Consider the following 57246-nt stretch of genomic DNA (forward strand, 5'->3'; position numbering starts at 1 on the left):
CCACGCCTCTACGCCGCGCTTGACCTCAACCAATGTTGAGGTGCGATAACGATCTCCCCACGGCCAGCCCGCTGGCCTTCCCCACGGAGATTGCTTCGATGTCGTACTCGCTTCCCCCGCTCCCCTACGCCTATGATGCCCTCGAGCCGCACTTCGATGCGCGCACGATGGAGATCCACCACGGCAAGCACCACCAGACCTACGTCAACAACCTCAATGCCGCCCTCGAGCAGGCCGGCATCGCCGCGCAACCGGTCGAGGCGCTCATCGCCAACCTTGATGCGGTGCCCGAAGCGCAGCGCGGCGCGGTGCGCAACAATGGCGGTGGCCACGCCAACCACAGCCTGTTCTGGACCGTACTCAGCGCCAGTGGCGGCACCCCTGATGACGAACTCGGCGCGGCCATCGATCGCGATCTCGGCGGCTTCGATGCGTTCAAGGATGCCTTCAGCAAGGCCGCGCAGACCCGCTTCGGCAGCGGCTGGGCGTGGCTGACCACTGATCGCGACGGTCACCTGCAGGTTGAAAGCAGCGCCAACCAGGACAGCCCGCTGATGGGCGCAGCGGTCGGCCTGTCCGGCAACACGCCGATCCTGGCACTGGATGTCTGGGAGCACGCCTACTACCTGCATTACCAGAACCGTCGCCCGGACTACATCGGTGCGTTCTTCAACATCATCAACTGGGCCGAGGTCGGCCGGCGCTACCGCCAGGCCCGGGCCTCATGAGCGGCGAGACACTGCCGTACGCCGGGCCGTGGGCGGGGGTGTTCCCCGCCCCGGCTCCGGTGCCGTCGGTCGGGATGCCGCCGCGTGCATTGCGGCGGCTGCTCGGCCATTTCCCCACGGGCGTGGCGATCGTCTGCGCGCGCGACGCGCAGGGCAAACCGGTCGGCCTGACCATCAACTCGTTCGTGCCGGTATCGCTGCAGCCACCGCTGGTGCTGTGGAACCTGGCGCTGCATGCGCAAAGCCTGTCCACCTTCCAGCGCGCCACCCGCTTTGCGATCAGCGTGCTGGCAGCCGACCAGGATGCGTTGGCACGGCGCTTCGCCGATCCACAGGTGCGCGACCGTTTCGACGGTCTGCCGATGCTGGAGGATGACGAAGACGCCCCGCCGCGCATTGCCGGTGCGGTGGCCCACCTCACCTGTACCCGCCACGCGCAATGGCCGGTGGGTGATCACCTGCTGCTGGCTGGCCGCATCATCGATGTCCACGAGAACGGGGGCGCGCCCCTGCTGTTCCATCGCGGTCGTTTCCAGCCGGGACCGCAGGAACTGCTGCAGGAGGTGCGCTGATGAACATCGAGGCCCTGGAATGCATGCTGGCCAGCGGCAAGGACGGCGCGCTGCTGCGCTTCGGCCTGGGCAAGGGCTGGCTGGATGCCGGCAACCCGGTACGCGCGGCGACCCATCTGGGCCGCTGCGTGGTGCTCGATCCGCAGTACTCGGCGGCCTGGAAGCTGCTGGGCAAGGCGTGGCTGGCCAGTGGCCAGCCGCAGGCGGCGCGCGAGGCGTGGCAGCGCGGGCTGAGCGTGGCCGGCAGCAAGGGCGACCAGCAGGCGCGCAAGGAAATGCAGGTGTTCCTGCGTCGCCTGGACCGCGAACAGGCGGCCCTGGCGAAGGCGGGCTGAGTGGATCAGCCCGCGTTGGCCGATGCCGGTGCGGACATGATGTCCGCCATCGGCAGGCGGCGCGGCTTGCTCGGGAACGCGTGGCGCAGGATGCGCCAGACCACCTGGCCGAACTGGCGCGGCAGCGAGCCGTTGTTGTAGTGCTGGCCGTAGCGGCGGCAGATGTCCTTCACTTCCTTGGCGATGGCCGCATAGCGGTTGGCCGGCAGGTCCGGGTAGAAGTGGTGCTCGATCTGGTGGCTGAGGTTGCCCGACAGCACGTTGATCAGGAAGCCGCCGCTGATGTTGGACGAACCACGCAGCTGGCGCAGGTACCAGTGGCCACGCGATTCATTGCGCAGGCATTCCTTCGGGAAGGTTTCCGATTCGGCGGTGAAGTGGCCGCAGAAGATGATCACGTAGGTCCAGATGTTGCGCAGGCCGTTGGCCACCATGTTGCCCAGCATCACGGTGAGGAAGAATGGGCCGGCCAGCAGCGGGAAGAACACGTAGTCCTTCAGCACCTGGCGGGCCATCTTGCGCGCCACCGGGCGGGTCTGCAGCCACATCGCACGGGCACTCATGCGGCCCTTCAGCCAGCGGCCCAGGCGCAGGTCCTGCGCGGCCACGCCCCACTGGAACAGCAGCGCGAAGATCGGCGCGATGATCGGCTGCAGCAGGTAGAACGGCTTCCAGCGCTGTTCCGGGAAGATGCGCAGCAGGCCATAGCCGATGTCATCGTCCATGCCACGCACGTTGGTGTAGGTGTGATGGCGGAAATTGTGGGTCTTGCGCCAGTTGTCGGCGGTGGCGACGATGTCCCACTCGTAGGTATTGCCATTGAGCTTGGGGTCGCCGGTCCAGTCGAACTGGCCGTGCATGACGTTGTGGCCGAGCTCCATGTTCTCCAGGATCTTCGACAGCGCCAGCAGCAGCGTGCCGGTGATCGCGGCCGGCCACAGCAGCGGCATCCAGAACAGCGGCGAGAACGCGGCCAGGAACAGCAGGCCACGGCCACCGACGCCGAACCAGCGCACGGCGGCGGCCACGCGGCGGATGTAACGGGTATCGGAGGCGCCGAGGCTGCCGATCACACGGTCGCGGATCGCGTCGAGTTCCTCGCCGAAGGCATGCATCTCGGCAGTACTCAGGGCACGGTCGGTAGCGCGGGTCATGGCAGGCGTCCTCAGAGATCCAGGGTCAGGTCGGTGGTCGGCGCGCTCACGCAGATCCGCACCGGCTGCGCCGATTCGGACTGCAGGTCGCCGGTGCGCAGGTGGCGGGTAGCGCCACTGACGCGATCACAGGTGCAGGTGTTGCAGATGCCCATGCGGCAGCCGTGCTTGGGCTTGATGCCATGGGCTTCGAGGCTTTCCAGCAGCGAGCGGCCGCGCGGCACGCTCAGCTGGCGGCCACTGCGTGCCAGCGTCAACGACACCTCGCCTTCGCTGCTGGCATCGAGCAACGGCACCGGCGGGGTGAAGGCCTCGGCCTGGAAGCCCGCCACCTGATGCGCCAGGCGTTCACGTGCGGCGGCGACGAACCCATCCGGGCCGCAGGCCAGCACATGGCGCTGTGCCAGCGGCGTGTCATCGCCGGGCACCTGCAGGTCATGGCTGCCGATGCGCGCGGCCGGGATGTCGCCTTCGCGGGTGGCCAGCAGATGCACGCGCAGATTCGGCTGCGCCGCCGCCAGCGCCTGCAGTTCATCACGGAACTGCAGATGGGCGGCAGTGCGCTCCCAGTAGAACAGGTCGACCGGTGCCGCCAATGGGCGCTGGCAGGCTTCGCGCAGAAGGCTTCGCATCGGCGTGATGCCGCTGCCGGCAGCCAGCAGCAGCACCGGCGCGGCGGCGGGCATGTGGAACTCGCCGAACGCGGCATCGACACGGAACAGCTCGCCCGGCCGTGCGTGGTTGACCAGATGCTGGCTGACCCGGCCGCCCTCGACCGCCTTGACGGTAATCGCCAGCTCGCGTCGCCCAAGCACCGTGGGGCTGTAGCTGCGCTGCCACACACGTCCTTCAATTTCCACGCTCAGGGTCACGTGCTGGCCGGCGCGCATGCCGGCCCAGTGCCGGTTGGTGCGCAGCACCAGGGTTGCCGCGCCCTCACCGGCCGGCTCACGCCGTACCAGGCGGGCCATCGGCTCACGCAGGGTCCACAGAGGATTCAGCTGACCTGCCCAGAAATCGAACAGCGTCGGCGACACCCAGCGGTGCGGAGAAAACAGGGAAGGACGGACGACAGCGCTCATGGGCGCACTATACGGGCGCACATACACCTGTGTATACATGTGTATATTGAACCGGATTGGGTATGATTCAGCCTTGCCCCACCGGAACACCCATGGCCGCCGCCACCGCCCTGACGCCGAACGAAGATGCCAACAGCCCGACCCGCCGAACGGTGAGCCGCGAGGATCTGCTGGCTGCCGCGCTGAAGCTGATCGGGCCGCACCGCAGCCTGTCCACGCTGAGCCTGCGTGAAGTGGCCCGCGAGGCGGGCATCGCACCGAACAGCTTCTATCGGCAGTTCCGCGACATGGACGAACTGGCCGTGGCCCTGATCGACGTGGCCGGCCGCTCGCTGCGCACCATCATCGGCGAGGCCCGCCAGCGCGCCACCTCCAGCGCCAGCAGCGTGGTGCGGGTGTCGGTGGAGACCTTCATGGAGCAGCTGCGTGCCGACGACAAGCTGCTGCACGTGCTGCTGCGCGAAGGGGCCGTCGGCTCGGACGATTTCAAGCACGCCGTCGAACGCGAGCTGCACTATTTCGAGGAAGAGCTGCAGCACGACCTGGTGCGCCTGGCCGCCCTGGATGGTGCGGTCCTGCACAAGCCGGAACTGGTCTCGATGGCGATCACCCGCCTGGTGTTCGCGATGGGCGCGTCGGCCATGGACCAGCCTCCGGAGAACGACCCGGAACTGGTCGAGCAGATCTCCACGATGATCCGCATGATCATCGTCGGCGCCCGCACCCCCGCCGCCTTCCGCCGCGGCTGACAAGACGCGAAGCGTGCATCGCGGTACATGACCACCGGCAGGGTCGTGGCTTCGATATGTAATGTTATAACACTCGCATGATCCATCTGGATGCCTGGCGCGCGCAGAATTGCTGCGGCTTCGATATATAGCACTTGCTATATCAATGAGCCGATGCTTTTATATGCTCCAGCCAGGTCGCCCTCGCCGCCTTTCCTCCCCCAAGGACGACGCCCGCATGCACGTTGCCACCCCGCTCTTCCATCGGCTGCCTCTGGCCGCCGCCATCGCCCTGATCCTGCCGCTGCCTGCACTGGCCGCCTCACCGAAGCCGACCGAACTGGACCGCGTGCAGGTCAAGGTCAGTACCGCCACCCGCAGCGAACGCCTGCTGTCGGACGTGCCGATCCGCACCGAGGTCCTGCGCAAAGAGGACATCGCACTGCGTGCGGCCACCGACTTCTCGCGCGCCGCCGAACTGATCAACGGCCTGCGCGTGGAGAGCAACTGCCAGAACTGCAACACCAGCGAAGTGCAGCTGCTCGGCCTGCCCGGCGCCTACAACCAGCTGCTGTTCGATGGCATTCCGCTGCTGTCCACACTCGGCAGCGTGTACGGGCTGGAACAGATTCCGGCCGGCTTCGTCGACCGCATCGAAGTGGTCAAGGGCGGTGGCTCGGCGCTGTACGGCCCGGGCGCAGTGGCCGGCGTGATCAACCTGATCCCGCCGCTGCCGGCACGCAGTGGGGGGCATGTCCAGGCGGGCGTGGATGTATTGGAGGGCACGCCGCAGAAGAACGCTGATGTGCGCCTGGACCTGGTCGCGAAAGATTCCGACGCCGGGCTGTCGGTGATCGCACAGCGCAACTGGAACAGCGGCATCGACTACAACGGCGACGGCTATACCGAGATCACCCGCAAGAACCTCAAGGTCGGCGGGCTGCAGGCCTGGTATGCGCCCACGCCGGGCACGCGGCTGCGCCTGGACCTGCAGGTGACCGACGAAACCCGCCGCGGCGGCAACCGCCTGGACCAGCCCGAATACCTGGCCAACATCGCCGAATCGCTGGATACGAAGTATCGCCGTGGCAGCGTGTCCTGGGATCAGGAAATCAATGCCGACGTCGATTTCCGTCTGGCCTATGCGTTCGCCGACATTGATCGCGACAGCTTCTATGGCGGCCTCGGCGACGTGGTCACCGATCCATCGGCGCCGGGCTATGACCCGTCGCAGCTGGACCCGAACGTGGCCGGCAGTGCCGCCTCGCGTTCGTGGCGCCAGTACGGCCGCACCCACAACCCGCTGCACTACATCGACAGCCAGTTGAACTGGCGACTGGGCGCGCACGCGTTGGCCTTCGGTGTGCAGTACAAGCACGAGGCGCTGCGCGACGACAACCGCAACGGCGCCGGGCAGCGCCTTGCGGTACTGGAGGATGCGACCTTCCACAACCTGGGCGCCTTCATCCAGGACGAGTGGAGCCTGCGTGACAACGTGGACCTTGTACTCGGCGCGCGTGTGGACAAGAGCTCCGAACTGGACAATGCGGTGTTCTCGCCGCGCATCGCGCTGGCCTGGCAGGCCACGCCGAACCTGAAATGGCGCGCCGGCATCGCCACCGGTTTCCGTGCACCGGAAATCTTCGTCGAGGACGTGCACGTGGATACCCTCGGCGGCGAACAGGTGCGCGTGCACAACACCGACGGCCTGAAGGAAGAGCGCGCGTTGACCACGCTGTTCGGCTTTGACTGGCGTTCGGACCCGGCCAACCCGGTCTGGAGCTGGGATGCCACCGCCTCGTATGCGCGCATCCGCGACACCTTCGCACTGGGCGAGATCCAGCGCGCTGATGACGGCCAGCTGAGCCAGCTGCGTTACAACGCCTCCGGCTCCAACGTGCTGGGCGCGGAAACCAATCTCGGCTGGCAACCTTCGCCGCAGTGGCGGCTGACCGCCGGCGCCTCATGGTATCGCTCGCGCTTCCGCGAACCGCAGCGCATCTTCGACGACACCGGCGAGGGCGGCGACACCGTCATCGAGAGCCGCGATTACCTGAAGACACCGCGCTGGACCGGGCTGGCCCAGCTCAGCTGGATGCCGGCCGAGCCGTGGGAAACCTTCGTGGCGCTGCGCCACACGGGCCCGATGTCGGTGCTGAACAACCGGCTGGGCGAACTGCATCGCACCCGCGCATTCCTGGTCACCGATCTTGGTGCGCGCTGGCACCGGCATCTGGGCGCACAGGCGCAGCAGGAAGTGTCGGTGGCGGCAGGCGTCAAGAATGTGTTCGACCAGCGCCAGAAGGACCTGGAAACCGGTGCACTGCGTGACAGCGACTACGTCTACGGGCCGCGCTTTGCGCGCTCGTGGTACGTCAACCTGCGCTATGCGTTCTGACACACTGCGAACACTGTTGCTGGCCGGCGCGCTGCTGCTCGCCGTGCCGGCGATGGCGACGGACCTGCACGCGCAGGTTTCGGCCTCGTTGATGCGGCCCGAGCAGCGCTCACTGGGGCCGATGCAGTGGCCGGCGCCGCCGAAACTGGTGGCACTGTATTTCGGTGCCGACTGGTGCGCGCCCTGCCACGCCTTCGTGCCGACCCTGCGCAGCGTGCGTGATGCCCTGCGCGAGGCCGGCGCCGATACCGAAGTGGTGTACGTCAGCCTGGACGAAAGCGAGGCCGCGTTGCGGCGCTACATGCACGCGCAGGACATGCCGTGGCCGGTGCTGGACCCGCGCCGCGCCAGGCGCATGCCGGCGCTGCAGGCCTTGGCTGGGCTGGCACCGCCGAACCTGGTGCTGATCGATGCCGATGGCAAGGTGCTGGCCAATGGCTGGCAAGGCCGGCGCTACGAAGGACTGCAGCCGGTGTTGAAGGCATGGACGAAGCAGGCGTGCGCGCAGCAACAGGCCCGTTGCCCGCCTGATCTGTAGCGTCGAGCCATGCTCGACTCAGCACGCGTCGCGCGAAATGCCGCCGGGCATGGCCCGCGCTACTGCTACGGCGCCCCACCCTCGGCCTTGCGCACGAACGCCTCGAACAACGCCAGCGTCTGTTCGCTGACGTGGTGCTCGATGCCCTCGGCATCGCGGCGCGCGGTATCCGCGTCCACGCCCAGCGCCAGCAGGAAACGCTCCACGGTCTGATGGCGCTGGCGGCTGGCATGCGCCAGCGCCTCGCCTTCCGGGGTCAGGAACACGCCACGGTACGGCCGCTGCACCACCCAGCCGTCGCGGGCCAGGCGCCGCAGCATCTTCGCCACCGTCGGCTGGGCCACGCCCAGGCGGGTGGCGATGTCGACCTGGCGGGCCTCGCCGCCGTCGGCCAGCAGGTCCGAGATCAGCTCGACATAGTCCTCCACCAGCTCCATCCGGTGCGCCTCGCGCACTTGCCGGAAGCTCTCGACCTGGCGCTCGGCCTCGATCAAGGGGGTGCTCTTCAGCGATGTCGAATCGTCGGTCTTGCCCACGCCTGCGCCTGTCCTTCCGGTGTACTCCGGTGTTGAACCTGAATTCTGGACCAGTAACGCGATAAAGACGATTGTTTCACATTGCTAATGACTATAGCAGGAGCTATATTCGGACCCATGAACACCTTGGCGCCCCGCGACCATTCGGCCTCCACTCCGGCCAGCCTGGGCGCGCTCAACGCGTCGGTGGCGGTGCCTGACAAGGGCCATTGGTGGTTCCGCCTGCTGGCCTTCCTCGGCCCGGGCTACATGATCTCGGTCGGCTACATGGACCCGGGCAACTGGGCCACCGATCTGGCCGGCGGCTCGCGCTTCGGCTACCTGCTGCTGTCGGTCATCCTCATTTCCAACCTGATGGCGGTGATCCTGCAGGCGCTGTCGGCGCGGCTCGGCATCGCCACCGGCATGGACCTGGCCCAGGCCTGCCGCGCGCGCTACCCCAAGCCGGTGAACCTGGCGCTATGGGCGCTGTGCGAAGCGGCGATCATTGCCTGCGACCTGGCCGAGGTGATCGGCACCGCGATCGCGCTGAAACTGCTGTTCGACCTGCCACTGCTGTGGGGCGCAGTGATCACCGCGCTGGATACGCTGCTGGTGCTGTTGCTGATGAACCGCGGCTTCCGTGCACTGGAAGCCTTCGTGATCGCGCTGCTGATGGTGATCTTCGCCTGCTTCGTGGTGCAGATCGCAATGGCCGCGCCACCGGTGATGGCGGTACTCGGCGGCTTCATCCCGCGTGCGCAGGTGGTGACCGATCCGCATGCGCTGTACATCGCCATCGGCATCATCGGCGCCACGGTGATGCCACACAACCTGTACCTGCATTCGTCCATCGTGCAGACCCGCGCCTACCCGCGTACGGATGAAGGGCGTCGCAGCGCGTTGCGCTGGGCTGTCACCGACAGCACCCTCGCGCTGACCCTCGCGCTGTTCATCAATGCCAGCATCCTGATCCTGGCCGCGGCGGTGTTCCACGCCAACGGCCGCTTTGATGTGGAAGACATCGAGCAGGCGCACCAGTTGCTGGCACCGATGCTGGGCGTGGGCGCGGCGGCCACCCTCTTTGCGATCGCCCTGCTGGCCTCGGGACTGAACTCCACGGTGACCGCCACGCTGGCCGGGCAGATCGTGATGGAAGGCTTCCTTCACCTGCGCCTGCCGCCGTGGCTGCGGCGCCTGATCACCCGAGCGCTTGCGATCATTCCGGTGGTGGTGGTGATCATGCTGTTCGGCGACCAGGGCGCGGTAAAGCTGCTGGTGCTGAGCCAGGTGGTGCTGTCGATGCAGCTGCCGTTCGCGATCATTCCGCTGGTGCGGATCGTGACCGACAAGGTGACGATGGGCGCACTGGTGGCGCCACGCTGGCTGGGCAGCATCGCGTGGGTCATCGCGCTGGTGATCGTGGTGTTGAACGTAAAGCTGCTGGTGGATACCTTCACCGGCGCATAGCCCGTTGTAGAGTCGAGCCATGCTCGACTCATCGCGCACCGTGCGAACAACAGTCGAGCATGGCTCGACTCTACAAAAGCCGGGATCGCGGCCTACAGATACAACGCGATAGCCGCTTCAATCTGCTGCGGCGATTGGAATCCAGGCAGGCGCTGTCGTTCGTCTCCGTCACGGAACAGCGACAGCGTCGGCGTCTGCTGCAGCCCCAGTTCCCTGAAGAACGCCTCACCCAGCACCTCCAGCTGCACCCGCAACAGGGTCGTGCCCTGCCCCGCCACACTGTTCGCCACCCGATGCAGCGACATTTCCAGCATCCGGCATCCCGGGCACTGGTCCTTGTGGAAGTCCACCAGCACCCGCGGGTGTTCGGCCAGCAGCTGCTGGAACTGCTCAGGCGTGGTGGCGTCGATGATCTGCATCGGTGTTGCTCCAGTAATGGGCCAGGACCGCATCGGTCCAGGCCTCGATGGCCGCGGCATGGCGCTCGCCATGCGGCATCTGTTCGATCTCCAGCGGCGGGTAGTCGCTGCCGAAATAACGGATCAAGCGGTGCACGGCGCCGCAGTAGTACTCCTGCCCCCACTGTGTCTCGCCGGTTCCGAACACCGCCAGCTGGCGCGGCCGCTCGCCGCGCTCGGCGATGCCGGCCACCCAAGCCTTCATTTCCGCAGGCGTGCGGCCGGCGTTGTCGGTCCAGCAGCCCAGCAGCACCAGGTCGGCCTCGTCGGCCGCCAAGGGCGGCGCCTGGCGCAGGTCATCCGCCTCCTGCCAGTGCACAGCGTGGCCCGCAGCGCGGCAGCGCCCGGCAATCTGCCGGCCAAGCTCGCGGGTGTTGCCACTCAGCGAGGCCACCACCACCAGGATCCTCAGCGCCGCGCCGGGCTCAGAGGTCGTCGAAGCCGTTGTCGACGTTGGTCTTCTTGTAACTTGCATTGCGCATCTCGAAGAAGTCGGTCTTGGTCTCGGTGAAGTTGTCGGCGTAGGCCTTGATCCACGGCATCACGTTGTCGGTGGTGTCGCTGTACAGGCGCTCGATGCCGAGCATGCCGGCCATCTTGTTGGCCCGGTACTTCACGTAGCGCGTCATCTCCTCCACATCGATGCCGTCGATGCCATCCAGCACTTCCGACGACCACTGGGTCTCCAGCTCGATGGCATGCTCGAACGCCTGGTGCACATAGGCGGTCAGTTCGTTGGTCTGCAGCTCCGGGTTCTCGCCGATGATGGCGCGGATCAGCTCGCTGATGAACTTGGTGTGAGCCAGCTCGTCGCGGTTGATGAAGCTGATGATCTTGCCGGTGCCGGTCATGCGGTTCTGCCGCACCATGTTGTAGAAGTACGCGAAACCGGAATAGAAATTGATGCCTTCCAGGATCGAGGACTGGATCAGCGACTTCAGCAGCGTCTCGGCGGTCTTCTCGCGCATGAAGTCGTCATACGCGCCCATGATGGGCGCATTGCGCTTGATGATGGTCGGATGGGTGCGCGCCAGCTCGAACACGCGGTTCTGGTTCGGCAGGTCGGTGATCGAGGCCAGCACATAGCTGTAGCTCTCGTTGTGGATCACCTCCTGCTGGCCGATGATCGCCGCGTTGGCATGCGCGGCCGGATCGGTGATGTACTCGGCCACGTTGTAGATGAAGCGGGTCTGCGGCGAATCCAGCGTGGCGAGCAGGCCGATGATCGAGTCGTAGGCATTCTTCTCGCGCCCGGACAGCTCGCCGTACTGGCGCGCGTCGGCCTTCATGTCGACTTCGTCGGGGATCCAGAAGTTGGTCGACAGTTCCTTGTAGGCCCGATAGAACGACGGATACGGAATGTCGTTCCAGTTCAGGATGCCACTGGTGCGTCCGTTGATGATCCCCGTGCTGCGGTTGGGATGACGCGGTTCGAGGATCTTGATGCGGTCGAGGGGGGTTGCCATGGTTTTCTGCCTTCGTTCTATTTCTACCGTGTTGCCGGCCAGCGGCCGGCACTACCGTTGGTCAGCTCGCGCACCACTCGCATTCGCTGATGTCGATGTCGTTGGAGCGCACGTAGTAGGTGGTCTTCAGGCCTTCGCGCCACGCGCTCAGGTGCAGCTCCAGCAGCGTGCTGGCGCGGATCGTGCTGGGCACGTACAGGTTGAAGCTGATCGACTGGTCCACGTGGCGCTGGCGCCGCGCGTTCTGGCGCACGCTGGCGAACTGGTCGACCTTGTAGGCGCCCTTTTCGTAATACGGCCAGGTCTCCAGCGACAGGCCGGGCGCGGCCACCGGCCGCCGGAAGTCCTTCTTTTCCTCGTAGTAGAACGCGCTGTAGATCGGATCGATCGATGCGGTGGAACCGGCAATCTGCGCGGTGCTCATGTTCGGCGCCACCGCCAGCAGCCAGCCGTTGCGCAGGCCATGCGTGGCGACCTCGCGGGCCAGGCTGTCCCAGGCCGCGCCACTGTAGCCACGGTCACCGAAGTAACGGCCGTTGTGCCAGTCGCTGCCAGCGAACATCGGGTAGCTGCCCTTCTCCTTGGCCAGCTGCGCGCTGGCCTGGATGGTCAGGAAGTTGATGCGCTCGTACAGGCGGTCGGCCAGCTGTTCGGCATCGGGCGATTCCCACTGGATCGCCTGCTGCGCCAGCAGGTGGTGCCAGCCGAAGGTGCCCAGGCCGATGGCGCGGTACTTGCGGTTGGTGATCGTGGCCTGCGGCACCGGCAACGCGTTGAGGTCGATCACGTTGTCGAGCATGCGCACCTGGATCGGGATCAGGCGCTCCAGCACGTCGGTGGCAAGCAGGTCATCCGGCGCACTGATCGCACGACCGAGGTTGATCGAGGACAGGTTGCAGACCACGAAGTCGCCCGCGCGGCGGGTGGTGACGATCTGGTCGCCGCTGACGATCTCCTGGATCATCCGCGTCGGGCTCATGTTCTGCAGGATCTCGGTGCACAGGTTGCTGGAATAGACCATGCCCGCGTGCTTGTTCGGGTTCTTGCGGTTGACCTCGTCGCGGTAGAACAGGAACGGGTTGCCGGTCTCCAGCTGGCTGAGCATGATCCGTTTGAACAGGTCGATCGCCTTCACCGTGCGGCGGCTGATGCGCTCGTCGGCCACCAGCTCGGCATAGCGGTCGCGGAAGCTGCCCGAGCCGCGCTTCTCATCGTAGAAGTCCTGCAGGTACCAGCCCTTGGCGCTCTTCACTTCGTGCGGGTCGAACAGGTACCAGTCGGCACGGCGCTCGACCGCTTCCATGAACAGGTCCGGCACGCACACCGAGGTGAACACATCGTGCGCGCGCAGGCGCTGGTCACCGTTGTTCAGGCGAAGATCGAGGAAAGCCTCGATATCGCGGTGCCAGATGTCCAGGTACACCGCCACCGCGCCCTTGCGCTGGCCGAGCTGGTCGACCGAGACGGCGGTATTGTTGAGCTGCTTGATCCACGGCACCACGCCGCCGGAGGAATTGGGCACGCCACGGATCGGTGCGCCACTGCTGCGCACGTAGCCCAGATAGGCGCCCACACCACCACCGTGCTTGGACACGCGCGCGATATCGGTGTTGGAGTCATAGATGCCCTGCAGGCTGTCATCCACCGTGTCGATGAAGCAGCTGGACAGCTGGCCACCGACCTTGCCGGCATTGGCCAGGGTCGGCGTGGCCACGGTCATGTACAGGTTGGACAGCGCCCAGTAGGCCTCGCCGACCAGCTGCATGCGCCGCTCCCGCGGCTTTTCTTCCTGCATCAGGTACAGCGCGATGGTCAGCCAGCGCTCCTGCGGCAGTTCGTAGACCTCGCGGCTGCGGTCGCTGGCCAGGTAGCGCGTGGCCAGCAGGTACAGGCCGTTGTAGGCGAACAGGCGATCGCGTTCCGGCTCGATCATTTCGCCGGCCTGCTGCAGCTCTTCCTTGGAATAGCAGCGCAGGATGTCGTTGCTGTAGATGCCACGGTCGGCGAGGCTTTCCTGCAGGCCCACGTACGAGCCGTACTTCAGGCTGACGTCATAGAAGCGATTGCGGCTGGCGCGCTTGTACAGGCGGCGCAGGTAGATGCGTGCGGCGAACTGCTCCCACTCCGGCGCGACCAGGTCCACGCGCGATTCGGCCTCGCGGATCAGCAGGTCGACCAGGTCATCGGCACTGAGGCTCGGCTTGCGCTCGACCATCGCCTGCACCACGCGGCGATAGTCGCTTACATCCAGCTGCGGGAACTCCGCGTGCACGGTATCGATGCTGCGCTGCAGGCGCTCGGCGTCGAACGGCAGGCGACGGTTGCCGGCCTCCTTGGTGATCCAGGTCGGCACGCGCTCGCCGCCAGCGCGCAAAGCGTCGCCGGCGCCGGCCAGATCGGCCGCGCGGTAGGTGTTGTCGGTCATGGTCCTGCGTCTCCAGGCTCGCACGCACAGCGGCGTCGATGCCGTGGCAGCCCTGCACGCGATACCGGCGCACGGGGCGATCGGGGTGGGATGCCAACGCACGGGATCATCAGGTCGTCGGCAAGAGCCTGCGCCTGCGGCCGGTATCCGGGCCGTGGGGGCGACCTGTGTCCGCGCGATGGCGGCCGCGTCGACACGGCAAGCCTTCAGGGGCGGGCCGCGGGACGTTTGCTGCATGTCCGGCGGCGGCGGCTGACCGGGAGTGACGGCCACAACATAGTGGGGATATTCCGAGCCGTCAACACAAGATGAGGTAATCACGACATGACGCGACGATCCGTCGCAGGATGCCGTGTTGCAGCGGCGACGCCTTGTCGACCGCGCCCTCGTCCCCAGTTCGGTACAACCTCCACTTTCCCCGGAACACCGCCCATGCGCGCTGCCCAGTACGCTTCCTTCGCCGACCCGGCCGATGTCCTTGCCGTTGCCGATGTGGCCCTGCCCGAACCCGGCCCCGGCGAGGTGCGCATCCGTACCGTGCTGGCCTCGATCCACAACCACGACCTGCTGACCGTGCGTGGCCTGTACGGCTACAAGCCGACCCTGCCGGCCATCGCTGGCAGCGAAGCCCTGGGCGTGATCGATGCCCTCGGCGAAGGCGTCGACGGCCTGCAGATCGGCCAGCGGGTGGCCGCCGCCTCGGTGCACGGCACCTGGGCCGAAGCCTTCATCGCACCGGCGCGCATGGTGATTCCGATGCCGGACGCCATCGCCGACGAGATGGCCGCACAGCTGATCGCGATGCCGCTGAGCGCGCTGATGCTGCTGGAGTTCCTGCACGTCGAGCCGGGCCAGTGGATCGTGCAGAACACCGCCAACGGGGCCGTCGGCAAGTCGCTGGCGATGCTGGCGCGGGCGCGCGGCGTGCACGTGGCCAACCTGGTGCGCAACGCCGACGCGGTCGCGCAGCTGCAGGCACTCGGCATCGATCACGTATTCGATACCTCGCTGGACGGCTGGAAGGATCGCGTGCGCGCGGCAACGGGCGAAGCGCAGGCAGCGGCGGCAGTCGATTCCATCGGCGGCGACGCCAGCGGCGACCTGGTCGACCTGCTTGGCCACCACGGCACCCTGGTCTCGTTCGGCGTGATGAGCGGCCAGCCGATGCACATCCCCGCCGGTGGCCTGATCTACAAGGAGGCTACGGTGAAGGGCTTCTGGGGCAGCAAGGTCAGCCAGGCGATGGCGGTGGAGGACAAGCGGCGGCTGGTCGGCGAACTGCTGAAGCGCGCCGCCGGCGGCGAACTGACCCTGCCGGTGGAGCGGGTCTTCGCATTGGATGACATTGCCCAGGCAGCGAAGGCCGCGGGCGGCTCGGGGCGCAACGGCAAGGTGCTGCTGCGGCCTTGATGGGCTGGCATTGCCTCCTGTAGAGCCGAGCCATGCTCGGCTGCTTTCCGGTAAGTGTGCGGAGCCGAGCGTAGGCTCGGCTCTACAGCAGCGTGCGGACCAACGGTCCGCACCCACCGAAAGCAGGAAGCAGTCATTTCGTTAAGAACCTGTGATGTATAACTGAATGCGCTTTCGTCATTGGAAGGCGCATGTAGCTGCGTGCGGTACTGGAGGCTCCTCCCCCGTTTGGCGTTGTCGCTTCCATGTACCGCACCACCCTGAACCTGCTTGCCGGCGCCATCGCGCTGGGCCTTTCCGCCGGGACTGCCGGCGCCGCTGAAACTGCCGACACCGGCAAGGACAGCACCACCCTCGGCGCCGTGCTGGTGACCGGCTCCAACATCAAGCGCAGCGATACCGCCGGGCCCAACCCGGTGCAGATCGTCAGCCGCGAACAGATCGAGCAGACCGGCCGCTCCACCCTCACCGACGTGCTGCGCAACCTGTCGGCCAATGCCGGCAACAGCTTCGATGAGCAGTACACCGGCAGCTTCGCCGCCGGCTCGGCCTCGATCGGCCTGCGTGGCCTGTCGCCGAAGAACACGCTGGTGCTGGTCAACGGCTATCGCGTGTCCAACTTCGGTTTCGCGCTCAACACGCAGGATACCTTCGTCGACCTCAACGCACTGCCGATCAGCGCGGTCGAACGCATCGAAGTGCTGAAGGACGGTGCCTCGGCGGTGTACGGTTCCGATGCCATCGCCGGCGTCATCAACATCATCCTGCGAAAGAACTTCCAGGGCGTGGAGGTCGGCGGCGGTTTCGGCACCGCTACCCAGGGCGGCCTCGACGAACGCAAGGCCAACCTGCTGGCTGGCTTCGGTGACCTCGAACAGCAGGGCTGGAACGTGCTGTTCGGGCTGGACCTGCTCAAGCGAGATCGCCTCGACGCCGATCAGCGCGCCTACACCCGCAGCGGCGATTTCCGCGACAAGCCCGGTGGCCGCCTGGCCGGCTGGTCCACTGCCGGCGGCAACTGGCTGTCCAACCCACGCGCGCCGCAGCCGTTCGCCAACTGCCCTGACGGCAGCCAGCTGCGTCCGTACAGCGATTTCGGCAGCACCCTGCCCGGCCAGGCCTGCGCCTTCAACGCGCAACCGTTCAAGACCCTGCAGCCCGGCGCCGAGCGCCTGCAGGCGTCGTTGAGTGCGACCTACCGCTTCAATGACAGCGTCGAGGCATTCGCCGACGTGCTGTACAGCCACAACAAGGCCGACCAGATCTTCAGCGCGCCGCTCACCGTCGGCCCCGGCCTGCGCGCCTACAACCCGGCCACCGGCACCCTGATCGACGTGCCGGCGGTGCTGCCGGTCGGCCACCCGAACAACCCGGGCAGCACGCCGTTGCCATTCGAGTACACCTTCTTCGATCTCGGCCCGCGCCTGAAGGACAACACCCAGGTGTTCTACCGCGCGCTGGCCGGCGTCCGCGGCAGCGGCGAGCGCTGGGACTGGGAAGTGGCCGCGCTGACTTCGCAGAGTGCACAGCGCGAGTACGTGGACAACTTCGTCAACCGCTACGCGTTCGAGCAGATCCTGCGCGATGGCAGCTACAACTTCCTCAACCCGTCCGCTACGCCGGCCGCACTCGATGCCCTGCGCCTGCAGACCAAGCGCCCGGGGTGGTACAGGTTGCACTCGTTGAACGTGAAGGCCTCGACCTCGCTGTGGGAGCTGCCGGCCGGTGCGGTCGGCTTCGCCTGGGGCGCCGAATTCCGCAAGGAATCGCTGGATGCGCGTACCAGTGCGCAGGTGCTGTCCGGTACCGAACTGCGCCCGGCCATCAACGTGGTCAACGGCGAGCGCCAGGTCAGTGCCGCGTACGCCGAACTGAGCGTGCCGCTGCATCGCACGCTGGAGCTGCAGCTGGCTGGTCGCGGCGACCACTACGATGACTTCGGCAAGGCGTTCTCGCCGAAAGTGGCGCTGCGCTGGCAGCCGCTGGACAGCCTGCTGCTGCGCGGCTCGTTCTCACGCGGCTTCCGCGCGCCGTCGCTGCCGGAGATCGCGCCGGGCCAGACCGTCAGCTACGGCTCGGTGATCGATCCGTTCGACCCACTGCAACCGGGTGGCAGCCGCGGCGTGACCAACATCCGCACCGGCAACCCGGACCTGAAGGCCGAGCGCTCGCGCAATTTCAACGTGGGTGCGGTGTGGTCGCCGGATGGCGATACCAGCATCGGCCTGGACTGGTACCGCATCGAACAGGACAACCTGGTCAAGCCTGACAGTGCGCAGTTCATCGTCGACAACCCGACCCTGTTCCCCGGCCGCGTACAACGCGAGAACGGACGCATCCAGTTCATCACCAACCAGTACGCCAACCAGGGCGAACTGACCACCTCGGGGCTGGACCTCGACGCCAGCCGCACCTTCCGCACCGACGGCTGGGGCAACTTCACCGTGGCCGGCAGCTGGACCCACCTGCTCAGCTTCAAGCAGCCGCTGGTGGCCGGCCAGGCCCCGTATGACGGTGCCGGCAACAACCGCCACGGCGCACTGCCGCGCACCCGCGGCACCACCTCGCTGAACTGGGCGGTGGGCGACTGGAGCAGCACGCTGAGCCTGCAGTACGTGAGCGGCTACGACCAGCGCGTGGCGACGGCGACCAGCAACCCGGGCCTGCGCGACCGCATCAAGCCGTATCACCAATTGGATCTGTACGTGGCATACGAAGGCATTGCCAACACCACGCTGTCGCTGTCGGTGCTGAACCTGACCGACAGGGACCCGCCGTTCGACCCGGCCGGCGGCTCCAACGGCTTCGACATCAGCCAGTACAACCTGCGCGGGCAGTTCGTCTCGCTGGGGGCGCGCTACCGGTTCTGATGCGGCAACGGGGCGGCGGTGATGCGCCGCCCCATTTGTGCTGCCGGCCAGCGGCCGGCACTACCACCGACCGCCGGGGGAATGCCCGGCGTTCGTGCATCAACGGCTGAGGTGCAGGAACTGCAGGTGCCGTTCGTACTGGCTGATGATGTCGTTGATGATCTGCTTGCGGCTGTAGCCGACCAGGTCGTAGTCCTGGCTGCCCTCGAACAGATGCACCTCGGCGCGGTAGTAGCGCTGGTTGCGCAGCTGTTGCGCGGCGAACGACGGCGTCAGGTAGCCACTCAGGATCACCCGGTACAGGAAGTCCTGCTGCTCGCCGTGATTCACCGTCAACTCCATGTCGCCGGCCTCGAATCGCGTGGCCACATCCCAGCCCTGCCCGCGCAACTGCTCGGCCACCGCCTCCATCGCTGGCTTCACGGTGTCGTCCATGAAGCGGTAGACCTGGTCGCGCACCGGGAAGTGCATGGCCTGGCTCAGGCGCTGGCGCCAGCCCTGGTGGTGGCGGTCGTCACCGATCAGCGGCGAGGGACGGTACTGCAGCGCGCGCTTGCGGTGCGATTCGTCACTGAAGGCGCGGGTCAGGCCCCACATCATCAGCAACAACACCGCCGAGAACGGCAGCGACGCCAGCACCACCGCCGATTTCAGCGCATCGATACTGCCGGCCAGCAGCAGGCCGGCGGTCAGCACCGCGATCACCGTGCCCCAGAACACACGCAGCCAGCGCGGGCCGTCATCCTCCGGCGCACCGCCATGCGAGGACAGCGTGGACAGCACCACCGCGCCGGAGTCAGCCGATGTCACGAAGAAAATGAAACTGACGAACACCGTCACCGCGATCACTGCCTTGCTCCACGGATAGCCGTCCAGCAGCGCGTACAGCACGGTGGGTGGATCATCCACCGCCAGTTGCGCCAGTTGCTGCTGGCCATGGTGCAGCACCTGGTCCAGCGCGCTGTTGCCGAAGATCGATAGCCACGCCAGGGTGAAACCGAGCGGTATCAGCAGCACGCCGAACACGAATTCGCGGATGGTGCGGCCACGCGAGATGCGCGCGATGAACAGGCCGACGAACGGCGCCCAGCCGATCCACCAGGCCCAGTAGAACACCGTCCAGCCACCCAGCCACTCCGGGCGGCCGCCATAGGCGTACACGTCGAAGCTCTTGCCGACCACGCTGCCCAGGTAGTCGCCCAGGTTCTGCATCAAAGTGCTGAGCAGGTACTGCGTGGGGCCGGCGCACAGCATGAACAGCACCAGCGCGATCGCCAGCAGCATGTTGATGTTGGCCATCCAGCGCACGCCCTTCTCCACGCCGGAGACAGCCACGGCCACCGCTGCGCCCATCATGCTGACCACCAGGATGATCTGCACCAGGTTGGAGTGCGGGATGTTGAACAGATGCGACAGGCCGGCGTTGAGATGCAGTACGCCGAAGCCCATGTCGGCACCGATGCCGAACACGGTGGCGACGATGCCCAGCGCATCCACGGTGTAGCCGATCGGGCCGTTGATGCGCTTGCCGATCAGCGGGTACAGCGCCGAACGCAGCGCCAGCGGCAGGTTATGGCGGTAGGCGAAATAGGCCATCGCCATTGCCGCCAGCGCAAACACGCCCCAGCCATGCAGGCCCCAATGCAGGAACAGCAGCTGCATGGCCTGGCGCGCACCGGCCTCACCCGCTGCGGGGTCGCCCTGCGGCGGCTGCAGGTAATGGGTCAGTGGTTCAGACACGCAGAAGAAGAACAAGGTGATGCTGATGCCCGCGGCGAACAGCATGCCGGCCCAGGACAGATAGCTGAACTCCGGCTCGTCATGGTCGGCACCAAGCTTGATGCCGCCATACTTGGAAAGCGCCACGCCGACCACGAATACCAGGTACAGGGTCATCGCCAGCAGGTAGTACCAGCCGACATTGAGCGCGGCCCAGTCCTGGGCCTTGACCAGCAGGCGGCCCGCGCCCAGCGGAAACAGGCTGACGAACAGCGCGAACGCCACGACAACGATCGCCGCGAAGGCGAACACAGGCCGAAGGGTGCGCACCGGGGATTGTTGCGGCTCCAAGGCTTCCATGGGGCGGCGTTCTCCGGCAGATCAAAGGATTAGCCGACCGATTCTGGCTGAACCGCAGTGGACAGAGCATGAAGTCGCGGCCGCGGGTCACGGCCCGCGCGCGCGCTTTCGTGCTATCGCGCGCGCGCCGCCGTGCGCGCCTTGCATCACGACATCACATGCACCGCGCACAGCTTGTTGCCGTCCGGATCGCGCAGGTAGGCCAGGAACAGCTGGCGTCCGGCCATGTTGCGGATGCCGGCCGGGTCTTCGATGGCGGTGCCGCCATGGGCCACGCCGGCGTCCTGCCAGCCGCGCACGGCCTCGGCACTGTCCAGGGTGAAGCCGATGGTGCCGCCGTTGGCATGGCACGCCGGCTCACCATCGATGGGGGCGGTGACGATGAACATCCGGCCGTCCTTGAAGTACACCAGTCGCCCCTTGTCGTCGAACACCCCCGGGCGCGCACCGAGGGCGGTGAACAGGGCCTCATAGAAGCGGTGCGCGGCCTCCATGTCGTTCGTTCCAACGGTGATGTGGCTGAACATGCGGACACTCCTTGTGGAAAACCGCAGTGTCGGCGAGCGCAGGGGCGCATCGCAAATCCACCCTCCTCGCGCCCTGGCTGCACAAGGTTTGTCGAGTGACGCACGATCATTCTATAATGGGAATCATTCTCATTAATGATCAATGCCGATGGCCGTGCCCGCCGCCTCCAGCACTGCGCTGGCGGGGTTCTACCGCGAACACCATGGTTGGCTGCTGGGCTGGCTGCGCCGCCGCACCCACAACGCAGACTGCGCGGCCGACCTGACCCAGGACACCTTCCTGCGCCTGCTCAGCCGTCGCGTCGATCCGTCCGAGCTGCGCCTGCCACGCGCCTACCTCAGCACCATCGCGCACGCGCTGCTGGTCAACCACTGGCAGCGCGCCGACCTGGAGCGTGCCTATCTGGCCGCGCTGGCCGCGCAACCGGAGCCGGTGCACCCGTCTGCGGAAGAACGCACGCAGGCATTGCAGCTGCTGCATGCCATCGCCGACATGCTGTCCGGCCTGGCCGAGCGACCACGGCGTGCCTTCCTGCTGGCACGGCTGTCCGGATTCGGCTATGCGGAGATCGGTCAACAGCTTGGCGTGTCCGAGCGGATGGTCAAGAAGTACATGGCGCAGGCGATGCTGCATTGCCTGCGCTTGTCCGGCGACGCCACGGCATGAGCAGCGCGCTCGCCAGCCCGGCGCTGGAACAGGCCGCGGAGTGGTTCGCGCTGCGCCAGCAGGGCTGGAGTGACGGCGACCAGCAGCGCTGGCGCGCATGGCTGCACGCCGATGCCGGCCACGCCGATGCCTGGCAGCGGGTCGAGTCGGTCTGGCAGTCGTTCGCGCCGTTGTCGGCTCCCGCGGCAGCGAGGGCGCTGGATGCTGCTGGCCGTCGCCGCCGGCAGGCACTGCGCGGCCTCGGCGGCGCCCTCGGCCTTGGCGCCTTCTCGTTGCTCGGCCTGCACGCCGTGCAGCTGCAGCGCGGCCTGCAGACGCAGCGCACCGCCGCCGGACACACAGGCCACTGGACCCTGGCCGATGGCAGCCGGCTGTGGCTCAACGCCGACAGTGAAGTGTCGATCGACATCGGCAACGGCCGCCGCAACCTGCATCTGCTGCGCGGCGAACTGCTGCTGCAGACCGGGCATCTGCCCGCATTTGCCCATCTGCCGCTGTCGGTGCATGTACCGGGCGCGCGCCTGCAGCCGATCGGCACCCGCTTCGCGGTCGGCCGTGAGCCGCAGGGCAGTCGCCTGGATGTGTTCGAGGGCGCGGTGCGCTGCCTGCCGCTGTTCGGCGCGGCGCAGGACGTACCCGCAGGCGGGGCGGTACGGATCGGTCCACTAGGCGGACTGTCGGCGGTCGATGCCGATCCGCTGCGTGGCGACTGGCAGGAGGGCCGACTGCAGGTGCAGGACGTGCCCCTGATCCGCGTCATCGACGAGCTCGCCCGCCACCATCGCGGTTACCTCGGGTGTGATCCGGCGCTCGCCGCATTGAACGTCACCGCTGTACTGCCACGCCTGGACAGCCTGCAGGCCCTGCAACTGTTGGTCCGGGCCCTGCCGATCCGCATCGAGCAGCGCTGGCCGTGGTGGACCGTCATGCGTCCGCGTTGAAACAGCGGTTCCCTTTCTGCGCCCTCACCGGGCCTAGCAAGGGAACCCATTGCGGATGTTGCCGGCCGCCGCCCATGCACAGGACACCAAAGCATCCGTGCGCTGGCAGATCCCGGCGGGTGCGCTCGACCAGGCCCTGACCGCGTTCGGCCAGCAATCGGGCCTGTCCATCGCCGCCGACGCGCGCCTGACCCGGGGTCGCCACAGCAACGGCGTACAGGCCACGCTCGACGCCGATGCCGCATTGGCACAGCTGCTGGCCGGTACCGGCCTGACCTTCCAGCGTGATGCCAGCGGTGTGGTGCTGCAGGCGGCACCCAACGCTGAAGCAGGAGTGCGCCAGATCGGCACCCTGCGCGTGGCTGGCCAGGCCAGCGAAGGCGCTTCGCCGTGGGGCCTGGCCGACGCCGATGCGGTCTACCGTGACAGCGGCTCGCGCGTGCACCTGGACCGCCAGCAGCTGGAACGCTTCCGCGGCCAGTCGATCGGCGATGTGCTGGCCGGTGCGGTCGGCGTGCATACCGCTGACGTCCGCAATGGCGGCGCGCTGGACGTCAACATCCGCGGCCTGCAGGGCCAGAACCGGGTGCCGGTGATCATCGACGGCGGCCAGCAGGCCATCGACGTGTACCGCGGCTATGCCGGCGTGCAGCAGCGCAGCTACCTCGATCCGGACCTGATCAGCGCGGTCAGCATCGAGAAGGGACCGAGCCTGGCCGCCAATGCCGCCAGCGCGATCGGCGGCGTGGTCTACATGGAAACGCTGAACGTCGATGACATCCTCGACGATGGGCAGGACTGGGGCCTGCGCGTGCGCGGCGGCGTGGCCGACAACAGTATCGACCGCACGCGCGTGTTCAAGCAGGTAGCGCGTGGCAGCGACAACCGCAACAGCCTGCGCGACCCGCGTGACTGGAATGGCAGCGTGGCCTTCGCCCAGCGCGGCGAAGACTGGCAGCTGGTGGCCGCCTATGCACGTCGCCGCCAGGGCAACTACTTTGCCGGCAGCAACGGCGCGCACCGCTACGACGACCAGCACCTGTCCAGCGGCGGCACCGGCATGTCCAGCCAGGCGGTGTCCAAGCTCTTTCATCCAGGCGATGAGGTACTCAACACGCATACCGACAACGAATCGGCACTGCTGAAATTCACCTGGACACCCGACCCCGACCAGCGCCTGGAGCTGAGCCACCGCTTCTTCAACTCCAGCTTCGGCGAGATCATGCCGTCGGCGATCGGCCGCGTGGGCGAGTCCAACGAATGGGTGACCTACGTGGACAAGGCCAACACCATGTTCCAGTTCGAGCCGGGGAAGATGCGGGTCAACGCCACCTCGCTGCGCCACCGCTACCGGCCCGAGGCACACCCGTGGCTGGACCTGAGCAGTACCCTGTGGTTCACCACCGCCACCAGCCGCATGTTCAACAGCAACATCGCCAACACGCCGCTGTTCAAGAACTATCCGGGCGACGCCATGCCCGACACGCTGGGCGAGACCTACGGCCCGGGCCTGCAGTCGGACGTGAAGACCCAGCGCTGGGGCGTGGACAGCAGCAACACCACCCGCTTCAGCAACGATCTGGGTGAGTGGACGCTGCGCTACGGTGCCGCCTTCCAGCATGAGGACACCGCGCCGAATTCACCGGTGCTGCCGGTGGACTACAACAACAACCGCTACCTGCGCTCGGGCACGCGCCGCGAAGCCAGCGTCGTCGCCTCGCTGCAGTGGCAGCCGTGGGACTGGCTGTCGCTGACCGCGGGCGGCCGCTTCATCGACTACCGCACCCGTGACCGCAACCGCGTGGCCTTCGTCAGCGAATCGCGCGACCTGCGCTACACCTTCGCCCGCCTGAGCAAGGGCGGCCAGCTGCTGCCGGGCTGGTACAAGGAGTGGTACCCGGACGCACAGGGCAACTACACGTATGACTCGCTGCGCGCCACGCCCTATGGCGACAGCACGCTGGGCCAGGCCTACGACTTCGATGGCTTCATTCCCGATCCGCGCGGTGCCAACGGCTTCTACACCAAGCAGATTCCCACCGCGTGGGGCTACAAGCCGGCGATCCGCCGCTCCGGCCATGGCTTCGCGCCGTATGCCGAGGCCCGCTTCAACCTCGATGCGGACATGTTCTTCTACGTGAAGTACGCGCAGGGCTGGAAGATGCCCAGCCTGTTCGAATCGACGCTGGGCAACAGCACCTCGGCGCCAGTGGCCGACCTGAAGCCGGAAAAGAACCGCTCCTGGGACATCGGCTTCAGCCTGCTCAAGCAGGACCTCTGGCGTGACGGCGACCGCCTGGCGTTCAAGGTGGCCTGGTTCAAGAACGATATCGACAACGCGATCACCCGCCGCTTCGATTCCAGCACCTGGGCGTTCTACGTCGACAACGTCGACAACTACACGGTGTCCGGCTACGAGCTGCAGTCGGGCTATGACGCCGGCATTGCCTACCTGGACCTGTCGGCCAGCTACTACCAGCGCGCGCGCACCTGCGATGCGGCCACCGCCAAGCGCCTGCGCGAAGACCCGTATGCCAAGTGGAGCAAGCTGGATACCACGCCGGACTGCGTGGACGGCGGCTTCGGTACCTCGTTCGTCAACGCGCAGAATCCGCCGAGGTACTCGATCCACAGCACGCTGGGCTTCCGCCTGTTCGACCGCCGCCTGGATACCGGCATCCGCCGCACCTACAACAGTGGCCCCACCCATGAACTGGACAAGCCCTGGAACACCACCGGTTCGACCGGCCTGCAGAACATCTACCTGCCCACCGCGATCTATGACTTCTACGCGCGCTGGCAGTTCACCCCGAAAGCCGAGGTGGAACTGGTGGTCAGCAACCTGCGCGACACCTACTACATGGACATGCTGGCGATGAGCCTGATGCCGGGCCCGGGCCGCACCACGCGGCTGAACTTCACCGCACGCTTCTGAGCCCTGCGGATACGACAGCGCCCCGGGGAGATCCTCCCCGGGGCGCTTGCCTGCGCGACTCACGCTCCGGCAGGTGCCGGCGACTCAGCACTGGCAGGTGCCAACCTTGGTTGGCACAGCGGCGCATTACTTCGCGGTACTGAGCAGCAGCACCGCGAACGTGACCAGCGCGATGCCGACCCAACCGATCGGACGCAGGCGGTTGCCGAACAGCAGGCGGCCGCAGGTAGCGGTACCGATCACACCGATCGCACCCCACATCGCATAGGCGGTGGCCAGGTCCATGTAGCGCACCGCCTGGCCCAGCAGGGCGAAGGCGATCCAGACCATGACGATCGCCGCAACACCCCAGCGCCAGCGGCGGAAGCCTTCCGACTTGGCCACCATCATGTTGGCGGCGACGTCGATCAAGGCCGAACAGATCACGAAGAACAGGGCCAGGGTGTTCATCAGTGCGCCTCCCCGAGGGTGACGCAGACGATGCCGACCACCGCCAGCACCAGGCCGGCCAGCTGCTGCAGCGACAGGCTCTCGCCGAACACGGTGACGCCGACCACGGTCAGCAGGGTCAGGCCGAGGCCTTCCCACACCGCATAGGCCACGCCGACCGCGATGCGACGCACCGAGAGCGCCAGGAAGTAATAGGACAGCGCCAGCGCGCCAGCCATGACCAGGTAACCGGTCCAGCCGCCATCACGGGCGGCATGGGCCATGAACGAGGTACCGACCACTTCGGCGACGATCGCCACGGTCAGGCAGGCCCAGGCGACCAGCGCGCCACGGGCGGGAACAGTGCGGGACATGTGAAACTCCTTGCAGGGCGGGGACCGCGCCCCGTCATCAGTAGATCCACGCCATGCGTGGATGATCCGGAACGCCCCACAGACAGGGGCGACGACCGGCAGTATCATCGTCTTTTACGGTGGGATCAAAATGGATTCCATCGACAAGAGCGATGGATCAATGCCCTACTCTCCTGAATCCCTGCAGGCCTTCGTCGAAGCCGCAGCGCTCGGCTCGTTCTCGGCGGCAGCGCGCCGGCTGCGCAAGACCCAGTCGACGGTCAGCACCGCCATCGCCCACCTCGAAGCCGACCTGGGCGTGAGCCTGTTCGACCGCAGTGGGCGCTACCCACAGCTGACCGAAGCCGGCCGACAGGTGCTCGGGCATGCCCAGGAGATCCTCGCCGCCGATGTGCGCCTTCAGCAGTTGAGCGTGCGCCTGGCCGCACCGGTCGAAGCGCGCCTGACCGTGGTGTTCTCCGATGTCTACCAGCTTGATCCGAAGCTGCGGGTCCTGCAACGGTTTGCGGAGGCGTTCCCTGAAATCGAGCTGGAATGGCTGGATGCCGAAGGTGAGGACGTGCTGGAAGTTGTATGCAGCGGCAGGGCCGGCCTGGGCCTGCTGCCCAGGCAGGAACGCTATCCCGATGAACTGGTGGCCCGACCGCTGGCGCACCACAGCGAACTATCGATCTATGTGGCGCGCGACCATCCGCTGGCCGACGCCGGCCGCCGCGCGGCAGCCCAGCTGGCCCGGTACCGGCAGGTGCGATTGAGCGCCGAGGTCGAACATGCACGTGCAGCCACCGGGCTGGCGTGGACCGCCACCGACTACCTGATGGTGATGGAGATGACCGAGGACGGCATCGGCTGGGCCGAACTGCCACGCGCGCTGGTACAGCGCTATGACCGTGGGCAGCTGGTGGAACTGACCCTGCCCGGCTGGCCACGGCGTATCCACAGCGACCTGCTGTGGCGCCGCGACACGCCGCCGGGTCCGGCCGCCCTGTGGTGGGTCGACGCGTTGGGGTGAACCGAAAAAGGGGACGGAGGGAATTAAGTCGTTTGTGCCACAAACGACTTAATTCCCTCCGTCCCCTTTTTCGTCAACGATGGGCCAGTGCGTAATCCAGCGCCGAGCACACCGCGGCCACCTGTGCGTCGTTGCACTGCTGCGGCGTGGCGCGCGGGCTGTCCGGGTAGACCTCGGTGGTGGTGGTGTACTTCGCACCGGTGATGCCCGCGCACAGCGCCAGCTTCTCCAGCGGGTACTCGATCACGCCATGGGCGACCACCGGCGAACCGATGATTTCGCCCTTGTCGTCGGCCGGGGCGATGTGGGTGACCTTCTCCACCGCGGCGATCACCGCCTGCTGGAACGCCGGCTGCGGGTTCGCGGTGTCGTCGACCAGGTAGAAGCCATCCGGGATCAGGCCCGGCTCGAACGGCTTGCCATCACGCGCCGCCAGGGCCGGGCGGAACTCGCTCTCGTCGCTGTCGGTGGTTTCATGCAGGTCGATGTGCAGCACGAACTGGCCCTGGTAGGGCGCGATCAGTTGGATCACGGCGGTCGACTCTCGCGCCGGGCCATCGGCGCGGAAATTGCGGTTGGGGTCGACCGCATCGAAGTTCCAGCGGTTGATGCGCTCAAAGCCCCACGGGTTCACGCACGGTGCCACCAGCAGGTTGGCCTTGCCGGCATAGTCGGCGGCGTGCTTCTCGAGGAACTCCAGCGCACCCATCACGCCGCTGGTCTCATAGCCGTGCACGCCACCGGTGACCAGCGCCGCCGGCAGGGCCGGATTCCAGTCACGGCTGCGCAGGGCAAACAGGGTGTAGATCTCACCCGCGTAGTCGAGCTGGCCATAAGCCACCTTGTCGAAGCGCGAGGCCAGTGCCTCGATGCGCGGCAACACCTCCTGGTCATAGCGACGCAGGCGCTGCTGGCGGCCACGCCACTGGTCCCGTTCCGCCGCTCCCCACGGCTGGCCAGGGGTTCCGACGGGGTAGAAAGCGGCTTGGGACATGGCGGATCTCAGCGAGTCAGGAAGCAATCCATCACTCTACCACCCGGTCATCGGCATGAACCGCAGACGCATTCCATTGGCGAATGGAATCAGCAATAATTCTCATTTACGACCTTCCACGACCTGCGCCGATGCCCATCAACGCCCTCCGACCGGCCCACCTGCCGCTGGCCGCCGCCCTCGCCCTGTGCCTGCTCCCGGCCGCCAGCGCCTTCGCCCAGGACGGCGCCACCACGTTGGACAGCATCCAGGTCTCCGGCAGCTGGCTGGGCACCGGCCTGCACGACAGCGTCAAGAGCTTCGCCGGCGCCCGCACTGTGGTCGACCGCCAGCGCATCGATGCGCAGCAGCTGTGCCAGCCCGGTCTCGCCGGGTTCGTGCAGATGGATGTCCAGCCGCACGCCATAGCGCTCGGCCAGGCCGAACAACAGCGCCAGCTGCCCTTCGGCATCGCCGTCGAGGGTGGTCGGGTCGATGCCGCCCAGTACCTCCACGCCCGCGGCAATGGCCTGCTCCAGCACTGCGGCGGTGCCTGGGCAGGACATCACCCCGGCCTGCGGGAACGCCACCAGCTGGATGCGCACGATGTCGGCACAGCGCAGCGCCGCCTCGCGCACCGCGTCCAGATGGCGCAGCCCGGTACTGCCATCGATGTCGACGTGACAGCGCATCGCCACCGTGCCGAAGCCGCTGCACTGGCGGATCAGCGCCTCGGCCCGGTCGACCATCGGTGCCGCGCCCGCCACCGCCGCCTTCTCCACCGCCAGGCGCTCACGCAGGCTGTTCACCGGTTGGTGCGGATGCCAGCGATCACCCACGAAGCTCTTGTCCAGGTGGATATGGCCGTCCACCAGGCCTGGCAGGACGGCAAAGCCGCTCAGATCGACGCTTTCCGCACCTTCGCGCGGCGTGCCTTCTGCGTTCAGGCCGCTGATGCGTCCGTTGCGGATGTGGAAATGCAACGGTGCACCGTCGCGATCCACGCCGCCATGGACGAACTGAAGCGTCATCGGAAACTCCCGCAAAGCCAGGTCATGGCGCCATCCTGCGCCCCCGGCACCCCCATCGGCCAACGAAATATCTGGATGCCATGCATTCATCAGAACGATGAATGCCGCAACGACGGCCGGCCGCTGCCACGCCGTGCACACGCCTGAACGGGTACCATAGGCACCTGTTTCCGCTGTGATGCCGCATGGGCCCGTCCGACCGCCACGATCGTCTCCGCCGCTGGCAGGCCGCGTCCCTGCTTGCCGCCGCCCCGATCGCCAGCCTGTCCGCCACTGATGCCGCCGCCACTGCACCGCTGCAGGCACCGCCTGGACAGCAGCGCATCGCGCCGGCTGCGCTGGTCGAACGGCTGCACCAGCGCGTGCTGTCCGGGCAGAGCGCTACCGCCACCCTGGAGCACTGGTGCGCCGAGCATGGCCTGGCCGAGCAGGCACGGGTGCGTGCGGTGCGCGTGCGCGGCCAGGACAAGCCGGCACCGGCCGACGTGTTGCAGGCGCTGGGCGCGGCGCAATCCGGTACCGCCCTGCGCTACCGCCGCGTGCAGCTGGTCTGTGGCACCCGCGTGTTGTCCGAGGCCGACAACTGGTACCTGCCCGGCCACCTCAGCCCGGCCATGAACGACGTGCTGGACAGCACCGACGAGCCCTTCGGGCGCGTGGTCGGCCCGCTCGGCTTCCAGCGCCAGACCCTGGCCGACCAGACCTTCTGGCCGCCGCGCGGCGAAGGCGATCATGGCGTGATCCTGGAAGTGCGCGCCCTGTTGCGCGACCGCCAGCAGCAGCCTTTCAGCTATGTCATCGAGTCGTACCTGCAGCAGGCGCTGCCCTGAACCGACGGCGGGCGCAGCGGCACCACACGATGAGTGAAAGGCGAAAGGCCCGGCAATGCCGGGCCTTTCGCTTGCAGCGGGATCAGCGGAACCGGTAGTCCAGCTGCAACCAGTACTGGCGGCCATACGGGTCGTAGTTGCCGACCGGATAGAACGGCCAGCCGCCTCCGTTCCTGTCTGCCGGCGGGCGGCTGTCGCGCAGGTTGTTGACGATCACGCCCACCGACAGGTTGTCACCAAACTGGCGGAACACGCTGGCGTTGTAGGTCATGTACGGACCCATGCGGCCACTGCCATCACTCTTTGGCAGCGAGCCGAAACGGTTGCCATACAGCGTGGTGGTCCAGTCACCCTGGTTCCAGGTGATGCTGCCGTTGGCCTTGCTGCGCCACTGGTAGTCATCCAGCGAATTGCGGATGTCGCGCTCCGGGTCGTCGGAGAACTGCCGGTATGTGTGCTCCAGCACCACGGTGTAGGCCAGGCGCGTGGTGAAGCGGCCATAGCGGCCCGCATCGAAGCGCCAGTTGCCCTTCAGGTCCAGGCCGCGCACCGATTCGGACGCCGCGTTGATCGGGTTGATCAGCACGCGGGTCACCTGGTCCGGTTGCACGGTGGCATTGGAGGGGTTGCGGATCACCCGCGACAGCGCGTCCTGGCACAACGGTGAGCCGATATCACGCGCCTCGCCGCCCAGCGTGCGACCCAGGCGGCAATCGGCCTCGTCGCGCAGGATGCGGCTGGTGTCGAGGCTGGTCACCTCGTTGTCGATGCGGATGTCGTAGTAGTCAGCGCTGAAATCCAGCCCGGCCAGCGGCGACCAGACCACGCCGAAGCCATAGGATTTGGCGGTTTCCGGCTGCAGCTGCGCATTCGCGCGGTTGCTGTAGTCAATCGACAGGCCGTTGTAGTCGCAGTTGTCATACGACTGGCCTGCGGTGCGGCAACGCCAGTAGTCGGTCATGCCCGGGTTGTAGCCACGGGTCTCGGTGGCGAACACGTAGTTCATGTCCGGCGCGCGGAAGCTGGTCGCAGCGGTACCACGGATCAGCAGGCTCTCGATCGGGCGGAACTCCACGCCGAAGCTCCAGGTGGCCTTGCCGAGGTGCTCGCCGCCGGCACGGTACTGGTCGTAGCGACCGGCCAGGGTGGTGGTCAGCGACTTCAGCAACGGCAGTTGCAGTTCAACACCCGCCGCATAGCGGTCGCGCTCGCCACCGGCACCGATGCCGGCGCTGGTGTTCCAGAACTCTCCGCTCCCCAGCCGCGGATCGGGGCGGTTGCGGTAACCCTGGCTGCCGGCCTCGACCACCGCCGCCAGCGCGGCATCACCGCCGGGCAGCGCGAACAGGCGGCCGTTGATGCTGGCGCTGAAGGTCTGCAGCCACGCTGCATTGCGGCTTTCCTGGTAGTCGGACAGCCCCTCGTACTCGTTCGGCGTCAGCGGCTTGAACAGGCGTGCCGGGTCCGGTGCATAGACCTCCACGCCATCGCGCACGCCCAGCTTCGGGCCGAGCAGGTATTCGTTGATGCCGGCCAGCAGTACCGGGCGACGGGTACGGTTCTCGTAGCGGGAACGGCTGTAGACCGCTTCATAGTCCCAGTCGCTGTCGCCGATCCGGCCTCGCGCGCCGACGTTGAACGACCACGAGTTTTCCAGGAAGCGGTTGGCGTTGCGCGGCAGGCCACCGATCTCTTCCGGTGCGAAGCGACGGTACCAGCTCTCCAGGTTGCCGGTGGTCTGGTTGTAGAAATAGTTGCGGGCCGACGTCCAGGTGGGCGCGCGGGTGTTGTTGGTGATGCGTGCGCTGCCCACGGCCAGATCGGCGAACAGGTCGGTGGTCTCGTTGACGTGGAAGGTCAGCAGGCCATACCCATTGAGGTTGCGCTTCTCGGTCTGCACGGTCCAGTAACTGGCGGCAGCCTCGTTGCTGCCGCAGTACCAGCCCTGGCGCGGGTTGAAGGCACGGAACACACTGCCGCCGTAGATGCCCGACGCCGGGTCGCAGCCGTTCGTACCCGGGTCGATGTTGCGGCCGGTGGCGGCGTTGCGCCGGTAGGCGATGGCGGTGGCCTGCGGCGCCTTGCCGGTCGGGTCATCGTCCAGCGAATCCATGAAGTCGCGCTGGCGCGCGTGGATCGCCTTGCGCACATCGAACTCGAAGCCGAACAGGCCGTCCCAGCGCTCACCGGAACCGCCGCCGACCACCTGTACGCGCTGGTTGTCGCCACCGCCCTGCTGGGTACCGCCAGCGCGCACGTTCACGTCCACGCCCTCGAAGTGGTCCTTGAGGATGATGTTGACGACGCCGGCGATGGCATCGGAGCCGTACACCGCCGATGCACCGGCAGCCAGCACCTCGATGCGCTCGATCAGCGCGCTCGGAATGTTGGCCAGGTTGACCACGTTCACCGAACCTTCGTAGGCCAGAGGGTAGTCGGACTGGCGTCGGCCGTTGACCAGTACCAGCGTGCGGTTCGGGCCCAGCCCCCGCAGATTGATAGTGTTGGCGGCCGGGGTGAACGTGTTGCCGAAGTCTTCGCCCTGCACGTTGCCGGTGTTCTCGGTCAAGGCACTCAATGCATCGAAGGCATTGCGGTAACCCTGCGCATCGATCTGCTCACGGCTGATCACCGTCACCGGCGACGGCCCCTCGACGCTGGCGCGGGGAATGCGCGAGCCGGTGACCTTCACTTCCTGTAGCTGGGTGGGTGCGCTTTCCTGCGCGAAGGCCGGCGACGAGACCAGCATCAGGGACGACAGCGCGAGCACCAGCGGACGCGGGCGCAGCGCCTTGTGAGAGGCAGACATGGGCTTCCTGGAGGAGTGGGTGGTGGCACGGGCAGCGGCCATCGGCACATAACGTTCCCGTAACGAAAGTGTCCTGAATGGGCAGTTTCAACGGAAATGACCAGCCCTGATGGACTTATGCCTGAACCGAATCAGACCTGCCGCGGCAGCGATCACGCTTTTGCAACGATTTGAATGGTCTGCCGCTGCGGGCCTCGCCATCGTTGCGGGGATGATCAGCCCATATCCGACCCCCGCCCTCCCCCCGCTACGCCCGGTGCTGCGCCGCCATCTGCTGCAGCTGCAGGTGGCGCCGATCACCCTGCGCCCGTTCCAGCGCACCGATCTGCCGCGCTGGCGCCTGTTCGACGACCGTCGGCAGCGCGGCCGCCACCCCCCGTCCGGCATCGACGAGGAGGCACGCTTCCTCGCCCACATGCATCGCTCACGCCTGGAGCAGGACAACGACCAGCTGCTGCTGGGCGTGTTCGATGACGAACACGGCACGGTGCTGGACCAGCTGCACATCCGCCTGCAATCGCAGGAGGCGCGCTGCGTCGAGCTGCTGTCGCTGCAGCACGGGCATCCGCATGTCGACGCCATGCTGCAGGCACTGTGCCCGTTCCTGTTCGACGGCGTCGGCCTGCATCGCGTGTTCGTGATGCTGCCCCCGGACGGCAACACGCCGTTCGCCAACGCGCTGCACGCCTTCGGTTTCAACCTGGAAGGCCTGCTGCGCGACCATCATCTGGACATGGACGGCTGGCAGGATCGCCAGCTGTGGGCACTGACCGCGCCGACGTGGCGCAGCGGCCTGCAGGTGGCAGACTAGCGCACCCGTTCCAGCACATCGCCGGCACCGGTCAGCACCGAGCAGGCGTGGTCCTGCAACTCTTCTCCGCTGGCCTCGTTGCCGGTTTCCGCGTCCACACGGGTGGCCAGCAGGATGAAGCCCGGGCCACCCTGCACCTGGTCACGCCCCGCCACCACCAGACTCCACTGGCCCACGTCGTCCACGCCTGCCAGGCCATAGGCCAGCAGGTTGAGCGGATTGGCGGTCAGCTCCGCGCCCGGCAGCAGGCGTGCCTGGTAGCGATGGCCACGCAGCAGCACCGGCAGTGGCGCCCACTCGGTGCCCAGCGCAGCCGCCTGCGCATCGAGGGCCTGCAGCACGTCTGCACGCAGGCAGTCGACGTGGATATGCAGCTGATGCTGCGAGCGCCCATGCGGTGAATTCAGCGCCAGGCTGGCCACGCTGCGCGGCAGCGTCTGGCCCAGGGCCCGCTCGGTATGGCCGCGGGCCTGCCAGGCGGCGGCGAAGTAGTTCGGTGCTCCGCGCTGGTACAGGCTGCGGTTCTCGATGCCACTCACCTTGTCCAGCGGCATCAGCAGGAACTGGTAGTCGCCGTGCGCATCCTTGACCAGCACATCGCGCCGATCCACTGCCGCCTCCACCTGCAGGCAGTCACCACGCGGGCCTTCGGCCCCGCGGCAGTCACGCTCGATCAACCGCCACAACGCATCGGAGTGGGCCGGCGGTGGCGGAGCGCTGGCACAACCAGCCAGCGCGGACAGGGACAACAGCAGCAACAAGCGGGGCACGGCACTCACGTCAATGGCTCGGCCAACGGCCGCGGCCCGTATTGTAGCCGCCCTCCCAGCCACGCACCGCGCCGGCGGCATGGAAGGTTTCCTTTGCCTTGCCCGGGGTATGCGGGGTCGCGCCGAATCGCTTCCAAGGCGGTCCCGGCGTTCCGCCGGATCACTGTCCTGGGTCAGTAGGTGCCGTACGACACTTCCACCACGACCGGCTTGCCCGCGTCCTGGGCCGGCTGCAGGGTGAAGCGGTCCAGCGCGCTGCTGTCATCGCCCAGCGGCGTGCTGCGGAACTGCAGGCGGTAGGTCGACCCCGCCTGCACGCTGCCATCGGGCAGCAGCCGTGCGTTGGCCGGAACGAGCAGCCCACCCAGATCGCTGTAGGCTTCGGGCGCATCACTGAAGCCGTAGTCGACCAGTTCATCGGTACGCCGCATCTCGTAGACCCGGGTCGGCCACGGCCGCGCCGTACTGCGGCCGTTGCGCAGATCGGTCACCCACTGTTCCGGCAGCTGGTAGACCTTGCGCAGCGCCGTATCGTCCAGTTCGGCGCTGGCCACCTGCAGGCAGCACACCAGCCGCTTGCTTTCGCGGTCGTAGATCGCGAAACGGGCGTCACGGCTCGCCGGCGCCGGCAGCAGCGCGAACGGCACATCCCGCAACGCCGGCTCGGCGCCATCGCGTGAGCCCAGGTTGCGCCAGCCACCGAAGGTCGGCTCGGCCGCCTGTGCCACCGGGACGGCCAGGCAAAGCGCCACCATCAGTGCGCCGGCCGCGGGTGCGATCCAGTTGTGCATGTTGTTCATCCGTCGATGGCACCAGGCCAATCAGTTTCGTGAGGATGCCATGAAGATGCAGCGGCTGCCATGTGGGGACGGGCAAGGACGCGGCGGCGCCGGTTCCGGCCAGGCAACGAAGCAGGCCTGCCCGCTAATAGGTTCCGAAAGGCACCTCGACCCTCAGGGCTGCACCGCCCCTGGCCGGTTTCAAGGTGTAGGTGTGTACGCCACCATCGCCATCGGCCAGCGAGGTTTCATCCCGCTGCACCGTATAGCGCTCCCCGGCAATCTCCAGCGCATCTGGCCCCACCACCCGCGCATCTGGCGGCAGCAACAGGCCACCCGCTGCGTCGCCCTCTTCCCTGAAGGTATGGCTGCCCATCGCATCCTGGACCTTCAGCAGCTGGACATGCGGACGATAGGGTGCGGCATCCAGATTCCAGCCATTGGTCAGATCGGTCACCCACGGCCCCGGGATGTGCAAGCGGTCCTGGAGCTCGCTTTCACTCACCTCGGCGCCTTGCACCGACAGGCAACACACCACCTTTCCTGCCCTGGCGTCGTAGATCGCCCAGCGACTTCCCACCGGTGCAGCATGGGGAAGCATGGAGAAATGGAAGTGCCGCGCGTAATCACTGTCGGAGACCCGGCGCCACCCGCCCACGTCGCGCGGCTGCGCATGGCAACTCGCCGAAAGCAGTACGCCTGCTGCCGCAAGCGCCGCTCGACTCACGAACCCGGCCATCTTCACCGGTCAGCCGCCCATTGCGGTTCCCAGCTGCTGGAACGCGCCGCCGATGGAGGGGATATTCGCGGGCGGCAGCGTGGCGGGATCGCGGCACTCCTGCGCCCTCCTGCCGGCGACGCTGAAGACCTCGCGATAGCGCAGGTAGCCGTAGGTATTGAGGCGCGGAATGTTCAGCTCCGTCCACTTCATCATGTAGAAGCCAGCCAGCGAATCGTGCATGTAATTGTCGAACAGGTTGGTGCTGACATCAGGCACCGGCGTAGCGTTGAGCACCAGGTCCAGCAGGGTGCTGGTTTCGGCGGGAATGCCTGCGTAGGTGTAGGCCGCAGCGGACGCTCGTGGGGTCGGCTCGAACACCGGACGTCCGGCCTTGCGTCCGGCGTCCATGCGTTTCTGGCTTTCATCCAGCTGGCGGCGGTAAGCCGCCATGTCGCTCTTGCCTTGGGCCAGCTCGGTGACCAGATTGGCAAAGTCGCGCTGCGCGTTGGCCAGATCCACCTGATCCTCTGCATCGGACTGCTTGAAGAACGGCTGCTGTAGCAAGCTCTGCGGGCCGTTGGGCAGGCGCTTGCCCTTCCAGGCCACGTACTGCCGACAATGACCGGCGATCTGCTGTGTGTGCGCGCCTGCAGGTACCCCATGGCCGGTCAGCCAGGCGTTGTAATCGCGGATCAGCTGTGGGTGGCAGCCGAAATGCGTGGCAACAACTGGATTGGCCATGAGCTCATCCATGGTCCGCATCATCACGCCAGCCTTGATGGCTTCGTGATGCATGTCGATCAGCGGAATCTGTGACAGCTTGGCTTTGCCGTTCGCTGCGCCCGACACGAAATCCTTGCCCTGGCCGCCGGGCGAGTAGCCACCGCCGACATCGGAATGCATGCCGGGATAAAGCACTTCCTTCCCGCTGGTCGCCAGATCCAGCGGGAAGTTGATGCGCTGCTCGTGCAGGGCAGCGAAATGCACGCATTGCCGGGCTTCGGGGTGAATGCTCATCATGTCACCGGCGGCCCAGTCCCATTTGCCCTTGGATACCCGGCTCATGGCAGCAACGCCCACCGATGCTACGGTGTCGAAGATACCCATGAAATTGAGGTAGAGCGGAACACCGGCGATGTTGTAGCCACAGCCGCTGCCCCAGGCCTCGGCGGTTTCATACAGCCGATGCACGAACGCCCGCGCTTGCGCGGCACCGCGCGAGAAACCGAAGACGGACACGTGCACAGAGGTGACGCGTCGCTGGTGGCTTTTCACCACGCGCTCGAGGCGTTGCGCGATTCCGGTCAGCATGGCACGGCGCGCCATACCTTCCAGCAGGCGCGTCTCGCTCATCGAACCGACCAGGATCTTGGCTTCAGCCGGCGTGATCAGATCATTGGACTTGAGGTACTGATGCACCGAGTTGATGACTTGCAGGATCGCCCAATGGATGCGATCGGCACCGTATCGTGCAGCCCCTCCTCCCAGCGTGTCGCCATCCTGGTTGGTATCGCCGACCTCGGAAAATGGCGTCCCCACGCCGGGAACATAGACGCTGAAGAAGCCGTTCTCCGGCTCGGCCAGGCTGGCGTCGTACAAGCGTGCCACGTTGCTGTGGCCGTTGCGTGCAAGCTGGGTGCGGGTGGCGCGTGTCTTGCCGGTGACGAAGGTTCCTTCCCACTCACGGTTGTTGCCGGTGCCATCGAAGTAGATGCTCACATGCACCTGGCCCTGGCATTGCGAACCCTTCTCGCGCAGGCACGCCATCGCCTTCGCCCTCCGCTGTGCCTCAGCACCGCTCAGGGCCCGCTGTCCGTTGGCGGGCATGGGCTGCGCGCCAGTCGCCGTGCGTTCATTCATGTCCTTGCCTCCTTGTTCCGATGTCCGTCCCTGCCGGATTGCTTGTCCCTGTCGATCCCACCCCGCTTACCATCAGCCAGCGGGCGGGCGCCGGAGGTGCTCCCACACGGGATTTTCCCCCTCACGCAACGGCGCCTCGGGTCCCGTCAACGGATAGTCCGGGTGCCCCAGTATCAGATTGGTCACGAACACCTTGACCTGGCCATTGCGCAGGAAGTGAACAGCGAGACTGCCAACTTCGTTATACCTGGGAATTGATACCGTCGCCTTCTGGTAGGTTTCAAGGTCAGTCGTCCACTCGATCTCCACCTTCTGATCGGGTGCCCAGTGATCCGGCAACACTACGCAGCAGACGGTTCCACCTGCGGAGTGTGGCCACGCCGATCCACCACTCCCGCCGTTCACAAGGAACTGCGCAACATGGTTGTCGGTGTGGTTGTAACCCCGCACTCCCACAGGTGTAGACGCGGGCTGGCCCTTGCAGGCGGCCAGTACCGGCAGCAGAAGCAGCACAACCAAGGCGGACAGCAGCGGAACACGCATAATGTGATGTGTACGCACGAATCGTGGGATCATTTCTTCTTGTCCTTGGGGGTGCAGCAGCGACCCGCGCAGCGCGTCATGGCTGTTGCCTTCTGGTTTCCAGCATCTTCATTCCCGATGCAGTTGCTGACGTCATCATTCGCGCCTGGCCCTCTGATCAGCTTTCGAGGGGGCGCCGAAGGTGCTCCCACACCGGATTCTCGCCTTCGCGCAAGGGCGCTTCAGGGCCGGTCAACGGATAATCGGGATGACCCAGCACGAGACCGGTGACAAAGACCTTGACCTGTCCGTTACGCAGGAAATGGACCGCCAGGTTTCCGAGCTGGTCGTACTTTGGAACTGCAACAGTCTTCTTCTGGAACGTTTCGAGATCCGTCGTCCATTCGATCTCCACCTTCATATCCGGTGTCCATCGATCAGGCAGCATCGCGCAGCACACCGTTCCGCCTTCCGAGTGGGAATCTGCCGACCCGCCACTGCCGCCGTTCACAAGGAACTGCGCGATGTAGGCATCGGTATGGTTGTAGCCCAGCACAGCCACCGGTGTGGAGGCTGTCCGCCCCTTGCACGCGGCCAGTACCGGCAGCAGAAGCAGTAGAACCAAGGCCGCCAGCAATTGAGTGCGCATCAAACGCATGGTTGTTCCTCTACCGGCAAGGCCGTGGGGGCATCCCACAATGGAACGCCCATCAACCAGATATCGTCAGGCAAGGCCGACGCCCAATCCGGGAACGGAGCCTCAAAGGCACTGGCTGCCTGAGAAAACCGGGTCCGCACGGCGGAATGATCCCGGCAGGCGCCTGAGGTGTACAGCGCCAGCAACAGGTACTGCACGTGATCGTCCACCTGGTCCACGCCGTGCGCGATCGTGTCCTGCATATGCTTGACGACGAACGGGTACAGCGCGCGATAAGGCACCCGCTTCATCTCATCGGGAATGACCCGGCGGAGCTGGGCGATGGCCACATCCGGTTCGCACGCATCCAGCAGGCACGTGTACTGCTGCTGGTCCAGGCGCAATGGCGGAAGTGCAGGCAGGCCGGCATCGTCCACCTCGGCCAGCGGCCATTCCTGCAGATCGCCATAGCGATCGAAGTACTGCAGGCGCTGCACGCCCTCCAGCAACGCGGCACGCTGCGCGGGCAGCAGCAGTTCCAGCAGCGCAGGCAGGATGCGCGTGTCGTACCAGCGCAACAGCATTTCGCGACCGCCCTTCTCGGGCACCTTGACCAGATGGAAGGTCCGCAGCCGCTTGGCGAGCTCGTCCAGTTCCAGCGCACTCCACAGCAGGGTCACTCCTGGCCGCTGCGTGCCCATCTGCCGGATCTCCGCTTCCAGCCTGGCGTGCACGGCCGTGTCCGGCCAGGCCACCAGCAAGGGAGCGATATCCAGCAGGCTCGCCTCGGCCGTGCCCTCGAACAGCGAGCGATAGTGCGCGCCCAGGCGCTCCAGCCGCTCATGGAAATGCGGCCGCTGCGCGCTGTCGATCACCGCATAACGATTCATCACACCAGCACTCCCGGCGTGCCCTGGCGCATCGCGTCGAGAATGCAGCTCTTGCAGCTGCTGCGCGGGAACTGGGGAAGCGGATAGCCCTGTTGGGCCGGCCCAACAAATGACTTGCTGCCGGCATGCACGGTGATCGTGCCGGGGCAAGCAATGGTAATGCTGCCGCCGGCAATGGTCAGGCTGGCCCCTCCGGACGTCGCGACGTGGATCGTGTTGGCCGCGGCGAGCTCCACCGGTGCCTGCGCGCTGGCGCCACGCAGCGCACCACGCGACTGGATGCGGACCAGGTCTGCATGCGCCTGGATGTCCAGCGTTTCGCTGCCGGCCACCACGTCAAGTGCCGTCGGAGCGGCGGCGGCCCCTTCAACGACGGATGCCAGCACTCCGATCGCTTGCCCGGCATGAAGCCGCGCCTGCCCCATCGTGATCGCCTCACTGTGACTGCCACTGGCCAGCAGCAGGCCTTCGCCGCTGCTCCAGTGCATGGCTTGACCCGCCACCTGCACAACGCCCTGCGGAGCAGCCATCCCCAGGAGCGGGTCGCCCGAATGCGGCACCCTGCCCTGGCCCGCCTCGGACGCGCGCTCGGCCGCACTGCCCTTTCCTGCGCCGAAATCGTCGCCACCGGTGGTGGTACGCACGCTCGCCAGCAAGCCGGGGACCGGTGACTTGTCGGCCACCATCCTGGAGCGCGCCGCGGCCTTGGCCCCCTCCTGCATCGCCAACGGACTGGTTACATGCGTGCGCGCGGCCTGGGTGAAGCGCTCGCCCAGGGCCTGCAGCTGGGTCAGCAGCGCGGCGGGCTGCACCGCCTCGCCTGCAGGTGCGGTTGATCGATGACCATAGGCGGTGAACCACACGCCCGCCGTCGCCCGCACCGCCCCCCAGGCATCGCTGCGCAGCTCGAAGCCGGTGCCGCGGACGCTGCCGACATAGTTGTCAGCCTGGTGCCGCAGGTGACCCAGCGACAGCTGCGACGCCTGCTGGCTGCTCGCCAACTGCGCACGCAGCTGCTGGTTGGAATCGTCGAACAACAGGTGGTTGCTGCCTTCACCGCCGTCCCATTCGCGCGAGCGGATACCCCATAGTGCTCCGCCCTGCCGATGCGCCTGGTCGCCCGCGCCTGCTGCGTGCCATGCCGGCGCCTGGCCGCCACTGAGGTTGGCCTGTGCGCTGTGGCGCGCATCACCGGCCTGGCCGTAGGCAGAGACATCGCCCTCGCTGCTGGCACCAGCGGGCGTCGGCGTCACGCCGGCCTCGCCTCGCCCGTTGTACAGCGCCCCCAGCACCAGCGGCCGATCGATATCACCATCCAGGAAGCCGACCAGCACTTCCTGGCCGATCCGCGGCAGGAACTGGCTGCCGACGCCCGGTCCGGCGTAGCGCTGTGCCACGCGCAACCAGGCACTGTCATGGGCACCCTCGCCCTGCCCCTGCTGGAAATGGAAGCGCACGCGCACGCGGCCGTGGCTGTCGGCGTGCAGGTCCTTGCTGTCACTTCCCTGGCCGGCCACCACAACTGCCGTCTGGTACCCGGGCACCGTCGGGCGAGGATTCAGGCGAGCCCCGGTGCCATCCAGCAGCTGGGGTCGCCACGGGGTGGCGCGCGGCACCGCCTCAAATCGATTGCCATAGCCAATCGCCTCAGCCTGCTGCCACAGTGCGGCGTCTGCGCTGTCGCCGGGGGCGACGCCGAGTGCGTCGTCAAGGCTGCGACGCAGGTCGGTGGGCAGGTTGTTGATGCCGGCATGGTCGACCGCGACCAGCAGCAGCTCCGGCGGTGTACCGCCCGGGGCCTGTTGCAACCGCAGCCAGCTTCCCGACTGCAGGCCGCGCACGGTACCGTGCCCTTGCCAGCGTCGACTGTGTGCTTCGCGCGCCTGCGCCTGCAGGCGGGCCTGGCGCGATGCGGCCGCGCCATCGCTGAAGGCATAGGCGCCCACCGCATCGAAATCCTCGCGGGTGGACCCGCTGCCGCCGCCTTCCATCGGCGACTGGCCCGACAGTGCACGCACCTGGCGATAATCATCGCTCTGCAGGCTGACCGTCGTGCTGGCCAGGCTGCGGTGCAGGCCGATGGCCTGCACGCTGTCGCTGGTTTCAGTGGCATCGCTGCGATGGAAGCGCACGCCGGCCCCGGCGCTGGTGGCATCCTCGGGCAGCGCAACGCTGTCGGCAAAGATCTCCAGGCCATTGCCGCAGGGCGCTTCCTCGTCCGGATACAAGCGCCAGCCCAGTCCTTCCTCGGCCAGCAAGCGCTGCAGGAAGTCCAGATCGCTCTCGCGGTACTGCACGCAGTAGCTGCGCACACGCTCACCCAGGAAGGCGTCGACGCCTTCGGCCCAGCGCCAGCGTGCGATGTCGGCGTGTGCGGAAAGCACCGCATCGACAATGGCGCGGATGCCTTGCTCCTGGAACACGCGGCTGTGGCGCGCATGCTGCAGCCACCAGGTCCACGACACCAGGTGCAACCGGTAACGCACCAGCCCACCGTCGCCCCCGACCCGCGCGGCGTCGGCCACCAGCCCGCTGCGCTGCCACTGCCCGCCGTCGGCGAGCTGCGTGATCAACGTTGCGCGCGTGGCAGGCAATGCCCCCAGTTCGAGGCCAGCATCAGTGCAGAGCACCTCGACCTCGGTCCATGCGTGTTCGCCCAGCGCGTCACGTCCACGCCAGCGCTCCACGGTGCATCCCGTGAATGCTTCCGACTGCAGACGATACAGGCGCTGCGCATCGCCAAGACCTGCAACCTGCGTCATCAGGTAATTCAGCTGATCCATGCCATTTCCAGAGTGAAGACGCCAGATCCATGCGGAATGGCGTCGGTTTCCAGTTCCCGAATCTACCAGAACAGCGTGTTCGTCAAAATCACGGCGCGTTATTGCGCAACGAACTGCGCTTTGCGTCACATAACCGACGGAATAACGTATTCAGCTACAGGCACTTGCCCGGATCCCGTAATCGCGTTCACATTCAAAGGCTAGAATCGTCCGCAGTCCCCAACGAGACCTGCCATGCTGGATCAGGAAGCCCTGCTGGCCCCGATTTCGGAAAACGCCCCGACCGGTGAAGACCTGTCGTTCTCGGCGGAATTCGATCGGATCATCGAAAACCGTCGTGCCGACGACCCGACCCTGGACCAGGGTGCGTGGCAGACCGACATCAAGTACGCCGACTGGAGCAGCGTGCTGCGCGAGGCCGACAGCCTGCTGCAGACCCGCACCAAGGACCTGCGACTGGCCGGCTGGCTCAGCGAGGCGGCCACCCAGCTGGAAGGCTTCCAGGGCCTGGCTGCTGGCTACCGGGTCACCGCCGGGCTGTGCGACCGCTTCTGGGAAGAGGTCCATCCTCAGGCTCCGGACGGCGACTTCGAAGAACGCATCGGCAACCTCAGTTGGCTGCTGACCAATTCGCTGCAGTGGCTGCGGGCGGTGCCGATCATCGTCGCCCCGCAGGGGCGCTTCAGCCTGACCGATTTCGAGCATGCCCACGCCCGCGCCAACAGTGGCGAGGACGATGACGGCCGGCCCGGCCTGGACATCCTCACTGCCGCCCGCCGCGATACCCAGCACGGGTTCTACCGCCAGCTGGCGGATGACCTGCCCGACTGCAGCCAGGCCCTGGCCGAACTGCAGGCGGCAGTGGACAACCGGCTGGGGCTGGACGGCCCCAGCTTCAGCGCCGTACGCGAACAGCTTGAGCATCTGCAGCGCACCGTGCTGCGCTTTGCCCGCGAGGCCGGAGTGTTGCTTGATGGCGAGACCGGGGCGGTGGAAGACCCGTTCAGTGACAGCCATTTCGCCGAAGACGCACCCACGTTCGAGACGACGCCGGCTGCGCCCTCGCGCGGTCCCGCCGGTGCGCCGGGTTCGCGCAAGGAAGCCTTGCAGCAGCTTCGCCAGGTCGCCGAGTTCTTCCGCCGTACCGAGCCGCACAGCCCGGTCGCCTATCTGGCGGAAAAGGCAGCGCGCTGGGGCGAGATGCCGCTGCACGTCTGGCTCAAGCGGGTCATCAAGGACCACGGCACGCTGGAACAGATGGAAGAAATGCTGGACGTCAATCCAGAAGACTGAGCTGCGCGCCACGGCAGGGGAGCCTGACCGGCTCCCCGGGCGCGGTTACTGGATCTTGAACTCGATCCGGCGGTTGCGCGCACGGCCGTCGTTGCTGGTGTTGTCTGCCACCGGCTCATCCGGGCCCTTGCCCAGCACGTCCATGTGACTGCCGGGGATGCCCTTGGACATCATGTAGTTCTTCACCGCCAGCGCACGTGCATGGCTGAGCGTGAGATTGGACTCACGCTGGCCGACATTGTCGGTGTGGCCGATGATCAGGAACCGGCTGTCCGGCATCTGCGCCATCTTCGCCACCATCTCGTCGAGGATGCCCATGCCGAACGGCGTAAGGCGCGCGCTGCCGCTCTGGAATTCAATGATGCGGTTGGCCAGGGTCTGGTCCAGCACGTTCTGCTGCGAGCCCACTTTCAGCGCGTTTGTCACCGTGTAACTGGTGTTGCTGGCCAGGCTCAGGTCACTGGCAACCTGCTGGCGCAGGGCTTCGTTGCCGACTTCACCGGTAATGCGCACCGCCTGGCCATTGACCTCCAGCTTTCCGGGCGACACCCGCTTCAGGCCCGGATTGATCATGCCGGAAACATAGTCGCCCCAGTTCGGCGGCGTGGCGATGGTTTCCACCTGGATGCGGTCGACCACCCGCTCCGCGCCATAGACCGCGCGCAGGTTGTTGAGCAGCTTGGCCTTGGTCGCCTGGTCAGGCACCACGCCTTCGATGACCACCGGACGCTCGCCGGCGGCCGCTGCCGGCGCGTTCTGCGCGGCCAGCGGCGCGGCCACCAGCAGCAGCGGCAGCATGAGATGGAGAGGTTTGCACAGGCGCATCGTCAGGTTCCCAGGAAAGTCTCGCCGAACAGCTTGCGTGCGGTGGCCAGGGCCAGGTCGTCACGGTCGAGGAAGCTGCCGAAGCGGTTGAGGTTGTAGTCGCCGCGCAGGTAGTCGTCCACCCACTCCGAATGCTGGATGCGGATCAGGAAGTCGCCCGCCTCGGCCGGATCCAGCACGGCGCGCAGCACCTGGCGATCAGCGCCGTTGAAGCCGACGATCATGCTTGGCGCAGCGTCGTTGCGGATCAGTACGGCAAGTTCGAAATCGCCGCGTGCGACGAAGCTGGACAGCAGGTCGAGCCAGAACGCCGCCACCAGCGGGCGATAGGCCGGATCGCGTACCAGCGGGAACACCAGCGCCTTGTCGATGTTGACGTCGCCGCCACTGAGCACCGGCTGCAGCAGCAGGCCCAGCGCGGGCAGCACCTGGCGCAGCGCCACGTCGCCGTGGCCGGACTCGCGCAGGCGCTGCTCCAGGTCGGCCACCGTGGTGTTCTCGAGGAAATCCTGGAAGCTGCCGTTGTAGTCACCCGGGTCGGTGCTGATGCTGAAACGGGCATCGGCCAGCTGTGCCAGCGCCTGTGCTGCGTCGCTGTCCTGGTAGGCCTGGCGTGCGAGCCTGGCCAGGCCCGACCAGGCGTTGGACATCGCCAACGGACTGCGGCCGATGAACGGCAACGGCTCGGGCGCATCCAGGCGCAACGCCGACAGCAGCGGGAAGCGCCGCTCGGACGCGTCGCGGCTGGCCAGGAAGTGGCCGCACAGCACCATCTTGCTGCGCGAACCGAGGAAGGCATAGTGGATCTCGGGCGCTTCGTCGTAGCGCTGCTTCCAGTCCGGGCTCTGGCTCAGCAGTTCCAGGCTCTCGCCGGCCCAGCGGTCAAGCCAGCCCAGCAGCTGGTGGTTGTCGGCCGCGCGGACGAAATCGCCGCGCGAGGGGACCTTGCCGAAATAGGACACGCCCGCGCTGACCACCCGGCTCATCGGGCGCCTCCAGCGGCCGGAGCCGGCGTCGCTGCCGGCGCAGCAGCGGGTGCCGCCTGCGCAGCGGGCTCGCCACCGGCAACGCGTTCGGGCAACTGCAGCCCGCGCTGCCAGTCACCTCCGCCCTGTGCGGCCTCACCGGCACGACGGACGATGCGCATCTCCACCGGCACCGACACACCGTTGCCCGTCCAGGTGATGCGGCTGGAGTCATCCAGGCGCTCGACCTGGCCCGCCCCCATCAAGCGGTTGACGCCGTTCGAACCTGGCGCACTGAACACTTCCACCGTCCTGCCATCGCCGGTCACCGCGGTGATCTTCACGCCCGGCACCTGGCCGACGTTCGGGTACTGCATGGTCGTCCACTGCGGTGGCGTGTTGCGATAGCGCAGCACCTGGCCGTCGATCTCGATGGTGTATTCCAGCGCGCCGGCCGCCGGTGCCGGCAGGATCTCGAAGATCGTGGTGTCCTGCGCCGCACCGGCCGCCGAACCACTCACCCAGTTGCCGTAGTTGGCCACCAGTTCGGCCGACAGGTTCACGCCCTGCCCGGCCCAGCGACGGGTCTCAAGCAGCGGACCGCGCTGGATCACCAGCGTGCCCAGCGCCTCCTTGTTGAAGGCCGCGATGCTGCCGCTGGCGCCGAAGATGCCGGCAATGTCGCTCGGCGCCGCATCGACGTCGGAGTTCAGGTTGAACGGGTACTGCTGGCCGATGCGTGCCTTGAAGGGATCATAGACCTGTGCCTTCCAGGTCTTGTTGACTTCATTCTCGGTCGGCGCGATCAACGTGCCGAAGGTCTGGGTCAGCGGGCGCAGCAGCAGCGGACGCAGCGCTTCACGCTGCTTCTCGTCCAGCCCGGTCAGCACCTGCTCATCGACCAGCGCCAGGCCCACGCTCAGTTCGGAACCTTCGTTGCTGAAGGTGTCCTGCATCAGCTTGCGGGTAGCGACCCCGATCTCGCCCTGGCTCTTGATCGCGTTCAGACGCGCGCGCAGCTTGGCCAGCGTGTCGAAGTAGGCCGTGATCACGGCCGGCTGGTCACCGCGCTCGCTGGTCAAGCGGGCAATGCCCTCGAACGCCTTGCCGATCGGGCCGACCGGCTGTGCCGCAGCCGCGGCGGCCGGGTCCTTGCGCAGGATGGTGCGCTGGAACCAGGCAACAAAGCCCTTGCGCGCCTTGCTGGAGCGGGCCAGCGCCTGCGGGTTGTCCCACACGGTCTCTTCGTTGATGCGCTCCAGCAGCACGCGCAGTGGCGAATTGCTGGCATCGCCCAGCTTGTTGATGCGTGCCACCGCCTCGTCGAAGGTGCTGAACTCCGCCACGCTCAGGCCCTGCAGGAACCGGGTCCACTCGCGGGCATAGTCGTTCTTGTACAGGTTCACCAGCTCGCGCGAGACGTGCTCCGGGCTGCCGGCCAGCGACAGGTCGCTCTGCTCGGTGGTCCCCAGCACCCAGTCGGTGGTGCTCAGCTGCGTGTTGGCCGCTTCCTTGATCGCATCCTGCACGTACTCTTCCCACGCCTTGCGCGAGAACGCACCGGAAATGGCGTAGTTGCCATTGATCATGCGGCCGTTGCGCTCGACGCCGATCAGGCTGTCGACCGTGGTGGTGGTGAAGCGCGCACCGGCACGGGCCTTGATCTGCGCGTACACGCGCTCCATCGCCGGCTGGCCCTTCATCACCTGGCCCAGTGCCTGGCGCGTGTCGGACACCAGGGTGACCTTGTTCTGCACCTGCGGCCAGCTCGGCTGGCCCGCCTGCGCCACGTAGAAGGTCATCAGCTTCTCAGCCGCGCGGACCATTTCCTCGCGGCTCATCTGCCCGCGGTTGGCTTCCAGCCAGGTGCGCCAGAACAGGGTCAGCTGCTGCGACAGGTGCGCACCCTCCACATACTTGGGGTTGCCCAGCATCAGGTAGGTCTTGAGCGCGTTGTAGGCATCGTTGGTGCTGGTCGGCGACGCGTTCTGGTACAGCACCTCGCTCTCGGCAGCGCTGCTGGTGCCCTGCCCCAGCTTGTCGCGCTCGGCGACCACCTGGCCCAGATAGTTCTCCAGGTTCGATACGGTCGGCGCCAGCATCACCTGCTGCATGCCGTGGTTGTACTCGCGCAGCAGCTTCTCGCGGATGGCCGTGCCCTGGTACAGGCCCAGATGGGTGGTGATGCCCCCTTCCTTGCCATAGCGGTCCAGCTGCTCCATGCGGTCCTGCAGCAGCAGCAACGCATCGATACGTGACTTCAGGTCCATGCGGTCCTTCTGCACGCGCACAGCCTGGTCCAGGTCCTTCGTGGCATTGGCCACCAGCTGCGCGTTGGTGGTGTACGACCACGTCCACAGGCCCAGCGCGAGGGCCAGCACGCCCACCGCGCCCAGGAACACGCCATAGCGCAGGCGGTTCTGGTGCGGGCTGGAATACTGCCGCACCAGTTCCTTGTCGGCAAAGATGACCTTGCGGAACAGGTCCTTCAGGAAGAACGCGGTATGCCCGGTCGGCGCCTCGTCCACGTTCGAGCCGCGCTCCAGGTTGAACTGGCGGCCGACGCGCTCGGAGGCGTGATGCACCGAGCGCCCTTCCTGCAGCGCGCTGGAGAAGTAGAAGCCGCGGAACACCGGCTTGAACTGGTAGGGGTTGTCTTCGAACAGGGTGGCGATGAAGGTGCGCAGCGCCGGCTTGATGCCGACGAACTCCAGCGGCAGCGACAGCAGGCCCGGCGAGACCTCACGGCCACGCTGCATCGCCATGTGGGTCAGGCTCATTTCCTTGATGCCTTCGGCCAGCTCATCAAAGTGGCTGTCGAAGGCGGCCAGCGCGTCACCCTGCTGCTGCACGTCGAACGGCAGCGTCGCGCCCCACACATGCTCGCGCTCGCCCGGATCGAGGTTGCGGAAGAATTCACTGAAACCGGCGATCAGGTCGGCCTTGGTGAACAGCACGTACACCGGCGCGAATACTTCCAGGCGCTCGGTGATTTCCTGCACGCGCTGGCGCAGGTTCTTGGCCAGTTCGATGGCGAACTCCGGCTTGCTGCCGGACAGCTCGGCCAGGCTGGCGGCGATGATCACGCCATTGATCGGTGCACGCGGACGGTTCTTCTTCAGCAGGCCGAGGAAGGTCAGCCACTCCAGCCGGTCCTCGACGCTGACCGAGTAACGGCCGGCGGTGTCGAGCACGATGCCGTTGGTGGTGAAGTACCAGTCGCAGTTACGGGTACCGCCGATGCCCTGCACGACATTGCCGCGGTTGTCCTCGAACGGGAACTGCAGGCCCGAATTGAGGATCGCGGTGCTCTTGCCGGCCGCCGGGTTGCCGATGATCACGTACCAGGGCAGTTCGTACAGCGCGGCGTTGCCCTTCAGCACCCCCATCCGCGAGGACTTGATCTGCTTGACCGCATCCATCATGCGCGTACGCAGCGCTTCGGTATCGGCGCGCTGTGCCGGCTGCGCGCTGGCTACCGCCTTGTCCGCCTCGTCCTTGACCATCGCCTCCACGCGCTTGGCGGCGCGCCGGGCAAGCATCCGCTTGACGACCCAGACCAGCAGCGCCAGCACCAGCAGGCCGGCCAGCACGATGGCGACCCAGATGCCGATCTGCCGTGCCTCGGCCTCGCCGTAGTGGGCCAGCGCAGCGGCACCGACCAGGCCGATCACCATCCACAGACGGTAGTCGCGCAGGTAGTAGCTGAAATTGCTCAAACTCATGCAGGGATCCAGGGGTCAGGGAGCGGACGGCGCCTCGGCCGTCAGCGTCGGGGAAGGAAGAGGATCGACCAGCCCGAACAGGCGCTGCTGGTTGTCGGCGACACCGAGCAGCAGCACAGGTTCGCTCTGGCGCTGAAGCTGCGCGTGGGCCAGCGCCAGCTGGGCCAGCGGCAGCGCCGGGCCCAGTTCGCCGGCGCTGATGGCCAGCGCCAGGCTCTGCGGACTGAAATCGAGATCGGGTGCCAGGGTGGCAGCGATGGCAGCGGCATCCACCATCAGGTCGCCCCGGTGGTCAGCGTCGTGCAGCACGAACTGGGCCTGGGCGCCATCGGTCGCCAGTGATGCATGCCACTGGGTGGCGAGCGCCGCCAGCTGCCGACGCTGTTCTGCCGGGCGCTGCCCCTCGACCTGCTCGGCACTGACCAGCTGGGGTCGCCACAGCCGGGCGTCGCCTTCACGTGCAGCAGCCTGGCTGGCCAGCAACACGCCCGCTGCGCCTTCACCGGGTACGTGGCCATCGGTGCGCTGCGCCGTCGCCAGCACCCCGGCCGACTGCCAGGCCGAGACGATGCCGGCATCAATGCTGGACGCGGCCGCCAACAGCAGGTGCCAGCGTGGCGTCGGCGACGACGCCAGCGCATCGATGACCCGTTGCACATGCGGCCACACCTCGCGCGCGCCATCCAGCACGGCAATGCGCACGTCGAAGCGGCGCGCATCGAGGCCGGCATTACGCGCCTGTTGCTGCAGCCACTCCTGTACCCACGGGCGCAAACCATCGGACCAGCTGCCCGGCACCAGCAATTCAAGGGTGAGGATATTCTCAACGCGCTGCTCATCGCGGCGGCGCAGGCCGGCCACCACCACCTCTTCGGAGGCTTCGATCTCCGGCAGGGCCGTGAAGACGGCCTCCAGCAGGCGTTCCAGCACCGGCCGCAGCAGCGCCAGTGCACGCCGTTCGTGCGCGGCGGTATCGATACCGTCCTGGCGCACCTGCAGGACTTCGAATTCGTCCAGATCCGGTGCTGCGCTCATCCGCACCGGCAGGTTGTAGTTGTCGCGGAAACGCCCGTCGAGCACCGGGCGCGGTGGCGCCGCCGCAGCCGCCAGCAGGGCCTGCGCATCGAGGTCCATGCCCAGGCGCAGGTGGCCGGCCAGCAACGCAACGGCAGGCACGCCCGACGGGGCGCCAGCGACACTCTCGCGTTCGGCCGGGGCCGGGCCGGAACGATCCTCACCGGCTTTCTGCAACGCCACATCGGCGCCGCGCCGCGCGGCGTTGCGCAGCATGAAGCCGGCACCACTCAGCCCCACCGGCAGCAGCCCCAGATAGGCCAGCATCTGCATGCCGGTCGGTACCGTGCCGCTGTTGCGCCAGTAAAGAATCGTCGCGCCCCAGGTGGCGATGAAGACCATCACCACCGACGCTGCCTTGCCCAGCCATCCCGCCATCAGTTGCCGTGCTCCATGCGCTGCTCCCGTCGACCGCGTCGTTCAGCGCAGGCCAGTGGTGGCCTGTGACGCCATCAGCGTCGCTCCGCACGCCGTGCGGTCGCCATCGCGCGCCACCGGCTGACCATCGATCACGACGGTTGCGTCACCACTGACAATCGAGGTTGCGCCATGCACGGCGCAGACTGCACGGTCGCCCACCCGGGCCACCGCCTTGCCATTGATATCGGTCTGGCCGGTGCCTGCCACCACGCTGCCTCCGTGGCTGAGCTTGTCACCGACGACGATAAACGGTCGTGCCATCCATCATGCTCCTTGATCCTGTGTGACCTGGCGCTCCATCGCCCCCTGTTCCCCGGCGACCCAGATCATCGCGGTAACCATACCAGCACCGCCATGCGGTTATCACCCTTGGCGTGACAGTTCTTCACGCTTGGCCGCACGGGCCGCGCGGCAACGCGCTGTCATTTCCACGTGAACATAATCCTTGATGCTGCGCCAGTTTCCACCCCAGTCCAGGCCTGCCTGTTCAGCCAGCTCGCCGTACAGGAAGTAACCACGCTTGGTCCACTCGTCGTTCATGTCCCACTGCAGCTTGCCATCCCGGATCGGCGCACTGTCCACGCCCAGCCCATATTGATGGCAGCTCTGCCAGGCGCCGGCACGTGTCGCCTTGCCTCCGGCCATCAACTCGGCCTGCCGCTGCGGACTGCGGTAACCCTCGATCAGCACCATCTCGTAACCGTACTGGCGGCGCATCACCTCATAGATGGCCAGCACGCGCTGCTGCAGGTCGGCATCGATCTGATCCCACTTGCGGTCTGCCGTCACAATTTCAGGCCGCAGGCGGCGCACCTCGGCGGTGGTGAAGACTTCCGGTGGTGGCGGCGGCGGCGGGGTCAGGCGCTCCCCCCGCAGCAGCTGGGCGACCATCGAACTCGACTCCGCCAGATCATCGCCGCGAAAATCTTCGAGCACCACCGTCTGACGTGTGATCAATATCACAGTTGGAGGAATCAGCAGCGCCGCTGCCGCAATCGCCATAATCGGCCAATGCCGCCGAAGGGCACTGTGCGCAGCGCCGGCTTCTTCACGAACCCCACTGCGCACCCGGGTAACACCATGACCGACTTTATCGCCCACCCGACCCGCCTTGCGACGGAATCCGCCCAAGCGGCGCGACAGTGCCTGGCGCAGCGATTCCACGGTCTCGGGAAACAGCAACACCCAGCACACCGCCGCCACAAGTGCGACAACGGCAATGGCAGCAACCACGATTGGCAACACCGGTCCTCCTTGACTCGTAATCTGGTTGACGCCCCACCGCCTTTCACTAAGAATGCGGAAATTCGCTTCGGCAGATGCCGAGTCAAACCAAGGGCTGGATGCACTTGAATAATGGCGGAATCAATCGGCCAAGTCTGCTCTCAGGGGGAGCGCAGGCGAAGGGCCAGGCCCCGAATTCGGGCCGTATTCTGGCAGACATGGAGGGCCGGCAGGCAACCGCGTCCCCTCGTGCTGCGCGCGCGTCGGCCGGTGGCAATCGGCGCCTGGGGCTATGGTTGGGCATCGGTGCCGTTGTCGTCGCCATTGCCGGGCTGGCCGCCTGGGGCTTCTCCGGCAGCAGTGATTATCCGGAACCGAGCGAGTATTCGCTCACACCGGATCCGGCCCATGCCACCGGGCACCCGGACATTCCGGCGGGCGCCCCGCGTGACGGCGCTGCCATGATCGTCGATGCGCCGGCCACCGCCGGTGAGCCGGCCCTGCCTGCACCTGCCGCAGACACAGCGCCTGCATCCGCTGATGCCGCTTCGGTCGCTGCGGCCCCATCGGCGGCGACTGCGGCGAGCGGGGCGGCCGCACGCAGTCCTGCGCCTGCCGCACGCGCTTCGCGTGCCGCAACGCAGAGCGACGCAAAGAGCAAGGGCGATGAAAACCTGCTCGGCACCCTGCTCGGCATCATCAAGGAAGAGGACAAGGCCAAGGCCAAAACGAAGGCCAATGCCCAACCGCAAAGCATGGACGACCTGATCGCACAGATCGAGGCCGACCAACGGAAACGCACTGAAGACGAGCGCGCCGCCTTCGAGCGCGTGGCCAGCAAGAAGTCCGCATCGACCGAGTCGAACATCCAGGCTCAGCTGCGTGCCTGCCCCAGCCCCGCGTCGCTGAAGGGCGTGGATTGCCGCCGCCGGATCTGCGCAGCGGTGAGCGGCAAGGACCCGGCCTGCCCGGCGATGTGAGGCGTTTTTGTAGAGTCGAGCCGTGCTCGACTCTGCTGCACCCGAAGACCGCTACCAGCCCGCACACGTTGCCGAACGCAGTTTCTGTCAGACCCGGCTCGTTGCCTGCAGGAGCTGCTGCCGCACTTCATCGTTGCGGGCCTTCGCAGCGGCTATCGAGTCCTTCCAGAATCGCTCCATCTGATCCGCCCGGCCACCCGCATGATCCACCCGCCCGTATACGGCCGGCGCACGCAGCGGCGGCGTACCGGAAGGCTCGGATGTTCCGCGTCGGGTCACGGCCGCCGGCCAGACCGGCTTGCGGCACAGCTTCATCGCAAGGAAGCGGAACAGCGCCCAGGGCAAGGTGAGCGGCAGTGCAATCCACATCAGCCCTGCGCCCGCAGAAGAGACATGAATGATGAACGCATTGCGGAAGCTCGGCACCACTGAGGTGTAGAGTTGCAACGGCGGGAACGGAAGCGCGGAACGACCCTGCTCCATGAAGCGCCGGATCATTTCCCAGTGCGCGAGCACGACGGCGGGGTTCGAACCGCAATCCGAGCCTACCGCAAAGGTGTGCACGACCTGGTCGCCGCGCATCACCAAGCCCCTGAGATCGTAGGTGTAGTCTTCACCGGGCCCAGCGGGCTTGTCCCTGCCAATGATGAAGCGGATATCCGACCAGGCCGCTGAAATCACCCTGTTGCGTCCGCCTGTGAAGACATGCACCTGGTGCGTGGTTCGATCAAAGCGGATGGGGTAGTACTGATGCCTGAAGATGTCTCTTCCAAGCAGCATCCAGTAGACGAATGCGACCAGGCCCAGCAGCAGAACGCCCAGCACTGCGACAGTGACGGCCATCTCCGGACTGACGCTTTTCCCTTCCGCCTGCATCGTAACCGTCGCGTGCGCGATTGCGGACACAAACAGTAGTACGAGACTGATAACCACAAAGCCCCACATCACTGCCCATCCGCGATAGAGGAAGTGCCGATCAATGTACTCGATGCAGTTATCGCCGAGGTAGACAACTCCTTTATCCAGCGGCATCAACGCTGACGCATCAAAGTTTCGAACGTCGGCAGCGACTTCATAGCCGGTCAAGAAGCGGTTGTTGCGATAGCGCTGGGCAAGCCAGCCGGCGAACTGACTCATCTGCGGCGTTATCCTGATCGAGTTGAACGACGATCCCACTCCGACTGCGCCATGACCTCAGGCTCGGCCAGCCTCAGAGGGTCATTCGCGTCGATCTCGCACTCATCCTGCACCCATTGCGGCCACACTGGCACACGGCAGGACTTCAGGACCAGCCACCGGCAGAGCACCAAGGGCAGCAGCAGTGGCATAAGCATGAACCGGGCACTCAGCATGGCCGGTCCAAGGCTGGCGACCACGAACAGATAGCAGTTGCGCAGGGAAGGCTTGACCGACAGGTTCATCTGCCGACCGTCGATGGTGTCGACCACCTCGGCAGGCCCTGCTTCCATGTAGCGACGGACAAACTCCCAGATGCCACGTATTTTCAACTCGTCATCGAAGTAGTGACCGACAGCGAAGGTCCGCTTGACGACATGATCCTCAACGACACTGCACCGCAGGTCACGCAGGAACTCCTCGCTGGTTCCTCGCCCGATGTAGAAGACGGCCTCATCCCATGGGACGGATACCGCGCCCTCCTTCCCGCCCATGAAGAAGTAGACCTTCCGGTTGCGCCGGTTGAATCTCGTCGGGTACCAGACGTAGGTGAAGAACTCGTATCGGAGAGTGATATGCCAGAACAGTGCGGGGGCGCCGACCACGCACGCCCCCACCATGCCGTACATCACCCAGTCCCATATGTCCCCCTCCAGATTGGGGATGACCAGAGTGAAGAGCAGGAAGAAGCCGAGCAGGAACAGCCCCAGCGTGCCAAGCAGGACTACCGTGGTCGACACCATTCCCCGCAGACGAAAGCGGCGATCGATCAGCTCGATGCAGGTCGAATTGAAGCGGACCAGGCAGGCGTGTTCGGCGGGAGCCACGGATTGAGCGGCATGTACATTGAAACGCGATGCCCTCTCCTGTGGAGAAAGTGGACGTCCCACGGGAAAATCGCGCATCCATCCGGTGTACATCCAATCTCCCTTTCCCGCAGCGTTGCCGAGCATGACATGCCATGCGATTACTGGGCGGCCAGTGTCGCCACCGACGGGCCCACGTGATTGTGCACTCCGCTCGATCGGGATGCACTGGCTGGGCGAGCGCGATAGCATGCAACATTCGGCCAAGGAAGTCCCCGATGTCCACGCTCTCGCCCCGGACTGCAGCTCTATTAGCCATTCTGTTGCTCACTACATCCGCATGTGCCAAGGCGGAAGATTCCCCGTCCGAAGCGAAGCGCGGCCCCGGTACAGCTACGCAACAAAAGGTCGTATCTGACCTGGTACCGATCAAGGGAGGCTCGTTCCTGATGGGTGATTTTGGCCCCGTGCACAACGAGGACAGGCTGCCCTACAGCGGAGCCATGAACGATGACGTGCTTCGAAAGATCACGCTGGACGGCTTTTCGATCATGGCCCACAAAGTGTCGATTGAGGATTTTGATGCTTTCACGGACGCTACTGGTCGCCCGAGGGTAGGCACTTCGAAGATTGACTCGACGCTTTATCGTGCCGATCCCAAGGCCGCTGCCGGAGTGAAGTGGCAGGACGCCCTGGACTTCTGCACGTGGGCCGGAAAGGGGTCAGGTCGGAAGCTCACGCTCCCAACCGAGGCGCAGTGGGAATTCGCGGCGCGATCGGGCGGCAAAATGGTGGTATTTGCGACCGACACAGGGAGTATCGATGATGGTCGCAATGTAGCGAGCTACTCCCAGTACGATGACGGTAGCGGAACTGCCTTGGGCAAGTTCCCTCCCAATCCTGCTGGACTTTACGACATGACGGACCATGGCTTCGAATGGGTACAGGACTGGTATGAGGAGAATTACTCCGGGGGTGACGCCCGCAATCCTACAGGCCCCCAAAATGGCATCGAGAAGGTCCTGCGCGGAAGCAGCAAACGCGGCGGCGATTCTCTCGTACACACCTCAATGACTTTTGCGCGTGATCACCGCCCGCCGAATCCTCCGAAGTTTAAGGACACCGATGGGAGTGAGATTGATTCCAACCAGAACGGGAGCCACGGATTCCGCTGCGCCGTTCGGTACTGAGGGTTAAGCCCTCCCATCGGACATATCAGAATGGCGGCAAATTGCTGCCGCCCTCCACTGTTCACGCAAGCATGGCTTGATCGTCCCGGTTCAGCCAGAGCCCTGGCGGGTCCATCATGGCGAACGTCGGTGCCTCAGGCCGTCGAGCGCAGCCAGTTGGAGCGGGTCGTCGATCGTCATGATCTGGGCTACTTCATATCCTTTCGGGAATTCCTTGAGAAGCTTCGAGCGCTTCTCAAGGAACGATTGCAGATAGGAATTCCCCACATCTTCAACCTTAAGTCGGGCAGCCCAGTTCCACCAGCCGAGCCCCGATCTGCATGACTACCCTACTCGAACCTGCCGACTGTGTTGAGGGCGAATGTCATACCGAGGACGGTGATCCAGTTCTAGCGGCAGCACATTCCTTCCTTGCCATCGCGGAGGTACGCCTCTCGGCTTTTGCTGACATGCGGTGCCGAGTCCCGCCACGAGGTCTGGGCACCGCCGCTAGCGGGGCTATGGGATCGCCTCCGAGGCTCGCCGGAGTTGGGCGGCTCAATGCAGGCCGATGACTTGCGCTACCCTACACATGACGCGGCGCTCTCCACAGGTTCGTCCCAGAACCCGCTATTGATCAAAGCTCGGCAATGAAGGCTGAGCATGGGTTCACTCAATGATTCCGCCGACGCTGCTAGAATCTGGCGACTCAAAGAAGGAGCTGAATGTGCGTAGTTATCGACTGTGGCCCATTACGATTCTCGCCCTCCTTCCCCTTGCCCCTAGCGCATGCGCTGGCAAATCCGCCAATAGCGCTCCCCAAGTCCAAGGGAGCGCTGACGCAAGCGCAAGCCTTCAGCAGCAGATCACCCAGGATCTGATTCGGATGAAGGGTGGAACCTTTCTGATGGGTGACTTTGGCCCAGTGCACAATGTCGACAAGCTTCCTTACAGCGGCGAGACCAACGACGATGTTCTTCGCAAGGTCACGCTGAGTGACTTCGCGATAACTGCTCACAAGATATCGGTTGAACAGTACGATGCATTCTCCGATAGCACC

Annotated in this window: 48 protein-coding genes and 2 pseudogenes (1 of these 50 only partly in view); 20 read left to right on the forward strand and 30 right to left on the reverse strand. The window is 66.2% G+C overall.

Features of this window, described 5'->3' with window-relative positions; translation table 11 throughout:
- Positions 1-98: 98 nt before the first annotated feature.
- Genes QRO93_RS04275 through QRO93_RS04285 form a run of 3 tightly spaced genes read left to right on the forward strand, consistent with a single transcriptional unit; the run spans position 99 to position 1635 of the window.
- On the forward strand, positions 99-728 hold the full coding sequence (locus QRO93_RS04275; RefSeq protein WP_053449967.1) for a superoxide dismutase: 630 nt from the start codon (positions 99-101) through the stop codon (positions 726-728).
- On the forward strand, positions 725-1300 hold the full coding sequence (locus QRO93_RS04280; protein WP_285303964.1) for a flavin reductase family protein: 576 nt from the start codon (positions 725-727) through the stop codon (positions 1298-1300). Before QRO93_RS04275 ends, QRO93_RS04280 begins: the two co-directional genes overlap by 4 nt.
- Positions 1300-1635, forward strand: coding sequence for a lipopolysaccharide assembly protein LapB (locus tag QRO93_RS04285; protein ID WP_008267331.1), 336 nt, complete (start codon positions 1300-1302; stop codon positions 1633-1635). Before QRO93_RS04280 ends, QRO93_RS04285 begins: the two co-directional genes overlap by 1 nt.
- 5 nt (positions 1636-1640) lie before the next feature.
- On the opposite strand, the gene QRO93_RS04290 is transcribed toward QRO93_RS04285, so the two are convergent.
- Both QRO93_RS04290 and QRO93_RS04295 read right to left on the reverse strand, forming a co-directional pair.
- Positions 1641-2789, reverse strand: a complete 1149-nt coding sequence (locus tag QRO93_RS04290; protein ID WP_008266479.1) for an acyl-CoA desaturase — start codon at positions 2787-2789, stop codon at positions 1641-1643.
- A gap of 11 nt (positions 2790-2800) precedes the next feature.
- Positions 2801-3871, reverse strand: a complete 1071-nt coding sequence (locus QRO93_RS04295) for a ferredoxin reductase (protein WP_053449969.1) — start codon at positions 3869-3871, stop codon at positions 2801-2803.
- Between the two features lie 92 nt (positions 3872-3963).
- Here QRO93_RS04295 and fabR point away from each other — a divergent pair, with 92 nt between their 5' ends.
- The 3 genes from fabR to QRO93_RS04310 all read left to right on the forward strand — a co-directional run bounded on the left by fabR (position 3964) and on the right by QRO93_RS04310 (position 7535).
- Complete coding sequence (gene fabR / locus QRO93_RS04300; protein WP_053449970.1) at positions 3964-4620, forward strand: HTH-type transcriptional repressor FabR; 657 nt, start codon at positions 3964-3966, stop codon at positions 4618-4620.
- A 217-nt stretch (positions 4621-4837) separates the two neighbouring features.
- A complete protein-coding gene (locus QRO93_RS04305) occupies positions 4838-6997 on the forward strand; it encodes a TonB-dependent siderophore receptor (RefSeq protein ID WP_180880769.1) in 2160 nt (719 codons plus the stop codon).
- A complete protein-coding gene (locus tag QRO93_RS04310) occupies positions 6987-7535 on the forward strand; it encodes a thioredoxin-like domain-containing protein (RefSeq protein ID WP_180880771.1) in 549 nt (182 codons plus the stop codon). Before QRO93_RS04305 ends, QRO93_RS04310 begins: the two co-directional genes overlap by 11 nt.
- Positions 7536-7600: 65 nt before the next feature.
- On the opposite strand, the gene mntR is transcribed toward QRO93_RS04310, so the two are convergent.
- Entirely contained in the window at positions 7601-8071 is a 471-nt protein-coding gene (gene mntR / locus QRO93_RS04315) for a manganese-binding transcriptional regulator MntR (RefSeq protein ID WP_005413716.1), read from the reverse strand.
- Between the two features lie 117 nt (positions 8072-8188).
- Here mntR and QRO93_RS04320 point away from each other — a divergent pair, with 117 nt between their 5' ends.
- The gene (locus QRO93_RS04320; RefSeq protein ID WP_180880773.1) at positions 8189-9520 is read left to right on the forward strand and encodes an Nramp family divalent metal transporter; all 1332 of its coding nucleotides are present in this window, start codon (positions 8189-8191) and stop codon (positions 9518-9520) included.
- A gap of 92 nt (positions 9521-9612) precedes the next feature.
- On the opposite strand, the gene QRO93_RS04325 is transcribed toward QRO93_RS04320, so the two are convergent.
- The 4 genes from QRO93_RS04325 to QRO93_RS04340 form a co-directional block, all read right to left on the reverse strand.
- Positions 9613-9939 (reverse strand): thioredoxin family protein, encoded by a 327-nt coding sequence (locus QRO93_RS04325; RefSeq protein WP_285303965.1) that lies wholly within the window; start codon positions 9937-9939, stop codon positions 9613-9615.
- Entirely contained in the window at positions 9911-10378 is a 468-nt protein-coding gene (locus tag QRO93_RS04330; RefSeq protein ID WP_080374929.1) for a flavodoxin, read from the reverse strand. Before QRO93_RS04330 ends, QRO93_RS04325 begins: the two co-directional genes overlap by 29 nt.
- Before the next feature lie 25 nt (positions 10379-10403).
- Positions 10404-11444: a ribonucleotide-diphosphate reductase subunit beta gene (locus QRO93_RS04335; RefSeq protein WP_008267116.1), complete on the reverse strand. Its 1041-nt coding sequence runs from the start codon at positions 11442-11444 to the stop codon at positions 10404-10406.
- Between the two features lie 61 nt (positions 11445-11505).
- On the reverse strand, positions 11506-13869 hold the full coding sequence (locus QRO93_RS04340) for a ribonucleoside-diphosphate reductase subunit alpha (protein WP_180880774.1): 2364 nt from the start codon (positions 13867-13869) through the stop codon (positions 11506-11508).
- 432 nt (positions 13870-14301) lie between these two features.
- Between QRO93_RS04340 and QRO93_RS04345 the strand changes: the two genes are divergently transcribed.
- A complete protein-coding gene (locus QRO93_RS04345; protein ID WP_180880775.1) occupies positions 14302-15279 on the forward strand; it encodes a zinc-binding dehydrogenase in 978 nt (325 codons plus the stop codon).
- A gap of 245 nt (positions 15280-15524) precedes the next feature.
- On the forward strand, positions 15525-18149 hold the full coding sequence (locus QRO93_RS04350) for a TonB-dependent receptor (protein WP_180880776.1): 2625 nt from the start codon (positions 15525-15527) through the stop codon (positions 18147-18149).
- A 99-nt stretch (positions 18150-18248) separates the two neighbouring features.
- On the opposite strand, the gene betT is transcribed toward QRO93_RS04350, so the two are convergent.
- Positions 18249-20228, reverse strand: a complete 1980-nt coding sequence (betT, locus tag QRO93_RS04355; RefSeq protein WP_088026253.1) for a choline BCCT transporter BetT — start codon at positions 20226-20228, stop codon at positions 18249-18251.
- A 146-nt stretch (positions 20229-20374) separates the two neighbouring features.
- Positions 20375-20755: a VOC family protein gene (locus QRO93_RS04360; protein ID WP_006450259.1), complete on the reverse strand. Its 381-nt coding sequence runs from the start codon at positions 20753-20755 to the stop codon at positions 20375-20377.
- A gap of 148 nt (positions 20756-20903) precedes the next feature.
- On the opposite strand from QRO93_RS04360, the gene QRO93_RS04365 reads away from it, so the two are divergent.
- From QRO93_RS04365 to QRO93_RS04375, 3 genes are read left to right on the forward strand one after another with little or no spacing between them, the layout of a single operon-like run.
- Positions 20904-21422: a sigma-70 family RNA polymerase sigma factor gene (locus tag QRO93_RS04365; RefSeq protein WP_180880777.1), complete on the forward strand. Its 519-nt coding sequence runs from the start codon at positions 20904-20906 to the stop codon at positions 21420-21422.
- Positions 21419-22363, forward strand: coding sequence for a FecR domain-containing protein (locus QRO93_RS04370; RefSeq protein WP_180880778.1), 945 nt, complete (start codon positions 21419-21421; stop codon positions 22361-22363). Before QRO93_RS04365 ends, QRO93_RS04370 begins: the two co-directional genes overlap by 4 nt.
- 55 nt (positions 22364-22418) lie before the next feature.
- A complete protein-coding gene (locus QRO93_RS04375) occupies positions 22419-25298 on the forward strand; it encodes a TonB-dependent receptor domain-containing protein (protein WP_285303966.1) in 2880 nt (959 codons plus the stop codon).
- A gap of 126 nt (positions 25299-25424) precedes the next feature.
- Here QRO93_RS04375 and QRO93_RS04380 read toward each other — a convergent pair whose 3' ends face one another.
- Together QRO93_RS04380 and QRO93_RS04385 are read right to left on the reverse strand one after the other, a co-directional pair.
- Entirely contained in the window at positions 25425-25748 is a 324-nt protein-coding gene (locus QRO93_RS04380; RefSeq protein WP_053512188.1) for a multidrug efflux SMR transporter, read from the reverse strand.
- On the reverse strand, positions 25748-26101 hold the full coding sequence (locus QRO93_RS04385) for an SMR family transporter (protein ID WP_053449983.1): 354 nt from the start codon (positions 26099-26101) through the stop codon (positions 25748-25750). Before QRO93_RS04385 ends, QRO93_RS04380 begins: the two co-directional genes overlap by 1 nt.
- Before the next feature lie 160 nt (positions 26102-26261).
- Between QRO93_RS04385 and QRO93_RS04390 the strand changes: the two genes are divergently transcribed.
- Positions 26262-27113 carry a LysR family transcriptional regulator gene (locus QRO93_RS04390; RefSeq protein WP_285303967.1) on the forward strand — a complete coding sequence of 284 codons (852 nt, stop codon included), beginning with the start codon at positions 26262-26264 and terminating at the stop codon, positions 27111-27113.
- A 73-nt stretch (positions 27114-27186) separates the two neighbouring features.
- On the opposite strand, the gene QRO93_RS04395 is transcribed toward QRO93_RS04390, so the two are convergent.
- The gene (locus tag QRO93_RS04395) at positions 27187-28107 is read right to left on the reverse strand and encodes a M14 family metallocarboxypeptidase (protein ID WP_180880782.1); all 921 of its coding nucleotides are present in this window, start codon (positions 28105-28107) and stop codon (positions 27187-27189) included.
- A gap of 131 nt (positions 28108-28238) precedes the next feature.
- Between QRO93_RS04395 and QRO93_RS21605 the strand changes: the two are divergent.
- Positions 28239-28451 (forward strand): annotated as a pseudogene (locus QRO93_RS21605) (TonB-dependent siderophore receptor); the annotation flags it as partial.
- Here QRO93_RS21605 and QRO93_RS04400 read toward each other — a convergent pair.
- Positions 28380-29117: pseudogene (locus tag QRO93_RS04400) on the reverse strand (metal-dependent hydrolase); the annotation flags it as partial. The pseudogenes QRO93_RS21605 and QRO93_RS04400 overlap by 72 nt on opposite strands.
- Positions 29118-29302: 185 nt before the next feature.
- Between QRO93_RS04400 and QRO93_RS04405 the strand changes: the two are divergent.
- Positions 29303-29947: a hypothetical protein gene (locus QRO93_RS04405; RefSeq protein ID WP_164240422.1), complete on the forward strand. Its 645-nt coding sequence runs from the start codon at positions 29303-29305 to the stop codon at positions 29945-29947.
- 82 nt (positions 29948-30029) lie between these two features.
- Here QRO93_RS04405 and QRO93_RS04410 read toward each other — a convergent pair whose 3' ends face one another.
- Positions 30030-32756 (reverse strand): TonB-dependent receptor domain-containing protein, encoded by a 2727-nt coding sequence (locus QRO93_RS04410; RefSeq protein ID WP_285303968.1) that lies wholly within the window; start codon positions 32754-32756, stop codon positions 30030-30032.
- A gap of 211 nt (positions 32757-32967) precedes the next feature.
- On the opposite strand from QRO93_RS04410, the gene QRO93_RS04415 reads away from it, so the two are divergent.
- Complete coding sequence (locus QRO93_RS04415) at positions 32968-33567, forward strand: GNAT family protein (protein WP_285303969.1); 600 nt, start codon at positions 32968-32970, stop codon at positions 33565-33567.
- Here the strand turns inward: QRO93_RS04415 and QRO93_RS04420 are convergent.
- The 8 genes from QRO93_RS04420 to QRO93_RS04455 form a co-directional block, all read right to left on the reverse strand.
- Complete coding sequence (locus tag QRO93_RS04420) at positions 33564-34337, reverse strand: CDP-diacylglycerol diphosphatase (protein ID WP_180880284.1); 774 nt, start codon at positions 34335-34337, stop codon at positions 33564-33566. The two genes, QRO93_RS04415 and QRO93_RS04420, sit on opposite strands and share 4 nt — an antisense overlap.
- A gap of 173 nt (positions 34338-34510) precedes the next feature.
- Positions 34511-35128 (reverse strand): hypothetical protein, encoded by a 618-nt coding sequence (locus QRO93_RS04425; RefSeq protein WP_053451329.1) that lies wholly within the window; start codon positions 35126-35128, stop codon positions 34511-34513.
- A gap of 133 nt (positions 35129-35261) precedes the next feature.
- A complete protein-coding gene (locus QRO93_RS04430) occupies positions 35262-35855 on the reverse strand; it encodes a hypothetical protein (RefSeq protein ID WP_180880269.1) in 594 nt (197 codons plus the stop codon).
- Positions 35856-35864: 9 nt separating this feature from the next.
- Positions 35865-37436, reverse strand: coding sequence for a DUF2235 domain-containing protein (locus tag QRO93_RS04435; protein WP_343203064.1), 1572 nt, complete (start codon positions 37434-37436; stop codon positions 35865-35867).
- 333 nt (positions 37437-37769) lie between these two features.
- Positions 37770-38273: a DUF3304 domain-containing protein gene (locus QRO93_RS04440; protein WP_258011022.1), complete on the reverse strand. Its 504-nt coding sequence runs from the start codon at positions 38271-38273 to the stop codon at positions 37770-37772.
- Between the two features lie 124 nt (positions 38274-38397).
- Positions 38398-38877 carry a DUF3304 domain-containing protein gene (locus QRO93_RS04445; protein WP_258011023.1) on the reverse strand — a complete coding sequence of 160 codons (480 nt, stop codon included), beginning with the start codon at positions 38875-38877 and terminating at the stop codon, positions 38398-38400.
- Positions 38868-39746, reverse strand: a complete 879-nt coding sequence (locus QRO93_RS04450; protein WP_180880271.1) for a DUF4123 domain-containing protein — start codon at positions 39744-39746, stop codon at positions 38868-38870. The genes QRO93_RS04445 and QRO93_RS04450 overlap by 10 nt, the downstream gene beginning before the upstream one ends.
- Complete coding sequence (locus QRO93_RS04455) at positions 39746-42529, reverse strand: type VI secretion system Vgr family protein (protein WP_053450023.1); 2784 nt, start codon at positions 42527-42529, stop codon at positions 39746-39748. The genes QRO93_RS04450 and QRO93_RS04455 overlap by 1 nt, the downstream gene beginning before the upstream one ends.
- A 234-nt stretch (positions 42530-42763) precedes the next feature.
- Between QRO93_RS04455 and tssA the strand changes: the two genes are divergently transcribed.
- A complete protein-coding gene (gene tssA, locus QRO93_RS04460; protein WP_053450024.1) occupies positions 42764-43822 on the forward strand; it encodes a type VI secretion system protein TssA in 1059 nt (352 codons plus the stop codon).
- Positions 43823-43867: 45 nt separating this feature from the next.
- On the opposite strand, the gene QRO93_RS04465 is transcribed toward tssA, so the two are convergent.
- The 6 genes from QRO93_RS04465 to QRO93_RS04490 form a co-directional block, all read right to left on the reverse strand.
- Entirely contained in the window at positions 43868-44647 is a 780-nt protein-coding gene (locus QRO93_RS04465) for an OmpA family protein (RefSeq protein WP_053450025.1), read from the reverse strand.
- Positions 44648-44649: 2 nt separating this feature from the next.
- A complete protein-coding gene (gene tagF, locus QRO93_RS04470) occupies positions 44650-45633 on the reverse strand; it encodes a type VI secretion system-associated protein TagF (protein WP_006451227.1) in 984 nt (327 codons plus the stop codon).
- A complete protein-coding gene (tssM, locus tag QRO93_RS04475) occupies positions 45630-49337 on the reverse strand; it encodes a type VI secretion system membrane subunit TssM (RefSeq protein WP_008267670.1) in 3708 nt (1235 codons plus the stop codon). The genes tagF and tssM overlap by 4 nt, the downstream gene beginning before the upstream one ends.
- Positions 49338-49352: 15 nt before the next feature.
- Positions 49353-50789, reverse strand: coding sequence for a hypothetical protein (locus QRO93_RS04480; RefSeq protein WP_006451291.1), 1437 nt, complete (start codon positions 50787-50789; stop codon positions 49353-49355).
- A 42-nt stretch (positions 50790-50831) separates the two neighbouring features.
- Entirely contained in the window at positions 50832-51092 is a 261-nt protein-coding gene (locus QRO93_RS04485) for a PAAR domain-containing protein (RefSeq protein WP_006451293.1), read from the reverse strand.
- 102 nt (positions 51093-51194) lie between these two features.
- Entirely contained in the window at positions 51195-52076 is an 882-nt protein-coding gene (locus QRO93_RS04490; protein ID WP_239510805.1) for a M15 family metallopeptidase, read from the reverse strand.
- Positions 52077-52351: 275 nt separating this feature from the next.
- On the opposite strand from QRO93_RS04490, the gene QRO93_RS04495 reads away from it, so the two are divergent.
- Entirely contained in the window at positions 52352-53035 is a 684-nt protein-coding gene (locus tag QRO93_RS04495; protein ID WP_164240437.1) for a hypothetical protein, read from the forward strand.
- Between the two features lie 87 nt (positions 53036-53122).
- Here the strand turns inward: QRO93_RS04495 and QRO93_RS04500 are convergent, their stop codons facing one another.
- Positions 53123-54172, reverse strand: coding sequence for a DUF6708 domain-containing protein (locus QRO93_RS04500; RefSeq protein ID WP_180880273.1), 1050 nt, complete (start codon positions 54170-54172; stop codon positions 53123-53125).
- Between the two features lie 8 nt (positions 54173-54180).
- Positions 54181-55131 (reverse strand): DUF6708 domain-containing protein, encoded by a 951-nt coding sequence (locus QRO93_RS04505; protein WP_180880275.1) that lies wholly within the window; start codon positions 55129-55131, stop codon positions 54181-54183.
- A gap of 164 nt (positions 55132-55295) precedes the next feature.
- On the opposite strand from QRO93_RS04505, the gene QRO93_RS04510 reads away from it, so the two are divergent.
- Together QRO93_RS04510 and QRO93_RS04515 are read left to right on the forward strand one after the other, a co-directional pair.
- On the forward strand, positions 55296-56207 hold the full coding sequence (locus QRO93_RS04510; protein ID WP_180880277.1) for an SUMF1/EgtB/PvdO family nonheme iron enzyme: 912 nt from the start codon (positions 55296-55298) through the stop codon (positions 56205-56207).
- A gap of 655 nt (positions 56208-56862) precedes the next feature.
- Positions 56863-57246: the 5' portion of an SUMF1/EgtB/PvdO family nonheme iron enzyme gene (locus QRO93_RS04515; RefSeq protein WP_180880279.1), read on the forward strand. Its footprint extends 588 nt past the window's final position; only the first 384 of its 972 coding nucleotides appear in the window; the start codon lies at positions 56863-56865; its stop codon lies off the right edge, out of view.

Source organism: Stenotrophomonas maltophilia group sp. Smal17, from assembly GCF_030237045.1.
GTDB lineage: Bacteria > Pseudomonadota > Gammaproteobacteria > Xanthomonadales > Xanthomonadaceae > Stenotrophomonas > Stenotrophomonas forensis.

What these genes read in the sequence shown, in the direction of transcription:
- QRO93_RS04295 (WP_053449969.1), bottom strand. Translation starts at nt 3,871, where the DNA reads ATGAGCGCTGTCGTCCGTCCTTCCCTGTTTTCTCCGCACCGCTGGGTG.
- tssA (WP_053450024.1), top strand. Translation starts at nt 42,764, where the DNA reads ATGCTGGATCAGGAAGCCCTGCTGGCCCCGATTTCGGAAAACGCCCCG.
- QRO93_RS04370 (WP_180880778.1), top strand. Translation starts at nt 21,419, where the DNA reads ATGAGCAGCGCGCTCGCCAGCCCGGCGCTGGAACAGGCCGCGGAGTGG.
- tagF (WP_006451227.1), bottom strand. Translation starts at nt 45,633, where the DNA reads ATGAGCCGGGTGGTCAGCGCGGGCGTGTCCTATTTCGGCAAGGTCCCC.
- fabR (WP_053449970.1), top strand. Translation starts at nt 3,964, where the DNA reads ATGGCCGCCGCCACCGCCCTGACGCCGAACGAAGATGCCAACAGCCCG.
- QRO93_RS04405 (WP_164240422.1), top strand. Translation starts at nt 29,303, where the DNA reads ATGGGCCCGTCCGACCGCCACGATCGTCTCCGCCGCTGGCAGGCCGCG.
- QRO93_RS04395 (WP_180880782.1), bottom strand. Translation starts at nt 28,107, where the DNA reads ATGTCCCAAGCCGCTTTCTACCCCGTCGGAACCCCTGGCCAGCCGTGG.
- QRO93_RS04445 (WP_258011023.1), bottom strand. Translation starts at nt 38,877, where the DNA reads ATGCGTTTGATGCGCACTCAATTGCTGGCGGCCTTGGTTCTACTGCTT.
- QRO93_RS04425 (WP_053451329.1), bottom strand. Translation starts at nt 35,128, where the DNA reads ATGCACAACTGGATCGCACCCGCGGCCGGCGCACTGATGGTGGCGCTT.
- QRO93_RS04410 (WP_285303968.1), bottom strand. Translation starts at nt 32,756, where the DNA reads ATGTCTGCCTCTCACAAGGCGCTGCGCCCGCGTCCGCTGGTGCTCGCG.
- QRO93_RS04455 (WP_053450023.1), bottom strand. Translation starts at nt 42,529, where the DNA reads ATGGATCAGCTGAATTACCTGATGACGCAGGTTGCAGGTCTTGGCGAT.
- QRO93_RS04345 (WP_180880775.1), top strand. Translation starts at nt 14,302, where the DNA reads ATGCGCGCTGCCCAGTACGCTTCCTTCGCCGACCCGGCCGATGTCCTT.
- QRO93_RS04450 (WP_180880271.1), bottom strand. Translation starts at nt 39,746, where the DNA reads ATGAATCGTTATGCGGTGATCGACAGCGCGCAGCGGCCGCATTTCCAT.
- QRO93_RS04380 (WP_053512188.1), bottom strand. Translation starts at nt 25,748, where the DNA reads ATGAACACCCTGGCCCTGTTCTTCGTGATCTGTTCGGCCTTGATCGAC.
- QRO93_RS04280 (WP_285303964.1), top strand. Translation starts at nt 725, where the DNA reads ATGAGCGGCGAGACACTGCCGTACGCCGGGCCGTGGGCGGGGGTGTTC.
- QRO93_RS04375 (WP_285303966.1), top strand. Translation starts at nt 22,419, where the DNA reads ATGTTGCCGGCCGCCGCCCATGCACAGGACACCAAAGCATCCGTGCGC.
- QRO93_RS04505 (WP_180880275.1), bottom strand. Translation starts at nt 55,131, where the DNA reads ATGTACACCGGATGGATGCGCGATTTTCCCGTGGGACGTCCACTTTCT.
- QRO93_RS04285 (WP_008267331.1), top strand. Translation starts at nt 1,300, where the DNA reads ATGAACATCGAGGCCCTGGAATGCATGCTGGCCAGCGGCAAGGACGGC.
- QRO93_RS04465 (WP_053450025.1), bottom strand. Translation starts at nt 44,647, where the DNA reads ATGCGCCTGTGCAAACCTCTCCATCTCATGCTGCCGCTGCTGCTGGTG.
- QRO93_RS04480 (WP_006451291.1), bottom strand. Translation starts at nt 50,789, where the DNA reads ATGGCGGGATGGCTGGGCAAGGCAGCGTCGGTGGTGATGGTCTTCATC.
- betT (WP_088026253.1), bottom strand. Translation starts at nt 20,228, where the DNA reads ATGGAAGCCTTGGAGCCGCAACAATCCCCGGTGCGCACCCTTCGGCCT.
- QRO93_RS04290 (WP_008266479.1), bottom strand. Translation starts at nt 2,789, where the DNA reads ATGACCCGCGCTACCGACCGTGCCCTGAGTACTGCCGAGATGCATGCC.
- QRO93_RS04305 (WP_180880769.1), top strand. Translation starts at nt 4,838, where the DNA reads ATGCACGTTGCCACCCCGCTCTTCCATCGGCTGCCTCTGGCCGCCGCC.
- QRO93_RS04440 (WP_258011022.1), bottom strand. Translation starts at nt 38,273, where the DNA reads ATGATCCCACGATTCGTGCGTACACATCACATTATGCGTGTTCCGCTG.
- QRO93_RS04385 (WP_053449983.1), bottom strand. Translation starts at nt 26,101, where the DNA reads ATGTCCCGCACTGTTCCCGCCCGTGGCGCGCTGGTCGCCTGGGCCTGC.
- QRO93_RS04360 (WP_006450259.1), bottom strand. Translation starts at nt 20,755, where the DNA reads ATGTTCAGCCACATCACCGTTGGAACGAACGACATGGAGGCCGCGCAC.
- QRO93_RS04340 (WP_180880774.1), bottom strand. Translation starts at nt 13,869, where the DNA reads ATGACCGACAACACCTACCGCGCGGCCGATCTGGCCGGCGCCGGCGAC.
- QRO93_RS04320 (WP_180880773.1), top strand. Translation starts at nt 8,189, where the DNA reads ATGAACACCTTGGCGCCCCGCGACCATTCGGCCTCCACTCCGGCCAGC.
- QRO93_RS04390 (WP_285303967.1), top strand. Translation starts at nt 26,262, where the DNA reads ATGCCCTACTCTCCTGAATCCCTGCAGGCCTTCGTCGAAGCCGCAGCG.
- QRO93_RS04275 (WP_053449967.1), top strand. Translation starts at nt 99, where the DNA reads ATGTCGTACTCGCTTCCCCCGCTCCCCTACGCCTATGATGCCCTCGAG.
- tssM (WP_008267670.1), bottom strand. Translation starts at nt 49,337, where the DNA reads ATGAGTTTGAGCAATTTCAGCTACTACCTGCGCGACTACCGTCTGTGG.
- QRO93_RS04510 (WP_180880277.1), top strand. Translation starts at nt 55,296, where the DNA reads ATGTCCACGCTCTCGCCCCGGACTGCAGCTCTATTAGCCATTCTGTTG.
- QRO93_RS04310 (WP_180880771.1), top strand. Translation starts at nt 6,987, where the DNA reads ATGCGTTCTGACACACTGCGAACACTGTTGCTGGCCGGCGCGCTGCTG.
- QRO93_RS04415 (WP_285303969.1), top strand. Translation starts at nt 32,968, where the DNA reads ATGATCAGCCCATATCCGACCCCCGCCCTCCCCCCGCTACGCCCGGTG.
- QRO93_RS04365 (WP_180880777.1), top strand. Translation starts at nt 20,904, where the DNA reads ATGGCCGTGCCCGCCGCCTCCAGCACTGCGCTGGCGGGGTTCTACCGC.
- QRO93_RS04350 (WP_180880776.1), top strand. Translation starts at nt 15,525, where the DNA reads ATGTACCGCACCACCCTGAACCTGCTTGCCGGCGCCATCGCGCTGGGC.
- QRO93_RS04335 (WP_008267116.1), bottom strand. Translation starts at nt 11,444, where the DNA reads ATGGCAACCCCCCTCGACCGCATCAAGATCCTCGAACCGCGTCATCCC.
- QRO93_RS04325 (WP_285303965.1), bottom strand. Translation starts at nt 9,939, where the DNA reads ATGCAGATCATCGACGCCACCACGCCTGAGCAGTTCCAGCAGCTGCTG.
- QRO93_RS04500 (WP_180880273.1), bottom strand. Translation starts at nt 54,172, where the DNA reads ATGAGTCAGTTCGCCGGCTGGCTTGCCCAGCGCTATCGCAACAACCGC.
- QRO93_RS04485 (WP_006451293.1), bottom strand. Translation starts at nt 51,092, where the DNA reads ATGGCACGACCGTTTATCGTCGTCGGTGACAAGCTCAGCCACGGAGGC.
- QRO93_RS04430 (WP_180880269.1), bottom strand. Translation starts at nt 35,855, where the DNA reads ATGGCCGGGTTCGTGAGTCGAGCGGCGCTTGCGGCAGCAGGCGTACTG.